Annotated in this window: 46 protein-coding genes (2 of these 46 cut by a window edge); 29 read left to right on the top strand and 17 right to left on the bottom strand. The window is 32.7% G+C overall.

Annotation, left to right across the window (positions count from 1 at the left end):
* From FND99_RS17285 to FND99_RS17265, 5 genes are all read right to left on the bottom strand, one after another.
* Nucleotides 1-609, bottom strand: partial view of a thioredoxin domain-containing protein gene (locus FND99_RS17285; RefSeq protein ID WP_144339188.1) — the start only. The gene continues 1,017 nt to the left of window position 1, outside the view; 609 of the gene's 1,626 nt are visible here — the first part of the coding sequence; it begins with the start codon at nt 607-609; its stop codon lies off the left edge, out of view.
* Nucleotides 610-790: 181 nt separating this feature from the next.
* Nucleotides 791-1,855 (bottom strand): TlpA family protein disulfide reductase, encoded by a 1,065-nt coding sequence (locus FND99_RS17280; RefSeq protein ID WP_162615572.1) that lies wholly within the window; start codon nt 1,853-1,855, stop codon nt 791-793.
* A gap of 58 nt (nt 1,856-1,913) precedes the next feature.
* Nucleotides 1,914-2,114: a hypothetical protein gene (locus tag FND99_RS17275; protein WP_144339186.1), complete on the bottom strand. Its 201-nt coding sequence runs from the start codon at nt 2,112-2,114 to the stop codon at nt 1,914-1,916.
* Nucleotides 2,115-2,349: 235 nt separating this feature from the next.
* Complete coding sequence (locus FND99_RS17270) at nt 2,350-2,550, bottom strand: hypothetical protein (RefSeq protein WP_144339186.1); 201 nt, start codon at nt 2,548-2,550, stop codon at nt 2,350-2,352.
* A gap of 340 nt (nt 2,551-2,890) precedes the next feature.
* On the bottom strand, nt 2,891-3,241 hold the full coding sequence (locus FND99_RS17265; protein WP_144339185.1) for a helix-turn-helix transcriptional regulator: 351 nt from the start codon (nt 3,239-3,241) through the stop codon (nt 2,891-2,893).
* Nucleotides 3,242-4,250: 1,009 nt separating this feature from the next.
* Here FND99_RS17265 and FND99_RS17260 point away from each other — a divergent pair.
* From FND99_RS17260 to FND99_RS17195, 14 genes are all read left to right on the top strand, one after another.
* Nucleotides 4,251-4,469, top strand: a complete 219-nt coding sequence (locus FND99_RS17260; protein ID WP_144339184.1) for a class I lanthipeptide — start codon at nt 4,251-4,253, stop codon at nt 4,467-4,469.
* A 73-nt stretch (nt 4,470-4,542) separates the two neighbouring features.
* Nucleotides 4,543-5,817, top strand: a complete 1,275-nt coding sequence (locus tag FND99_RS17255; protein ID WP_162615571.1) for a lanthionine synthetase LanC family protein — start codon at nt 4,543-4,545, stop codon at nt 5,815-5,817.
* 6 nt (nt 5,818-5,823) lie between these two features.
* A complete protein-coding gene (locus FND99_RS17250) occupies nt 5,824-7,518 on the top strand; it encodes a S41 family peptidase (protein WP_144339182.1) in 1,695 nt (564 codons plus the stop codon).
* Nucleotides 7,519-7,521: 3 nt separating this feature from the next.
* Nucleotides 7,522-9,720 carry a lantibiotic dehydratase family protein gene (locus FND99_RS17245; protein WP_144339181.1) on the top strand — a complete coding sequence of 733 codons (2,199 nt, stop codon included), beginning with the start codon at nt 7,522-7,524 and terminating at the stop codon, nt 9,718-9,720.
* The gene (locus tag FND99_RS17240) at nt 9,689-10,615 is read left to right on the top strand and encodes a thiopeptide-type bacteriocin biosynthesis protein (protein WP_144339180.1); all 927 of its coding nucleotides are present in this window, start codon (nt 9,689-9,691) and stop codon (nt 10,613-10,615) included. The genes FND99_RS17245 and FND99_RS17240 overlap by 32 nt, the downstream gene beginning before the upstream one ends.
* A 109-nt stretch (nt 10,616-10,724) precedes the next feature.
* Nucleotides 10,725-12,935, top strand: a complete 2,211-nt coding sequence (locus FND99_RS17235; RefSeq protein WP_144339179.1) for a peptidase domain-containing ABC transporter — start codon at nt 10,725-10,727, stop codon at nt 12,933-12,935.
* On the top strand, nt 12,928-14,229 hold the full coding sequence (locus FND99_RS17230; RefSeq protein ID WP_144339178.1) for an HlyD family secretion protein: 1,302 nt from the start codon (nt 12,928-12,930) through the stop codon (nt 14,227-14,229). Before FND99_RS17235 ends, FND99_RS17230 begins: the two co-directional genes overlap by 8 nt.
* A gap of 29 nt (nt 14,230-14,258) precedes the next feature.
* Nucleotides 14,259-15,287: a glycosyltransferase family 2 protein gene (locus FND99_RS17225; protein ID WP_144339177.1), complete on the top strand. Its 1,029-nt coding sequence runs from the start codon at nt 14,259-14,261 to the stop codon at nt 15,285-15,287.
* A 40-nt stretch (nt 15,288-15,327) separates the two neighbouring features.
* Nucleotides 15,328-16,155: a hypothetical protein gene (locus FND99_RS17220; protein WP_144339176.1), complete on the top strand. Its 828-nt coding sequence runs from the start codon at nt 15,328-15,330 to the stop codon at nt 16,153-16,155.
* Between the two features lie 80 nt (nt 16,156-16,235).
* Nucleotides 16,236-17,255, top strand: coding sequence for a hypothetical protein (locus tag FND99_RS17215; protein ID WP_144339175.1), 1,020 nt, complete (start codon nt 16,236-16,238; stop codon nt 17,253-17,255).
* Between the two features lie 45 nt (nt 17,256-17,300).
* Nucleotides 17,301-18,455: a cysteine peptidase family C39 domain-containing protein gene (locus tag FND99_RS17210; protein ID WP_144339174.1), complete on the top strand. Its 1,155-nt coding sequence runs from the start codon at nt 17,301-17,303 to the stop codon at nt 18,453-18,455.
* Between the two features lie 203 nt (nt 18,456-18,658).
* Nucleotides 18,659-18,850, top strand: a complete 192-nt coding sequence (locus tag FND99_RS17205; RefSeq protein ID WP_246074240.1) for a transposase — start codon at nt 18,659-18,661, stop codon at nt 18,848-18,850.
* A gap of 1,176 nt (nt 18,851-20,026) precedes the next feature.
* Nucleotides 20,027-22,825 (top strand): outer membrane beta-barrel family protein, encoded by a 2,799-nt coding sequence (locus tag FND99_RS17200; RefSeq protein ID WP_144339173.1) that lies wholly within the window; start codon nt 20,027-20,029, stop codon nt 22,823-22,825.
* Between the two features lie 4 nt (nt 22,826-22,829).
* Nucleotides 22,830-23,615, top strand: a complete 786-nt coding sequence (locus tag FND99_RS17195) for a GLPGLI family protein (protein ID WP_144339172.1) — start codon at nt 22,830-22,832, stop codon at nt 23,613-23,615.
* A 133-nt stretch (nt 23,616-23,748) separates the two neighbouring features.
* Here the strand turns inward: FND99_RS17195 and FND99_RS17190 are convergent, their stop codons facing one another.
* The 4 genes from FND99_RS17190 to FND99_RS20200 all read right to left on the bottom strand — a co-directional run bounded on the left by FND99_RS17190 (nt 23,749) and on the right by FND99_RS20200 (nt 28,840).
* The gene (locus FND99_RS17190; RefSeq protein WP_144339171.1) at nt 23,749-26,091 is read right to left on the bottom strand and encodes a glycoside hydrolase family 35 protein; all 2,343 of its coding nucleotides are present in this window, start codon (nt 26,089-26,091) and stop codon (nt 23,749-23,751) included.
* A gap of 162 nt (nt 26,092-26,253) precedes the next feature.
* On the bottom strand, nt 26,254-27,774 hold the full coding sequence (gene eptA, locus FND99_RS17185; protein WP_144339170.1) for a phosphoethanolamine--lipid A transferase EptA: 1,521 nt from the start codon (nt 27,772-27,774) through the stop codon (nt 26,254-26,256).
* Nucleotides 27,761-28,612 carry a phosphatase PAP2 family protein gene (locus FND99_RS17180; protein WP_144339169.1) on the bottom strand — a complete coding sequence of 284 codons (852 nt, stop codon included), beginning with the start codon at nt 28,610-28,612 and terminating at the stop codon, nt 27,761-27,763. Before FND99_RS17180 ends, eptA begins: the two co-directional genes overlap by 14 nt.
* An 81-nt stretch (nt 28,613-28,693) precedes the next feature.
* Nucleotides 28,694-28,840, bottom strand: a complete 147-nt coding sequence (locus tag FND99_RS20200; RefSeq protein WP_162615569.1) for a hypothetical protein — start codon at nt 28,838-28,840, stop codon at nt 28,694-28,696.
* Between the two features lie 428 nt (nt 28,841-29,268).
* Between FND99_RS20200 and FND99_RS17175 the strand changes: the two genes are divergently transcribed.
* From FND99_RS17175 to FND99_RS17160, 4 genes are all read left to right on the top strand, one after another.
* Entirely contained in the window at nt 29,269-29,946 is a 678-nt protein-coding gene (locus FND99_RS17175; protein WP_144339168.1) for a response regulator transcription factor, read from the top strand.
* A 2-nt stretch (nt 29,947-29,948) separates the two neighbouring features.
* The gene (locus tag FND99_RS17170; RefSeq protein WP_246074239.1) at nt 29,949-31,205 is read left to right on the top strand and encodes a sensor histidine kinase; all 1,257 of its coding nucleotides are present in this window, start codon (nt 29,949-29,951) and stop codon (nt 31,203-31,205) included.
* Between the two features lie 74 nt (nt 31,206-31,279).
* The gene (locus FND99_RS17165; protein WP_144339166.1) at nt 31,280-31,708 is read left to right on the top strand and encodes a PepSY-like domain-containing protein; all 429 of its coding nucleotides are present in this window, start codon (nt 31,280-31,282) and stop codon (nt 31,706-31,708) included.
* Between the two features lie 10 nt (nt 31,709-31,718).
* A complete protein-coding gene (locus FND99_RS17160; protein ID WP_144339165.1) occupies nt 31,719-34,130 on the top strand; it encodes a TonB-dependent receptor domain-containing protein in 2,412 nt (803 codons plus the stop codon).
* A gap of 66 nt (nt 34,131-34,196) precedes the next feature.
* Here FND99_RS17160 and FND99_RS17155 read toward each other — a convergent pair whose 3' ends face one another.
* From FND99_RS17155 to FND99_RS17125, 7 genes are all read right to left on the bottom strand, one after another.
* Nucleotides 34,197-35,261 (bottom strand): glycosyltransferase family 9 protein, encoded by a 1,065-nt coding sequence (locus FND99_RS17155; RefSeq protein ID WP_144339164.1) that lies wholly within the window; start codon nt 35,259-35,261, stop codon nt 34,197-34,199.
* A gap of 83 nt (nt 35,262-35,344) precedes the next feature.
* A complete protein-coding gene (locus tag FND99_RS17150; RefSeq protein ID WP_144339163.1) occupies nt 35,345-36,100 on the bottom strand; it encodes a phosphatase PAP2 family protein in 756 nt (251 codons plus the stop codon).
* Between the two features lie 58 nt (nt 36,101-36,158).
* Nucleotides 36,159-39,206, bottom strand: a complete 3,048-nt coding sequence (locus tag FND99_RS17145; RefSeq protein ID WP_144339162.1) for an efflux RND transporter permease subunit — start codon at nt 39,204-39,206, stop codon at nt 36,159-36,161.
* A 4-nt stretch (nt 39,207-39,210) separates the two neighbouring features.
* Nucleotides 39,211-40,161 (bottom strand): efflux RND transporter periplasmic adaptor subunit, encoded by a 951-nt coding sequence (locus FND99_RS17140; protein WP_144339161.1) that lies wholly within the window; start codon nt 40,159-40,161, stop codon nt 39,211-39,213.
* Nucleotides 40,130-41,365, bottom strand: a complete 1,236-nt coding sequence (locus FND99_RS17135; RefSeq protein ID WP_144339160.1) for a TolC family protein — start codon at nt 41,363-41,365, stop codon at nt 40,130-40,132. The genes FND99_RS17140 and FND99_RS17135 overlap by 32 nt, the downstream gene beginning before the upstream one ends.
* Before the next feature lie 27 nt (nt 41,366-41,392).
* On the bottom strand, nt 41,393-42,400 hold the full coding sequence (locus FND99_RS17130) for a YncE family protein (RefSeq protein WP_144339159.1): 1,008 nt from the start codon (nt 42,398-42,400) through the stop codon (nt 41,393-41,395).
* A 106-nt stretch (nt 42,401-42,506) separates the two neighbouring features.
* Nucleotides 42,507-44,957, bottom strand: a complete 2,451-nt coding sequence (locus tag FND99_RS17125; RefSeq protein WP_144339158.1) for an outer membrane beta-barrel family protein — start codon at nt 44,955-44,957, stop codon at nt 42,507-42,509.
* A 155-nt stretch (nt 44,958-45,112) separates the two neighbouring features.
* Here FND99_RS17125 and FND99_RS17120 point away from each other — a divergent pair, with 155 nt between their 5' ends.
* From FND99_RS17120 to FND99_RS17070, 11 genes are all read left to right on the top strand, one after another.
* Nucleotides 45,113-45,529, top strand: coding sequence for an EamA family transporter (locus FND99_RS17120; RefSeq protein ID WP_144339157.1), 417 nt, complete (start codon nt 45,113-45,115; stop codon nt 45,527-45,529).
* A gap of 391 nt (nt 45,530-45,920) precedes the next feature.
* Nucleotides 45,921-48,062 (top strand): catalase, encoded by a 2,142-nt coding sequence (locus FND99_RS17115; protein WP_144339156.1) that lies wholly within the window; start codon nt 45,921-45,923, stop codon nt 48,060-48,062.
* A gap of 18 nt (nt 48,063-48,080) precedes the next feature.
* Nucleotides 48,081-48,650: a YciE/YciF ferroxidase family protein gene (locus FND99_RS17110; RefSeq protein WP_144339155.1), complete on the top strand. Its 570-nt coding sequence runs from the start codon at nt 48,081-48,083 to the stop codon at nt 48,648-48,650.
* Nucleotides 48,651-48,775: 125 nt separating this feature from the next.
* Entirely contained in the window at nt 48,776-49,300 is a 525-nt protein-coding gene (locus tag FND99_RS17105) for a DUF421 domain-containing protein (RefSeq protein WP_144339154.1), read from the top strand.
* Nucleotides 49,301-49,454: 154 nt separating this feature from the next.
* On the top strand, nt 49,455-49,730 hold the full coding sequence (locus tag FND99_RS17100; protein ID WP_144339153.1) for a hypothetical protein: 276 nt from the start codon (nt 49,455-49,457) through the stop codon (nt 49,728-49,730).
* Between the two features lie 553 nt (nt 49,731-50,283).
* On the top strand, nt 50,284-51,099 hold the full coding sequence (locus FND99_RS17095) for an alpha/beta fold hydrolase (RefSeq protein ID WP_144339152.1): 816 nt from the start codon (nt 50,284-50,286) through the stop codon (nt 51,097-51,099).
* Between the two features lie 184 nt (nt 51,100-51,283).
* Nucleotides 51,284-51,574, top strand: coding sequence for a GNAT family N-acetyltransferase (locus FND99_RS17090; protein WP_144339151.1), 291 nt, complete (start codon nt 51,284-51,286; stop codon nt 51,572-51,574).
* A 263-nt stretch (nt 51,575-51,837) separates the two neighbouring features.
* Nucleotides 51,838-52,458: an alpha/beta hydrolase gene (locus FND99_RS17085; protein ID WP_144339150.1), complete on the top strand. Its 621-nt coding sequence runs from the start codon at nt 51,838-51,840 to the stop codon at nt 52,456-52,458.
* Entirely contained in the window at nt 52,458-52,808 is a 351-nt protein-coding gene (locus tag FND99_RS17080) for a cupin domain-containing protein (protein WP_144339149.1), read from the top strand. The genes FND99_RS17085 and FND99_RS17080 overlap by 1 nt, the downstream gene beginning before the upstream one ends.
* 397 nt (nt 52,809-53,205) lie before the next feature.
* The gene (locus FND99_RS17075; RefSeq protein WP_144339148.1) at nt 53,206-54,144 is read left to right on the top strand and encodes a ring-cleaving dioxygenase; all 939 of its coding nucleotides are present in this window, start codon (nt 53,206-53,208) and stop codon (nt 54,142-54,144) included.
* A gap of 272 nt (nt 54,145-54,416) precedes the next feature.
* Nucleotides 54,417-54,890, top strand: coding sequence for a hypothetical protein (locus tag FND99_RS17070; protein WP_144339147.1), 474 nt, complete (start codon nt 54,417-54,419; stop codon nt 54,888-54,890).
* 128 nt (nt 54,891-55,018) lie between these two features.
* Here the strand turns inward: FND99_RS17070 and FND99_RS17065 are convergent, their stop codons facing one another.
* Nucleotides 55,019-57,671 carry the 3' end of an Ig-like domain-containing protein gene (locus tag FND99_RS17065; protein ID WP_144339146.1) on the bottom strand. The gene runs 5,474 nt beyond the window's last position, so only the last 2,653 of its 8,127 coding nucleotides appear in the window; the start codon falls outside the window, past its right edge; it ends in the stop codon at nt 55,019-55,021.

The raw sequence follows: 57,671 nt of genomic DNA, 5'->3' as shown, positions 1-57,671 counted from the left end.
TACGGATGTACAACTGACTGAAGTAGTCATATTGCAAAAACGGTCTAATAGTTCGCTTTTGGCACCAAATAAATCTTTCAATGCAGCTATCGAAAACAAAATTCCTATAACTGGAAAGATAAAAAATAATTTTGCTTGCATGGAAATTTGAAAATGAGCAAGGATAAGAAAAAATAGTATTGCACAAAAAAAAGATAATCCCAACAATCTTTTTCTTTTATCGATCTGCTTTGGATTCTCTATCTCTGATTTTTCCACCAACAGTACAATATCTTTCCATCTTAATTCCAACTCTAATCTAGATACGACTGTTTTTTTTCTGTTTTGAGTGAAATTATAAAGATCACCTTTTTTTTCAACGAAATAAAGTTCAGGTTGCTCATTTTCTTTTCCCAGCATTGCTACAAAATAATCGGGTAATAACTCTATTTCAGCTGCTCCGACAGAAATTACACCATTGTCGATATCAAAGAAATTCAACGTATCTATAATAGACACCAAGCTGGGATAATCTGGATGTGACTGAATCTGAAATTGAAATTCATCTTTGTCAATGTTAATTTGCTCTCTATCCAAATATTGGAAAAGGTAAGTAAAAGTTTCTGACATTTATTTTTAAGTTTGAATTGAATAAAATAGAATGCTTATTTTTTATAATATTTATCGTGCATTTTAAACCAATTTAGTTGCTAATAGGAATTAAGATAAACCAAAAGAAGCTAAATTCTTCAGTGATTCATCAAAGCACTTTATTTTAAGCAGATTGCAGTGCATCAACAAGAAAGCAGTTTTATTTGTTTAAGTTTTCTTTTAAGAATTTTTGCAGATCTACCGGATTAATGTTTTTTTTTAAAACTTTCCCATTTTTATCCAATAGAAAGTTGGTGGGATACGAAAATATTTTTTCATTAGTAGCCAAGACCGCATTCTCGTCAAGATAATTTTGCCATGGAATTTCTTTTTCAATAATTCGTTTTTTCCAAATTTCCAAATTAACAGTTTTGTCAGTAGAAATGCCGAGAATGTTAAAGCCTTTGGAATTGTAGTTGCTATAAATTTCTTTCAGCAGTGGCATCTGTTCGAGACAAGGACGGCATCTACTAAACCAAAAATCTATCAAAGTAAATTCTGCATTCGGAATCTTCAAAACATCTTCTTTTAAATCTGTATTTTTCAGGTGCAGATCTGGAAATTTTTTGTTTTCCTTGATTGTAATGTTTTTAAATTCTTGATTCAAAATCATCCATAGTTTTCCAGATTTTATTTTTTTTGAAAATGAATTTAGAATTTCTTCATAAAGACTCGAGTATCCATTTTCATTAAATCTTTTAACTAGAAACCATAATGCAACATATGAGTCATTTTTATTAGAAACATAGCTTGCAAGCCTTGAATCAAATTTATTCCCATTCTCAAATAAATAATCATTGATATTAGCTAAATTGCTCTCCTTAAGAATAAAAGGGAGAAATTCGTTCTTGAATTCCAAAAAGGAATCACCGTCTACTTCGCAATTAGTTTCCCGGGCAAATATCTTTTTAGTAGAACTATCTATAAAAAAGGGATCTCCATAGAACAATACATTATTTTTTTCGCTTTTCCATGACAAAAAATACATTTGCGGATATGACAAGAAAACGTCAATTTTAAATCTATTGTCTATGACTTCGGATGTAATTATGGCATGCTCATAATATTTTTTATTCATAATGCCATTGACGAACGAAATAGTGTCACTTTTTTTTTGATTTACAGTTTCTCCATCTATTACTTTATTTTGAGATAAAATATTATTTGAATAGATTAAAATTGTTAATAACGATATGAATTTTAAATTAAGTCTAGCATTTATCATTTGGATGGGATTTATAAAATCTAGAGTTGTATCCAACTCTAGATTTTAGTTTTACTTGTTAAGCAATACAGCAGGTATTACATCTGTAACTCCATCCTGATGTGGTTGCTGTTCTCTCTATGCATCCCGAAGGACAAGCATCATAAGAAAAACAGGTCTCTGGACCATAACCACCTTCGTCACCATAACCACCAGTTATAGATTTCATTTCTTTTCTTGAAAGAAAGTTTGTTGCATTTTTCAAACTTAATTTTTTCATAATCAGTTTTTTTTTAGTTAAATAAAATTAAAGTAAACCTCTTTTAAACTTACGAAACAGCTCTTGTGCACCAGAGTACTTTGCAGTGAAAAAGATTTTTTTCAAAAAGCATTTTATAAAATCTTTTATAAGGCTTTTTTAAAAGTTAATACAAATACTAAGCCTAGCATTTATCATTTGGATGGGATTTATAAAATCTAGAGTTGTATCCAACTCTAGATTTTAGTTTTACTTGTTAAGCAATACAGCAGGTATTACATCTGTAACTCCATCCTGATGTGGTTGCTGTTCTCTCTATGCATCCCGAAGGACAAGCATCATAAGAAAAACAGGTCTCTGGACCATAACCACCTTCGTCACCATAACCACCAGTTATAGATTTCATTTCTTTTCTTGAAAGAAAGTTTGTTGCATTTTTCAAACTTAATTTTTTCATAATCAGTTTTTTTTTAGTTAAATAAAATTAAAGTAAACCTCTTTTAAACTTACGAAACAGCTCTTGTGCACCAGAGTACTTTGCAGTGAAAAAGATTTTTTTCAAAAAGCATTTTATAAAATCTTTTATAAGGCTTTTTTAAAAGTTAATACAAATACATTTCTTACTCTTTGAGTAATAGAAATGAATATTTCTTTGTTAATATGATAAGCTGTTTGGTGTTTGTAGACGTCCGTTCAGATATTTTTTAAAAGCGTATAGCTAAAATTTTATGCTTTTCTGGATAATACATAGCACTTACCTATTTTAGCCATCAGCCTGCCAGGAAAAAACAAGCTAATTATTTTTTGCTATCAAGCTCCAATCTAAGAGATTTATTTTCATTCTCTAGTTTTTCAATGTATTTTTTCATGATAGCAAATGTAAATTCGTAATTCTCAACATTTTGTTTTTCAAAACTTTCAGCTTTTTTTTCATTGATTAAAACATATACCCCATCCTCAGGCTCGTATATGGTTTCAAGAGTAGTGTCTAAAACTTTTATCAGCGCATTCCATTCGCTTTTGGCAATTTTAGTTACTCCGGACTCTCTACGGCTATATTGGGATTGAGTAATTCCTAAAAAGTGCGCTATTTCTTCTTGCGTTTTATTTTTTTCGATTCGTTTATTGATGAGTTTTTGTTTTATCATTTTTTAATGAGTCTTCTTAGTATTATTCAAGGCAAAAAACTTTTAAAGTTAATAATGAAGACAAGCACCACTTTTTATTTAATACAGCTTGTCCTGAACTTAGGCTTTGTGATTATATTTTTCCGTTTATTACAAACCAAATCTATATCCATTGCCCAACTTAGAAATCTACATTGCAAATTTGATTAAGAGCAATTAAATCAAGGAGTAATATAGTACGTTTTTAGGTACAAAAAAATCCCGTTTGTACATTTTTAGCCACAATAGAAGTTATATTTAAGAATAATTAACCCATCAAACATGATTTTTAAATCGAGTGAATACTAACCAGCACTATTCTTTTTTAAACAAAATACTAGTTTAAATCCTACAATTTTCGTTGTTTGAGAATATAAAAATAATCAAGTTATTTTTAAATTAATTTCAGAAGATATTTGGCTTTGATTTGAAATTTTTAAGATTATTTTTTTGTAGCGTTTTCAATTCAATATACATTTCTCAAATAAATCTTATTGATAGTTCATCTTAATAATTATTTAAACACAAGAAGACATATCAAAAAACTGCTTCATTTCATTTTTCAAGATGGATATATCGCTAGTTTATGTCTTTTTTAAAACCCTGAAGCAAAGACGTGGCAAACAAACAGAATAAAAATTCCACAAAAAAACATAAACACTTGTTTTTCTTAGCATTACATTTTTCCAAAAACCTAGACCACAAATCAATGCTTTAATCAGCATAAAATATGCTGCAAATAGCATAGAAAATATTTTTCTTTAGCAATAATTTCGGATAAAAATAAACCATGCATTTAAATATGGTTAAAATTTTAAAAATTAATTAATTATTTAACTATATAAAAACACAAACAATAATTATAACGTAAGAAGCCCCTCTTTTAGATAACTAAAGATTTTTCAGATATAAAAATACCTTTTTTGCGCAATTAGGCAGACACAAACCTTGAGTGTCTTTATTTTTTCAAGGCAACAAAATTTTAATAAAAATGAAAAAACTAAATCTTAAAAAGAAAGTAATTTCTGAGTTAACTGATGAGCAAAAATTATCAATTAAAGGAGGTGAATTTACTACATCCTATTCTAAATGTACTGCTATTCTTTGTTGTGAGCAGAAACCTTGTGTCCCAGCATCAGAAGGAGCAGGTATCACTTGCACTATGAATCCGGATTGTTCAACAACTACATATGGTTATGGCGGTTATTAAACTTACTTAAAATTTATTCAAACAAAAATGGTAGAAAATTCTACCATTTTTAAATTATTAAAAATTGAAAAAATTGAAAAAAATTGATAGCCATACTGCAGAATTAATCACTAATGAAATCTTTGATATAACAAAGTTTCTTTTGAATTGGAATAACATCAAAGATTACAGAAGCTCCAATCATATTGGCCTTCTTGCAGGATTACCCGGAATTATTTTGGTTTTAGTTGAAAATTACAAAATTAATCCAACTGATATTCACAGCGCTATCTTAAAAGAATATATCAACAAAACATTTGAAATTATTGAAAATAGTGAATCGCTAACACCCACTTATTGTGATGGCTTGGCTGGCTATGGCGTTTTTTTGCTAAAATTAAAAACTAACAATTTAACTGATGCTAATGACAAAGAATTAAATAATCAAATTGACGCAATTTTAGAGGAGATTGATGAGATACTGGAAGAGCAGTTAAAAATATATTATAAAAGTGACAATTTGGATATTTTGCATGGCTTGCTTGGTTTTGGTCTCTATTTCATTGAAAGAGAAAACCAAGTGGGAATTAGTGAAATTGTCAAAATTTTAGATAACAAAAAGTTCAGAACAAAAGAAGGTTATGTCTATTGGAAAAAATATGACTCATATGCCACTTTTACAACTATTCTAGATATGGGAAATGCACATGGTATGGGTGCGAATATTTACTTTTTAACCAAGCTTCTATCAAAAAAAAATATCTTAACAGAAGATTCAAAAATTATTGTTACTGAATTAATAGACAATTCTATACAATTTTATCTCAATAATGCGCAAAACATTTCAAAAGATATTTACTGCTTTTATCCTTTAAAAATAAAAGCATCTGCTTTTGAGCAAAATAATTTGATACCAGAAAATTCAAGATTAGGCTGGTGCTATGGTGATTTAGCAATTTTATATACTCTATTAATGGCATCAATTCAAATAAAACAAAAATCATATGAAAAAATAATATTAGAAAAATTACTTTTTGTTGCAGGCCGAAAATATTCAGAAGAAAGATACCCTATAGATGCTGCTTTTTGTCATGGTACTAGTGGTATAGCTGTTTTATTCTTAAATATATATTATATCACTAAAAACGAAGTATTTTGGGAATCCGCAAATCATTGGCTAAAAGAAACTTTTAATAAAAAAGACAAGAATCAGCCAAACGGACATATCGATTATGGATTTATAATTGAGAATTCTGCAGAAAAAAATATTTCTATACTTGAGGGACTTGCAGGAGTACTTGCTTGTTATCTTAAGTTTTTACATTCAGAAATGCCTATTTCTGAAGAATTGCTAATGATCAAATATTAAAAACCTATGAATACCAAATTTGGTTTTGCAATTATATTGTCCCTTTGTTCTATTATACAAATGATATCTCAAGAAAAATCAACAATTAGCTGTATAGAAAAATACAAGCAATTTGGCCTTGTTTGGGGATTAATGAAATATCATCATTCTGAAGTAAGCAAAGGAACATACAATTGGGATCAAACATTTGTTGAAAATGTGGATAAACTTGAAGGTATTGATACTCAAGAAAAACTCAATGAATTTTTATTAAATTTTGTTCTTTCAATAAAAGTCAGTAAAATAAAAATTGCTAGTGACACGGAAGATTTTTTCAAAAAGAATGTTGATTATGACTGGATAGAAATGTATTCTGCTAACAACGAGTTATATTTATATTTAAAGCAATTAAAAGACAATACCAGTATTAGCGACTACTATGTATCAAACCAATCACTTAGTAAAATCCCGATATTCAAAAATGAAAAAGGATTTAAATCATTTGATTACAGAAATAAGAGCCATAGACTGCTTGAATTATTAAGCTTCTGGAATGCAATCCAATATCACTATGTAAATAAGTATTTGATGGATAAAAATTGGCTAAGCCAATTGGAATATTTTATTGACGACTTTTCAAAATGCAGTTCTCAACTCGAATTCGAACTTGCAAAAACGAAATTAATTGTCTCACTTAATGATTCACATTCTTATTATATTTCAAAGCTAGCTAATGATTCCTTATTTACATACAAACCTCCATTTGGAGTAAGACTTGTTAATGACACTCTGGTTGTAACAAATATTCACAATAAAAAATTAGGCGAAAAGGATGATTTAAAACCAGGAGATTTGATTGTTAAAATCAATGATACTGATATTAAGACAGTTCTAAATGAAAAGGTTGGAACTATGATTTCTTGCTCAAACGGTTCTTTTTTAAAAAAATGGGCCAGATGGCTATTCTTTAGTAAGGAAGACAGTATTAAAGTTAATGTAAAAAGAAAAGATATTATCATTACCAAATATTTACATCTTTATAATACTTATGAGGTGAAAGATTATGCTTCATTACCATTTTTTATTATCGAGAAAAAATGGCAGCTTATTGATGATAATATTGGCTATATAAATTTAAAAACTATTTCCAAAGAGGAAATTCAAAAAGCATTTGAAGAATTTTCTAATACAGATGGCATCATAATAGACTTAAGAAATTATCCAAAAAATGTTTCCCTAAATGATGTTACTAAACACACTTATCCTGATAAAAAAGAATTTATTAAAGTGCTTTTTGCGATGCCAAATAGGCCATCAATTGGCAAATTTGAGAAGCCAATAATTAGTGCTTTGATTGATCCTTTTAAAAGTGGAAGTGAAAATTCAAATTATTATAAGGGAAAAATAATCCTATTAGTTGATCATACCACACAAAGTATGGCAGAGTTTACTGGAATGGGTATTCAAGCATCTCCTACTTGCATAACCGTAGGAGAAACAACAGCCGGCTCTGTTATGAATATTGCTACTTTTATAATGCCAGACGGGACAGAAGCACAATTTACCTCTATGGGAGCATTCTATCCAGATGGAACTGGTGTACAAAGAAAGGGTTTAAAAATAGATTACTATGTTAACGAAAATACATCAAATTTTACCAAGGATCAATATATCATCAAAGGGATTGAATTAATAAAATCTACAAAAAACAAAGAAAACTAAGCTATGTACAATATTTTTGACACATACGTGCTACGCACTCCTCTTTTAACAATAGATTTTTTCTTAAACCTTACAAAAGAGGATAAAGTTACTGATGAGCAATTAAAAGATATTTTTTCAGATCCAACAATCAAAGAAGCTATTTTCTTGGCATCTCCGGCTTTTTACAAGGAAGTTGAAAAATGGTCAACAGGTAAAAAAATAGATGAAAAAGGAGAAATTCAAAATTCACTTTTAAAGTATTTGTCTAGAATAAGCTCCAGGCCTACTCCATTTGGTTTGTTTTCGGGCTGTTCAACTGGACAATTCATGAAAGAAAATAAAATTAAAAGAGAAAACTCACTAAATAAAAGGCATACAAGACTTGATATGAATCTAACGGGAGCATTGATAAAGTCTTTAAAAGAAATTCCTTCAATTAAGGAACAATTAAATTTCTTCCCAAATAATAGTCTTTTTGAATTAGGTGATTTATTACGCTTTATTGAATCAAAATACAATGACAACTCAGTTTTGGTTCAAAAAATGATTGAAGTTGAATCGTCAGATTATATCAAAGAAATAATTCAATTTTGTGGGGAAGGTAAGAGCATATCTCAAATTTCTAATCTGCTTGTTGATAATGACATTGAATTTGATAATGCTAGAGAATTTATAATGGAATTGATTGATAGTCAAATCTTAGTAAGTGAATTAGAACAGACAGTTTCAGGTGTAGAAAATTTTGATAATATATTATCCGTTTTAAATAGGATTGAATATAAAAGCCCCTTAACTGATAATCTAAAATCAATAAAATTAAAATTAGCAGAATTAGATAAAGGTAATTCAAACGGCATAGATGCTTATATACAAATATTAGATTTACTTAAAGAATTCAATATTACGTTTAATGAAAAATATGTTTTTCAAACGGATCTGATTATAGGACATAATCATAATACATTAGATGAAGATATAGCCGAAAACATACAAGAAGGTTTAGCATTGATCAATACAATTTCAGATACAAACAGCAATAAAGACTTATACGACTTTAAAAAAGCATTTTATGACAGGTATGAAACAAAAGAAATTTCATTAGCCTTAGCACTTGATAAAGAGATCGGTCTAGGCTATCCAATTAATTCGGGCAGCGGAGATCCTAATCCATTGATTGACGATATAACATTCAACAATTATGGCAGCGTTGAAGCAAATCCTAAATTGTCACAAATTGACATTCTTTTATTTGACAAAATTGTCGAAGCAGAAAAAAAGGGTTCTAAGATTATTGAAATCAGAGAAGATGAAATTAAAACACCCGACTGTAATTGGCTAAACTTACCTGATACTTTTTCTACCATTGCACAAATTGCAGTTATAGAAAATCAAAACATGATTCATTTAAATTCTTTTTTCGGTGCTAGTGCTGGAAATTTATTTGGCAGATTTTGTCATGGCGACTCACAAATAAATAAATTCGTAGAGAAAATAATGGCCATAGAGAATAATTTGAATCCAAATATAATTTTGGCAGAAATTGTTCATTTGCCCGAAGATCGGATAGGAAATGTTTTGATGCGCCCTTCTTTTAGAAATTATGAAATACCTTTTTTGTCAAGATCTACTAAGCCAAGTGAAAAACAAATTCCAATTAATGACATATTTATTTCCATCAAGAACAATCGTCTTTTTTTAAGATCTAAAAAATTAAACAAAGAAATATGTCCAAGACTTACTACAGCTCATAACTATAGTCACAGCAATCTTCCTATCTATCGTTTTTTATGCGACATGCAGTTAATGGAGAAAAGAAAAACGTTGCATTTTCAATGGAATACAATGATTTCAAACTACTTAACTTTTTTTCCTCGAGTGATTTACAAAAATATTATTTTGTTTACTTCAAAATGGAAAATTACTACTGACAAAGTAAAAAACATACTAGTTATTACTGATGATGATGTATTGCTTGAGGCAAAATTTAAAGAATTTGTCACAAAATATAACATACCCAAACTAGTATATCTTATTGAAGGAGATAACAAACTATTAATTAATACAAGTAATCTTTCCAGCATTAAAATGCTGTTGAGCTTGATCAAAAATAAAAGCCTTTTCATTTTGGAGGAATTCATTTTCTCGGACAATACAATCTGCGTAGATTCTAAACAAAAAGGCTTTGTAAATGAGTTTATTTTTTCATTTTACAAAAATTAATACAATTAAATATCAAATAATGAACGGAAATAGTAAAAGAGATTTTATTATAGGAGATGAATGGTTCTATTTTAAAATTTATACTGGTGTCAAAACTGCAGATAGTTTATTGGTTGATTATTTTGTGCCAATGATTAATATTTGGAAAGAAAATAATTATATAAGCAAATGGTTTTTTATAAGATACACTGATCCTGAATTTCATTTACGAATTAGAGTTTATCTGAGTGATCAAAAAAACATCCTTCCTATTATCCAGGATTTAAACTCGCTATCGAAAACATTATTGGAACAAAACCTGATTTGGAAATTACAAACAGATACATATAACAGGGAATTAGAAAGATATGGCCAAAATTGCATGGAGGATATTGAAAATATTTTTTATCATGACAGTGAAATGATTGCAAAAATATTGAGATACACTGAAAATACTGCAGTTAAAAATTTCCAATGGTTAGCAGGTCTTTATGTTTTAGATAATCTGCTTAATCTATTTAAGATTCCTTTAGAAAAAAAGAAATCCCTAATGGAAAAATATGTGTTAGGGTTTAGTAGTGAAATGAATTACGATACTAATTTAAAACGACAATTAAGTTTAAAATATCGGAAAAACAAAAATGATATAAACCATTTTTTATCAGAAAAATCAGTTCATAATGAATTGATCTCTTTCGTGACCCAGAGAGACCAAAAAATAGAACCATCAGTAGCTAAAATAATAAGTCAAGTATCAAATATTGAAAATATTGATGAGCTCGTATTTAGCATTTCACATATGAGTTTCAATAGATTATATAGAACTAGAGGTCGAGAAAATGAATTTGTAAGCTATCATTTACTGCTCTATTATTATGAATCTAAAATGGCTCAATTGAAATATCAGGAGATATAAAAAAGAAAATTATGAATTACCTCCATAATTAATTTCTTTTTTAGTTCGAAACTGACAAACTAAAAAACTCATACAGTTTTTATTTTAAATCTTAAATGTAATTTATATAATGAAAAAAGCTTTTCCCATTTATATACAACCTGATTCTAAAGATTGTGGACCAACCTGTTTACGAATTATTGCTAAACATTATGGTAAACTTATCTCTTTGCAAGAGATTCGTGATTTATCAGAAACTACCAGAGAGGGAAGTAATTTATTGAAATTAAGTGATGCTGCTGAAGCTATTGGTTTTAAATCCTTAGGGGTTAAATTAGATTTTGACACACTTAGAGATGCTTCTTTTCCTTTTATTGCACATTGGAACAAAACTCATTTTGTTGTAGTTTATAATATAAAAAAAGACGTAGTTTATGTTTCTGATCCGTCATATGGGCTTATTTCTTATTCAAAAAATGATTTTATCACTGGCTGGATAGGTAATAATGCTACTGAGGACACTGAAGAAGGAATTGCATTATTATTAGAAATTACGCCCAAGTTTAAACAAATCGATTGGGAAGAAACCGACAAAAAATCATTTCGTTTCCTGTTTCAGTATTTATTTAAATACAAAAATCTACTTATACAGCTCATTATTGGATTGATTGTTGGCAGTATGTTGCAGCTAATTTTTCCTTTTTTAACTCAAAGCATTGTTGATATAGGTATACAAAATCAAGATATTCATTTTATTTATATCATTTTATTTGCCCAAGTTATGTTATTTCTTGGACAGACCAGCGTTGGTATTTTTAGGAGCTGGATTTTATTGCACTTAAGTACACGTATCAATATTTCATTAGTTTCTGATTTTTTTATAAAATTAATGAATTTACCTATCTCCTACTTTGACACCAGAATGACTGGTGATATTATGCAACGGATTAATGATCATAGTCGTATAGAAACTTTGCTTACAGGATCAACATTAAATACGCTGTTTTCTATGGTAAATTTATTTGTTTTTGGCACAGTACTAATTTATTATAGTTTATCTATCTTTTCCATATTTGCAATTGGCAGTATTATTTATATGCTCTGGATTTTATTTTTCTTAAAACGACGTAAAGAATTGGATTACAAACGATTTTCTCAATTAAGTCGGGAACAGAGTACTATTATCGAACTTATTAATGGAATGCAGCAAATAAAATTGCATAATGCTGAAAAGCAAAACAGATGGAAATGGGAATATGTACAAGCACGACTATTTAAAGTATCTATGAAGAGCTTGTCCTTGCAGCAAACTCAGGGAGTTGGAGCTTCATTTATTAACCAGACCAAAAACATCCTTATAACGTTTACTTCTGCCCTTTTAGTAATTGATGGATCTATTACATTGGGGATGATGCTTTCTGTTCAATATATTATCGGACAATTAAATAGTCCTATTGAGCAATTGGTTGGCTTTATTCAAGCTACACAGGATGCAAAAATAAGTTTAGAACGTTTAGGTGAAATTCATGATAAAGAAGATGAAGAAGACCTTGAAAAACATTTAATCAATAACATTAAGAATGGTCAGAACATTGATATAAAAGACATTACATTTCATTATTTAGGAAGTGCGGAAAACACAATAAAAGGTGTAACCATGAATATACCGGCTAACAAAATAACTGCTATTGTAGGTGCAAGCGGAAGCGGAAAAACTACTTTAATGAAAATTCTATTAAAATTCTATGATCCTGAAAAAGGATCGATTTTGTATGGCGAAAACCCTTTAAATGCTATTTCTCATAAAATCTGGAGAAACAATTGCGGCGTAGTAATGCAGGAAGGTTATATTTTTAATGATACCATTGCTTACAATATTGCGATAGGAGAAGATACAATAGATCAAGAACGCCTGATACAAGCTGCAAAAGTCGCCAATATTTATGATTTTATTCAATCCTTACCACTGGGTTTTAATACAAAAATAGGAAACGAAGGAATTGGGGTAAGCACGGGACAAAAACAGCGGTTATTCATTGCCAGAGCAGTTTATAAAAACCCTGATATATTATTTTTTGATGAAGCAACATCTGCTTTAGATTCTAAGAATGAACGAATTATAATGGAAAATTTAAATGTTTTTTTCAAAGATAAAACTGTCGTCATTATTGCACATCGTTTAAGTACAGTTAGAAACGCAGATCAAATTGTGGTTATGGATGACGGAATTATAAAAGAATTAGGAACTCATTATGAATTACTAGATAAGCAAGGAGCATACTATAATTTAGTAAAAAACCAACTGGAATTAGAAAAATTAAGCAACAATAACCATGTCTGAAAAACCAAAAAGAGATAACTTAAATTTAAGATCTGAAGAAGTTCAGGAGATTTTATCAAATCCTCCTATCTGGATTGTAAGATGGGGCATTACACTAATTTTCATGTTTGTTTGCATCATACTATGCTTGTCTTTTATTATTAAATATCCGGATTTGATAACTGCTAAAATATTAGTAACGACAAGACAACCCGCTGAAAAAGTAACCTCCAGATATTCTGGGCAGCTAGAAAAAATTTTTATTAAAAATAGAGATACTGTACAAAAAGGTCAAAAACTGGCAATTATAAAAAATACGGGGAATTTCAGAGATGTTTACTTACTCAAAAATATTATTGATACACTTCCATTTAAGGCAAGCAATTTTAGGTTTCCTTTTAACAAAACATCTCATCTTGCATTAGGAGATATTAATAATGCTTATATAAATTTTGAGAAAAGTTATGCTGATTATTTTTTATTAAAAGATTTAGATCCATATACAAATCAGCTGGGAGATAATAACGTATCGCTTCAAGAATTAAAAACCAGATTAAAAAATCAAATAATTCAAAAAAAATTACAAGAACAAGAGTTTAAATTACAGCAGACCGACTTTCAAAGAAACAAATATCTTTTTGAAAAGGGAATTATTTCGCAAAGAGACTATGAATTGAAGAAATTGGAATTTCTGCAAATTCAAAAAAACATAAGCGCAATGGCAATTTCTATTTCACAGATTAGAGAAGCCATTTCTTCTGCTAGCCATACCATAATAAGCACCAAAATCAGTGAACAAGAAGATAACAGCAGATTATTAAAAAATTTGAAACAATCGTATGATCTACTTAAAGAAGCTATTAGAAATTGGGAGTATAATTATACCTTAAAATCTTCAATAAATGGTGTTATCAGCTTTCAGGATTTTTGGGGTACAAACCAATTTGTAAATGTTGGGAATGTAGTTTTTACAATTCTGCCAACAAATACCTTCAATTTAGTTGGCAAACTTGTAATACCTGCTCAAAACGCCGGAAAAGTAAGCATAGGACAAAAAGTATTTGTCAAATTAGACAACTACCCATATCAACAATATGGAATGCTTATTGGTAAAGTTACCAATTTCTCTATATCTCCTGATAGCGAAGGTAATTATACTGTTTTTATTACCCTTCCAAGGGGAACAAAAACATCCTACAATAAAACTTTAAAATTTACTCAGGAACTATTAGGAAATGCCGAAATTGTTACTGAAAACTTAAGTGTTGCAGAACGAATATTTTACAAATTCAGAGAGGTACTTGTCTACAATTGATTCTTATTTGAAAATTCTAATAATAAATTATGGTCACAAAAATAAAACAAAAGATATCTTTTTGCACTGTGTGTATGAATCGTCTAAGTTTTTTAAAAGAAACTTTACCTAAAAATATTGAAGATAACTTAGATTATGGGAACTTAGAATTTATAGTGCTTAATTATAATTCCGCAGATGAGATAGATGAATGGATAAATACAGAAATGTCACAATATATTGAGCTAGGCGTTTTAAAATATATTAAGACGACTGAACCAAAATATTTTTTAAGAAGCCATTCAAAGAATGTTGTTTCTAAGCAAGCTAGTGGTAATATTATATGCAATGTAGATGCTGACAATTTTATAGGGAAAGGATTTGCTGAATTTATTAATGAGTCTTTTTGTAAAGATCAAAACTCATATTTATTTGTAGATAAAAATACAGAGAAAGATTGCTGTGGGAGAATATGCTTAACCAAAGAGGATTTTATAACATTAAGAGGATATGATGAAGAAATGAAAGGCTATGGATTTGAAGATTTTGACTTAAGGAATCGTCTTGAATTATTAGGCAGGAAAGTGGTGCTAATTCCAAAGGAAACTTTTTTAAATGCTATAACTCATAGTGATACTGAGCGTCTTCAAAATGAATACAATAACATTGGAATTAAACATGTATACATTAAGTATAAAACGCCGGCAATTTCTGAATTGGTTTATTGCTTTGATAATAACGAAGTATATACTGGAAACATAATTGACAACTTCGTTTTAAAATCAGAATCTATCGAAAATTTATTTCCTATCAATAAAACATTTAAATTCAGACATAGTTTACTAAATGATAAATGGGAATATGGGGAATTTATTTCTTTAGATAAAATTATTTTTAAAGAAGGAAATCTTTCCATATCAAATAATCCAGACTATATTGAAATATCAGATAAGGTATTTTGCTCATCTTTAATCATGTTTTTTTCACAAATAAGCAACCGCATAAAAATGGAAAAAAATTTAACAAATAAAAGAATAACTGTAAACGAAGAATCTTATGGAGATGCACACCTCGAGTAAAAAAACAGTATTAAAATCAGATAATAACTCAAATGTAATTTTGAATGAAAATACAATCAATTTATGCATTTCTATTTTTTATGATAAGTCAAAGTGGGATCTTTTAGTTTTAGACGCCATACTGCCTTTTATTTCACAACATAAAAACTTGCAATTTTATTTTTATTTAAATGACCGAAGAGGAGAAAATATAAGATTGGTATTTACAGTACAAGAAGAAAATGCTGTCGAAATTGCAACATCTATAGATTTATATTTTAAAGATTTTCTTTCTAAAAAACCTTCAGAATTAATTGTAAATGAAGAAGTTTCAGGTTATTTTATAAACTTCAAAAATAATTCGATTCATTATGGCATATTTGAAGATAATTCAGATTTCTGGCAAGATTTTAATATAGGTATAACACACTTACTTTTTTTTGCTTTTAGCGAATATAAGGATGAATTTCATTTATCAATAAATGGAATTATGTTTCAAATAATAATAATTTTTTTAAATGCAATAAAAGTTACTGACAATGAGATATTAAAATTGCTTAAAGAGCTTATAGAAGTCGAGCATTATCTATACGATCCCAATACACCACAGGAAATTGCAGATTTATGCCAACAATATTTCGCAGATAACAAAGATACCTTACTCCCCTATTTAAAGGAATATAGAAATATTAATGCAGAGGATTATGAAGAAAAATGGGAAATAGAATGGCACAATCATGTTTGCTCATTTTTTCAGAAAACAATTGAACTGGATGGTTATGATATTAAAACTGCATTAGAAAAAATAATGTCAGCATTTAACTTTAAAGATAAAATCAGCTTTTATTCTTTAATGATTAATTCTTTCGAAAATTATAATCTTCAATAAAGCAAAACTTGACTAATTTGTGGTCTTTCATACTGTTTTTCTATGGCTAAAATATTCAAGAAATAATTAAAATTAAAAGTATGTTCAATTTAATTAAAAAAAACATTTATAAAAGCAAGTACAATATGCATCCTGAGGCAATTATAATCTCTTGTTTTTTCAATCCTCAGAACTCTCCTTACAGAATTAAGGCTTTTAATATATTTTATGAAAGCATAAAACACTTAGACCACACAATTATTGAATGTATAATTGGCGATACGCATCCGCAGCTTGATCAAAACGATAACATAAAAAGAGTATATACTGAAAATTTACTTTGGCATAAAGAATCATTATTAAATAAAATTATAAGTGAATTACCAAAAAAGTATAAATATGTTTTTTGGCTTGATGCTGATGTGGTATTTACGAATACAAATTGGATAATTGATGGAGTAAAACAATTAGAAAGTAAAACAATAATACAACCTTTTGAATATTGTGTGTTTCTTGAAAAAGATGAAGTAAAACCATCATTTGACATGGAAAAAATAAGAGATTCTTACTTGCCAAATGCAATTAATACAAAAGTCTGGCGAAGTTTTGGCGCAAATTATACAGACACAGAACTATGGAAAAATGAAAAACTTAACATACACGGTCATGTAGGATTTGCATGGGGAGCAAGAAGGGATATTCTAGATGCTGTCCCATTATTTGACAAGGCCCTAATTGGCGGCGCAGATAATATTATTGCCCATGCTGCAGCTGGGCAAATACCGCATTCAAGTATAGCTAAAACCTTTATTGAGGATATTGACCAAATAAACTTATGGAGTAAAAATTTCCATAAAGCTACAGAGGGAAAAATTGGATATGTTGAGGGTGATCTATACCATATTTGGCATGGAGATCTTGGAAAAAGGCAATACATACAGCGATACCAATACAACTCAAAAGCAAAAGAAATAATAAATCGTGATGAAAATGGTCTATATATAACAAATAGGTCCGATGATCCTTTTATAAAAAATTATTTTAAACAAAAAGAAGTGCAAAAAAAGGAGAAAAGTAACTTTTTTAATAATTTCTTTTTAAGAGTAAACAAAACAAAATAATTCCACAATTATTTAAATTACAAACACTGCAGAACTTTAGTAGAAATGAGCAAAAAATTTAATTTTTTATACCAATATTTAAAGAAAGAAAAGGTGTCTTTTAACATACCTGAACTTGAATTGCAAATTGAAGCACATCCTGAGTATCCTTCAGTATTATCTATTACAGATACTTTGAAATTTTTTAATATTGAAAATGGTGCCTTTCAAATAGAGTTCTCAGAAATAGAAATATTGCCCAATCGTTTTGCTGGAATGTTAGAAGCTGAATTCTACCTTATCGAAAAAAAAGAAGATGCTTACCTCTATTACAAAGACAATAATGTAATTAAAATTTCAAAAACAGAGTTAGAATCTCGATGGAACGGCATTATTATTTTGATAGAAAATTCACAAATAGAAAAGGCAGTAATATCAAAAATGAATAAGTGGTTTTGGGGTTTACCCATATCAATTTCTATATTAATTATAGCGATTACAAGTCTATCTAAACTGAATATAACAGCAAAGTTATTTTTCCTTTTACCAACCATTAGTTTTATATTTTCCATTGCTGTTTTACAAAAACTGCTTATGGAGCGAAAAGAGCTAAAAAAAATCCAGATAAAAGGTAATCAATTTATGCAAAATTACCAGATTTTCAAAAATAACTTACTAGCTTCTAATACAATACAAGATAATTTAAGAAAATCAGAATCTATACAACTAGGCAATAAAAATGCATCTTTGAAGATTATAATGGTTATTAATCCATTTAGTGTCTCTTGTAAAGAAGTACATTCAATAATGGAAGAAATACTAGATAAGTATTTTGATTTAATATGCTTTGATATCCGTTTTAATTTTAATAAAGATCATTATAGCAGTAAAAAATCAAGAAAAATACACCAGCAATTAGTGGCTCTTTATCTTGATAAGGGACAAGAAGTTTTTACAACAGAATTGCACAATTGGTTTAAAGATAAAAATGAAAATAAACTGTATGAAGCACAAATATCAGTAACAAATGAACTTAAAGCAGATGAAATTTTAAAAGCTCAGTTCAATTCGAATTTAGAAAATAACCTTATATTTACTCCTCAAATCATCATTGATAAGTATCTTTTTCCAAAACAATACGATCGAAAGATGTTAATTCACTTTATCAATGAACTATCTGAAGATGAACATTTTTCATTAGTCCCCCAATTAAAACAGTAACAGTTAGAAATCTCTTCAACTCATTGTAACGCGATTTTTACCTAACAAATTCATAGCAATTTATATTCCTTTATTTACTTGGAGTTGCTACCTTTTTCGCAACTAAAAGCTTAGGCAGTATCGATCAGAAAGTGTAAAAAAGACTGATATAGTACTTAGAATTTCTTATTTAAAGCTAACTTTATGAGTGCTAATTTTCAGGCATGAAAAATACAAGAAGAAACTTTACTTTAGACTTTAAGATTCTGGCCGCCACCATGAGCATCCACTGCGGAAGGGTCCGTGACGTAGCAAGAGAGCTCAATATCAGCAAAAGTGCCCTGCAGTACTGGAAGAAGATTTATCAGGAAGGCAGATTTACCATAAAGAAAACTTCAGCTAAAAATATCCCATAATAATGAACTGTTAAAGCTTCGGAAACAAATCAAAGAGCTGGAAATTGAAAGAGATATTCTAAAAAAGGCTCAAATTATCTTCTCCAAGAGCGGCGGGTGAAATATGAATTCATCAAAGAAAATGTAGAAATATTTCCCGTTGAGAAGATGTGCCGGATTTTTCAAATCCACAAAATAATAATAATTTGAATTTGGTGCAGGATCGGTGCACAGAGGTTCAAGACATAGATAAAAGTGAGATATACAGCGATTTCAAGCTTAAAATTCGAATCCTGCTCCCCTCCAATCTTAAAGTATGACTTCTCTGCGACCAAACTTCAATTATCTTTTATACTTTTGTACTAACCACTAGATTAATGTGTTCTTAGAAAATAGTGCTGAAATTTTATCGTCAACTAATATCCTTACCAAAATTAAGGTTTTGTTTGTTTTATTATGCGTTTTTTGTTAAAAAAGTTGTACCTCAAATGTACCTCGCTATATTATAGTCATTGAAAACATTGAGTTGCTAATTTCTGCATCGGAAAATAGTAAGACAAAATAAGACGAGTACAAACAAACGAGTTAAAATATTAACAAACAATATTTTAACTCGTTTGTTTTTTTATTTGCCTTTTCTTTTTGATTTTGAGTAACATTTTAAAAAAAATGTAGTGATTTTGTACCTCAAAAAACGAAGTGAAAAATATTTTCTTTGCCATATTATGACATATAGAGACACTGCGGTTCATACCTAAAAATGGACGCAAGAGTACAAGACCTTTGGTTATACCAAAACAGAAGTACACATTGGAATTCAAGCACTATTGGCTAAAAAACAAGATTGTTATTAATAAATTATGTTAAAAAAAAGTAAAGTACTTTCTTATATTGTAGTATTTTTACTTAGATTTGAAACATGTTAAAATTAACTATTAGACTAACGATTACTAATCAAAATCGTTAAAATTCAAACCACCAATAACCAAAACCTCGTAAAAAAATTATGAATTTCATAAAATCAAACCACTCTACTTCCACAACCCTATCTAAAAAAACGCTGTTTCAATTTCTATTTTAGAATCTACAGTTTTAATCAATCAAAAAACAAATCACACGACAACTGCACTTTATCTCTATTTCTCAAAAATGGAATAGAACTATTATGCCTTGTTTTAAAAAAACCACAAACAATTAATGAGACAAACAATTCTAGTATTATGTTGCTTTCTTTTTTTATCAAATATTTTACAAGCACAAACATCAGGCACAGTTAAAGGATATGTAACCGACACCATAAACCATTCTACTTTAACAAAAGCATCAGTCTCTTTGTTAAGAGCACAAGATTCCATTTTAGTAAAATTTACCCGAGCCAAAGAAAATGGTTCTTTTGAGTTGAATAATATTAAAGCTGGTAAATTTATTTTACTGGTTTCTTATCCTAAATATGCTGATTTTGTAGATCAATTTTCTGTTGATTCCACAAAATTAATCAAAGATTATGGGAAAATTAATTTGGAAGATAAAGGAAGAATACTATCCGAAATAATTATCAAAGGCAATAGAGCTGCAATGAAAATTAAAGGTGATACGTTAGAATTTGATCCAAAAGCATTTAAAATAGAACCGAATGCAAAAGTGGAAGATCTGATAAAACAATTCCCTGGAATACAAATTGATAAGGACGGAAAAATTACCGCTCAAGGTGAAACTGTAACAAAAGTTTTGGTTGATGGTGAAGAATTTTTTGGTGATGATCCCACTTTAGTTACAAAAAACCTACGTGCGGACATGGTCGATAAAGTACAATTGTACGACAAAAAAAGTGATCAAGCCGCTTTTACAGGAATTGATGATGGCCAGAAAACCAAAACGCTGAATGTTAAACTTAAAGAAGACAAAAAAAATGGTTACTTCGGAAAAGCAGAACTCGGAATAGGAACTGATAAATTATACAAAGGTCAAGCCATGTTTAATAAGTTTTGGGATAAGAAAAAACTAGCGGCTTACGGCATTTTTGGCAACACAGGACAAGTAGGATTAGGATGGGGAGATAAAGATAAATATGGACAAAGCGGTTATCAAGTAACTGATGACGGCGGTATTTATTTTACAAATAGTGGGAATGATGAATTTGAAAGTTGGGATGGCCAATTTAATGGTGAAGGAATTCCAGTAGCTCAAACTGGAGGAATACATTTCGACAATAAATGGAACAACGATAAAGAATCTATCAACGTAAATTATAAAATTGGCGATATCAAACTTTCGGGAAATCGCAATGATATTAACCAGCAAAATTTAAGTTCTAGCAGTATTTATAATACTTCAGACAAGAATTTTGAGAAAAACATGACCAAAAACAAACTTGATTTAGCTTATGAAATTAAAATTGATTCTACTTTAACTTTAAAATTAAATGTAGATGGATTATTTAAAAAGAGCAACTCAAGTGAAGAAGAAATGCGAAAAGGTACCGACGAACAAGGCAACCAATTGAATAATTTGAAACAAACAACTACAAACGATGTTGATGATAAAACATTTAATACGAATATTTTATTAACCAAAAGACTTAAAAAAACGGGACGAACACTATCTCTTAATTTAAGCCAGTCAACTACAGATAGTAAAGGTGATGGTTATTTAAATTCTAGAGCTGAATTTTTTACACCATCCGTAATTAGTCCAGATAGTACAAAAGTAGTCGATCAATACAAAGTCAATAATATTGGCAATACCGCTTTTAAATCCAATTTAATTTATACCGAACCGTTATCCAAGAGTCTCTCTGTAATTCTTAATTATGGATTCAACATTAGTAACGGGAAATCTGATCGTAAATCTTTTAATCTATCTCCAAATGGCGATTATACTGTTTTGGATTCCATCTTTAGTAATAATTATGAATTAGACCAAACGATAAACCAAGTTGGAGCGATTTTTAATTACAAAAAAAACAAAACCGTTTTTAATTTTGGTTCTAAATTTAGCGATGTAAACTTTAAACAATATGATGTGTATAGAGATACTTCACTTAAGCGAAAATTTGTCAACTACATGCCGCAAATAACCTATCAATATAATTTTAAACAAAGAGAATCACTGCGTTTGTCTTATAATGGAAACAACGATCAACCAACATTAGAACAAATACAACCAATACCAAATAATCAGAACCCATTAAATACGATTGTGGGTAATCCAAATTTAGATCCTTCTTTTAAAAATAGTTTTAGAGGAAGTTATTATTCCTATAAAGTGCTTAGCAATCAATATTTTTCGATTAATGGATCGTATAATTTAACGCTAAATCCAATAATAAGTAATGTAATTACAAATGATAGAGGACAAAGCATTTCTCAATTTGAAAACCTAAAAAACAAAGCTACAACAAGTTATTATTTGAATACTAATTTTGGAAGAACAATCAAAGCCATAGATATGAACGCAGGAATTGGTTTAAGCGCCAACAAAAGTTTAAACTATAATTATATCAACACAAAGCTGAATCAAACTAAAAATTCAACTTATTCCTTTAATTTAAACTTATCAAAGAATAAAGAAAAGAAATATAATTTTAATGCTAGCTTCGGACCTACTTACAACGTTGCTGATGCAAGCATCAATGAAAATAGCGATAGTAATGGTTGGGGCTTTAATGGGAATTTCTGGAGCAGTGTTCAATTACCTTTCAAACTAGAAATTAGCACAGATGGTAATTACCAATATAATGGAAAAACGCAAGTGATTCAGGAAAGTTTTGAGCGTTTTATTTGGAATGCCTCTATCACCAAAAAATTCTTAAAATCAGATAATTTAAGAGTTTCTATAACGGGACGAGATCTTTTGAACCAGAATGTAGGATTTAATCGTTCTGCATTCAATGGAAACATCAACCAAAGTACTTATACGACTATCCAAAGATACTTTATGTTCTCTGTAAGCTGGGATTTCAGCAAAATGGGCGGAGGAGATACTAAACAAAACTAAAACTATGAAAGCAATAATAAATCACATCCTAATTTTAATAATTGTATTGACAAGCTGCAATACTTTTGCACAAAATGACCACTTTATACAAAACGGTGTAATCGAATTTGAAAAAAAATCAAATACGTACGCTTTGATTTCGAAGAAAATAAAAGGAGAAACTGAGAGCTATTATAAACTAGCTTTTGAAAGTTATAAAAAAACCAATCCACAATTTAAAACTGTAAAAAGTACGCTCACTTTTTCAAAAAACAAAAGTTTATATAAATGGGATGAAACCAATGAAACACCAAGCAACAACAGTTGGATTGCAGATGATGCATTGGCTAATTTAAAAAATATTATCGCCACAGATCTGGATACGCAAACCAGCATTACCCAAAAAAATGTTTACGATGATTTATATTTAGTTAAAGATAGTTTACGCAAAATTAACTGGAAAATTACCGATGAAACAAGAGAAATTGCAGGTTATGAATGTCGCAGAGCAAATGCGATAGTTCTCGATTCTGTTTATGTTGTTGCCTATTATACCATTCAAATTCCGTTCTCAGGCGGTCCTGAATCTTTTACAGGCTTACCTGGGACAATTTTAGGCTTGGCCATGCCCCATGAAAATATGACATGGTTTGCCACAAAGGTTACTGAAATTCCAGTTTCTGACAAAGATTTAGCTCCACCAATTAAAGGCAAACCGACTGATAATAAAGGACTGAATAAAACACTTTTGGAGGCTTTGAAAGACTGGGGAAAATGGGCAAAAAAAACACTTCTAGCCTATTCCTTGTAAAAAATTATTGAAACTTATTTTTTCTAAAAACTAATCAAAAATGGCTCCTGATATTTCGAGAATATGTCAATGGTGCCATTAATAGAACTTAAAATGCATAAAAAAAACAACCCGAAGGTTGTTTTTTTTATGCCTATAATTTGATATTAAATTTTTTCTCCTGCAGATAAAAGCGATAATCTTTAATGATGCCATTTTTGCTTTTATCAGTACGAGGCAGGATTCTGAAACCTGATACAGTATTATTTTCTCCCATGTCAATAACTACAGTGTGAGGAAAAGCTGCTTTTTTATCGCCTATTCTTGTCTGCCAAATAACAGATTCTTGAAGATCAAATATTTTATCAGCCGAACTGCCTGAAGCAGTTACTTCTTCGCTATCTGCAAATACAACTTTCCATTTTAGAGCGGATATAGCTTTTCCATCTTCTCCGAGGATTTCCAATTCTGCAATTGAAGTAGAATTATCAGACGTCAATTGAGAACTCAATGCTTCAAGACAGAAATAACGTCCTTTGACTACAGCTTTAAATTTGACCTCTTTCCAACCGGTCTCACTAGTAAAACTACCTGATGTTACTGGCACAGCGTCACTAAGATCCAACATTTCTCCTTCCTTGCGATGCAACATTGAAGCGTCGGCAATTATTTCGAAAACTGGCGTGCCAACACTTTTAATTACAGGTTTATCATGGTTTTCAACATCAAATACAATTATTTCATTTTCTCCAACATTGAGCCATTTCCCCGGAAGATACATGGACTGCGTTGGCCCTATTTTCCAAAATCTGCCAAGATTATGCCCGTTTACCCAAACCATACCTTTACCCCAACCACGCATATCTAAATAGACATCTCCAGTTTCTGAAAGCTTAAAACTTGATTTATACCATGCAGGTCCATCTCCTGTTAGATTTCCATACTTCAAATCTTTCTGAAAAGCAGCATCTACCGGAAAATTATAGATTTGCCAGTTATGAAGCTCTTTAGTTTCTGCTCCTTTGGACAAATAAACTTTTCCATTGATTCCCTTGCGGTCAATTATCGCCTTGCCATAATTTACCCTTCCCGTTGTTTCGACAAGAATATCCAGCTGAGCATCTTTTTTTGTTGCAGGTATTTTTAAAGAAGTTTCATTAAAACGTCTGTCTAATTTCCCCAAATATTTATCATTGAGATAAACTACTGCATAGTCATGAACATCATCTATCTTTAAAATACGTTCTGAATCGTCTGCAGAAATTTTGTTTCTATAAAGAATTCGCCCCCAACCCTGATCAAAATATTCCATGGTTTTTGGAACATCAGTAGTCTTCGGATTTTTAAGATTGTCTCTCAAAAGAGCCTTTTTTGTAAATGCAATTTCAGGTAGACTGATAAATTTCGAAGGTTCAGAAGGAAGTGGCGGTATCGTTTCGCCTTCATTCAAATAATTTTGAAGAAGCGATCTGATCGCATAGAATTTCTCAGTAGGCTGTCCAGCCTCATTAATTGGCGCATCATAATCATACGAGGAAACTGTAGGTGCATATGGCGGTGCATTGGCACCAGACCATTGTCCGAAAGATGTGCCGCCATGCGCCATGTACAAGCTGAAAGAAATTTTATTGTCCATCATATCTTTCAAACTGCCTAAAAAAGTCTCGACACCCCTTGTTTCGTGAGGTCTTCCCCATTGGTCAAACCAACCTGTCCAATATTCGCTGCACATCAGAGGCGCATCTGGATTTAAAGTCTTAAACTTTTTGAATTGATTCTCGATATTAGATCCGGCTCCAAAATTAAGTGTTTCGGCAACCCCCGGAACTTTATAGCGGTCAAAATTAGAAGACCAGTCACATCGAAAAAGCTGTACTTTGTCAAAACCCGACGCTCTAATAATATCTCTGATTTTGGTCATGTAATCGCCGTCATTCCCCCATACTCCGTACTCATTTTCCACTTGGACCATAATGATATTGCCACCGTTTTGGATCTGCAATGACGAAAGCTCTTTCCCTACTCGGTTTAAATATGCAGTGGCGCTTTTCATAAAAAAAGGATCTTTTAAAGTCCGTACTTCAATATCCTCTTTTTTTAGAAGCCACCAAGGAAGTCCTCCCATATCCCACTCTGCGCATACATATGGTCCGGGACGCACAATACAGTACATTCCATTTTTCTTGATTAATCGAACAAATTCAGCAACATCATTTTGGCCTGAAAAATCATAAACGCCTTCTTTCTGCTCATGCAGATTCCAAAATGTATAAATACAGATTGTATTCATTCCCATTGCTTTGCACATCTGAATTCTATGTTCCCAATATTCTTTAGGAATCCTTGGATAGTGAAGTTCTGCTGCGCGAATCAAAAATGGTTTCCCATTTAATTCAAATTGATTTTTGCCCGCAATAAAAGTGTTTTGAGCTGTCAGATTTTGTTCAAATAAAAAAAACAGACAAAATAATGATGTTATCGTAATTAATCTTTTCATGTGATGTGTTTGTACCTAATCTAATTTTATTCAAGATACACTAAAATTCTATTTAGAAAAATTTATTTTACACATTGCAGAAAATTGTCTTTATCAGCCCAATGGCAACCAAAATTATTACTGAAAATCAGTAACTTTAAAAAGCTTTGCTTGTATATGTAGTTATTTAAAAATATTCAGCTCTTCATTATATACAGGGCTTCCTATATTCAAAAAATTCAAAACACTATGAAAAACATGATTTTGAGTTACCATTTTATTTGGTTTAAGCTGTTTTGAATTATCAGATGTCCAAACTATAAAAGGTATTTCATATTGTTCTTTAGGAGCAAAACTCATTGGTACGCCATGCATGTATAGATTCTTTTCGCCTAAGGATTCTCCATGATCAGAAACAAAAATCATGGCACTTTTATATTCTTTCAACTCTTTTAGATCTTCAATTACTTTTGATAAAATATAATCTGTGTAAACAATCGTATTATCATAAGCATTCAAAAGTTCATCTTGAGAGCATTTTCCTAATTCAACACTATTGCACACCGGTTTAAAAGTTTCAAACGACTGCGGATATTTCTTGCTGTACGTAGGCCCATGGCTTGTACTTGTATGCAATATAATAAGTACTTTATTCTTTTTACTGGCTAAAATCTGCTCTTTCAAACCCGCTAAAAGCACCTCATCATATTCGCTTTCTTCATCTTTAATGAATTTCTTTAAAACATCTCTGCTTTGATATTTCTCGATATGAACAGGAGGCTCTCCCCAATTTGTAGTTCTCCAGACAACCTCTACATTATTTCGATTGAGATAATTAGGCAAGATTTCATATAAATCATCTGAATTAGTATGTTCTAAAATACATTTTACGCCGGCTGTTGTATAAGTAGCGCAGGAATTGGCATTAAAATGAAATACGTTAGGTATTTTAGAAAGCAGCGGATTGGTATTCTTCTTATAACCGTACAAAGAAAAATTCTGGCTTCTAGCCGATTCTCCAATTACTAAAACCACAACGGATTTTTGGTTGTCTTTGATAACCGCATTTGGCAGTAAAATTTCTTTTTGATTCTTCTTGTATTGATGAATATAAAAAAGTGAAGTATTTACAGAATATGACCATGGCATTGCAAGACCTCCCAATTGTTTTGAGTTCTTATCAATCCAAAGCCAGTTGCTAGCATTGGCAAATACCAAAACGCCAATAAATAATAAAGTCAGAGAAGAAAGAGTGAAAAATCGCTTCAATTCATCCTTTATTGTATTGACTTTAATAATATAAATACTTGGAAGAATACCCAGAAAGATGAGATACAAAATCAATTTAAAAGAGAAAAAACTGCTCGACTCTTCATAATTTGTATTAAGCACATTCCCTATCATCGATTCATCAATTATTACGCTATAGGTATTGACAAAATAAACGGCGACCGAATTAATTAGAAAGAATAAAACCAGTAAAAATTTCCCAAGATAGCGTGAAAGCGAAAAGATCAGGTAAAAAACAAATGCATTTAAAATCAGCATTAAAATTACCAGACTTGTAATCAAAACAACACCATTAAAGCTTTTATAATCAAAATTATTAAAGACGTAAGTATAAAAAGGCAAATGAAAGAAAACAAAATTTAGAAAACTCATCAATAAAACAAAATGAGTTAATCGTAAATTATTTTTTGGCATAAACAGTGGTAATTTCATATAGTGAAACGGCAGTAATTTTATACAAAGAAACAGCTAAACTAATAAATGCTAAATAAAAGATGATCAAATCTTCCTTAATTATTTTTTGGATTAAACAAACACCGCAAATAATAAACAATACTACAAATATTGGATAGCATTTTTTATTGTTAATCCATGCGAAAATTTTAAATTTTCGGCTTATAAAAATTCCTAGTAATCCCGAAATATATCCAATAATTCCTCCCGTAATAACATCAAGCGGATAATGCGCTCCCACAGCTACTCTACTAAAAGCGAGAAATAATCCTAAAAATAGTATTGCAAAAAACCATAAAATTTTCATTTTAAACACTTGAGGCATAAAAGCAAAAAGCAAAACTGTAAGTACTGTAAAAATCACGATAGAATGACCAGACGGCAAACTATTATGTCCTGACAATGCTTTGCCTACAATAAAAAAACTGTCATTATTAAATGCTGCTGCGGGTCTTGGAACAGAAAATATTTTTTTTAGCGGACAAGAAAACAAAAGAGAAACCAACAAGCCAGATGCTAAAGCTTCCCAGAGTTTAGGCGCATAAATAATGAAAATACTCAAGAATGATAAAAAAACAAGAGCATCACCAATCTGAGTAATATTGTATTCAAAACTCGGGTAATGGCCTAATTGATAATTAATAAAATAGAAACTATCCTTTTGAATTTGTATATATTGGGTAGCATCTAATGCATTTTCGCTGTATAAAAACAGCATAATAGCCACCAGAAAAAATACTGGAAGAAAAAACAATAAAGGTTTAAGTCTTGAATAATTGTTAATGATATACGTGTTCATTCTATTTTTTTGTATTAATATTTTTATAACTTTCTTGGGTTCTCAAATAATTTCCATTTTAAAATATCGTTCCTCTTACGCCTAAGAAGAAAGTGTTGAAGAATAATCTACAAGCACTAAAATCGATGTTTTTTCTTGCCTATGAACCAATCCATCTTTTGCAAAAACTGCTAAAAATTCATTATATTTTCCGAGTGCAAGATTAGCTAATAGCATTGTTCTGTTCATGTTCTACACTTTAATAAAAGGTAAAGGAATTTGTCAATTCTGAAGAAATTTAGAATTTTCAATGTTTTAGAAAAATTTATAACACATAGTTTAAATTCTCCCGAAAAAAACTATTCGACGGTAACATTAGCTTAATATTCAGATGAAAGTTATGTTGCAATTCGCCGATTTTATTTTGGAGCAAATTATCAAACTTCAAGTTATGCAAAGAGTGCACGAAGTCTTATTTACATAGAAATAAGACATAAGATGTATGAGATTTTTTTATATTTTTAATTGCATTAAAAAAATATCTTTCATCAAATGATGATTTATTTCAAATTAGGCGAAACAACCAACCTTAAATTATAACTTTATGCTTTTTAGGAAATGAGTATGAATTGTCTCCGATTCAGCTTTTCTTCAAAATTCAAGTATAACCTTGCAGTATGAAAATTTTAATTATAGAAGATGAGCTAGAAATTGCTCAGAGCATCAAAAATTATTTTAAGACGAATGGCATTCAGTGCGAAACCGCTGAAAATTATAATTTGGCCTTAAATAAAATTGAATCTTATGATTATGACTGCATCTTGCTGGATCTGATGCTTCCTGATGGTGACGGATTTGATATATTAAGAGAACTTAAAAGAAAAAACAAAACAGAGGGAGTTATTGTTGTTTCTGCCAAAGAAACACTTGAAACCCGACTTGAAGGATTCAATCTTGGTGCAGATGATTATTTGACCAAGCCTTTCCATTTATCTGAACTTTTGGTTCGCATGCAGGCACTTATACGTCGCAAAAATTTCAAGGGAAACAACAATATAATTTTCAATGAAATTACAATTGATATTTTTTCAAAGTCGGTAACGGTAAATAATATAAAATTAGACCTTACTAAAAAAGAACTTGATCTGCTACTTTTTTTAATTGGCAATGAAAAAAAGGTATTATCAAAAGCCGCTATTGCAGAACATCTTTCTGGAGATATGGCTGATATGCTGGACAATCATGATTTTATTTATGCGCACATCAAAAATCTGAAAAAGAAACTGCATCAGGCAGGAAGCGAAGACTATATTAAAACAGTTTACGGACTCGGATATAAATGGGAAAACGAATGAAAATGAAATTGCTTACTAAAACAACAAACAGCTTTCTTGCTTATGCGATTATCATTTTATTGATTGCCGCACCATTGTTTTATTTCATTTGCCAGCAGCTTTATATTTATGAAACCGATGAAGTACTTCATTTTCATAAAGGCGCTTTTATACAGGAAAGCCATAGAAATTTTACCCAAAACGATATTGATTTATGGAACAAGTATAATCATGAAGTAATGATCATACCTGACATGGGTGTTAGAAAAGACTCGATCGTTGGCAAAATGATTTATGATTCTATTGCTAGAGAAAAAGAGCCGTTTCGTGTACTCTACGCTCCGGTTGACATTAACGGGAAAAGATATACGTATACCGAAAGAATAAATCTGCTGGAAATGGAAGGAATGGTTTTTAGTATTGCCGGTATGTTTCTCTTCATCATTATTATTCTTTTAATCGGAATCATCTTGATTTCTAAAATTACCGCTGTCAAAATATGGAAGCCTTTTTATGACACGCTGAATCAGATTCATGATTTTGAAATCGATAAAAACAAAGCGCCGCATTTTATTCCGACAGATATTGATGAATTTGATCGTTTGAATAAAAGTTTGGAAAAATTGATTGAAAAAAATACTGCTATTTATCAAAATCAAAGAGAGTTTGTCGAAAATGCCGCTCACGAACTGCAGACACCTTTGGCATTATTTCAAACTAAAATTGACACTCTTGCACAGCTTGATTTAAATAAAGATCAGTCTGAGGTTGTTGCTTCTTTAAACACCGATGTTTCAAGACTCAACAGACTTAATAAAAACCTATTGTTGCTTTCTAAAATTGAAAATGAGAGTTTTCTTGAAAAAAGTACTATTGTGGTTAATGATTATATCAAAAAACATTTAGATTTTTTTAGCGAACAGGCCGATGCTAAAAATCTGACCATCAATACAGAATTTACCTCAACCTTAACAATAAACGGAAATCCTGCACTTACCGAGGTCTTGATCAATAATTTATTTTTAAATGCGATTCGGCACAACGAAAAAAATGGCAAAATTATTATTACAACATTGGATAATGAATTGCTGTTTTCAAACACGGGACAAGACACACCTTTACAAATTGAAAAGCTTTTCAACCGTTTTTCTAAAACCAATTCGGCTTCGCAAGGAAACGGACTTGGTTTAGCCATTATTAAAAAAATTACGGAACTCAACAATTGGAAAATAAGCTATACTTTTTACAATAATTTGCACAGTTTCAGCGTCAAATTCTAAAAAATTCAAACTTCCTACAGATTCGTTTTCAAACTTTGTACTAGGTTTTTTATTAATTAAAAAAATTAGTACTTATGAAAAATTCAATCCTAACATTCTTAGCGCTGCTTTTTTCTTCTTTTGCCATTGGTCAAAAAGTAAGTGAAAAAGACATTCCTAAAATTGTAAAATCGACCTTTTTGATCTCCTATCCCGATCAAACAAATGTAAAATGGGAAAAGGAAAAAGGAAATTATGAAGCCAATTTTACGGTTGGCAAAACAGAACGCTCCGTGCTTTTAGATTCTAATGGAAATATATTAGAAACTGAAGAGGAAATTAGCGTGAAGAAACTTCCGGCCAATGCTCTGGCTTATATCCAAAAAAACTATAAAAGCAAAAAGATCAAAGAAGCTGCAAAAATAACCGATGCACATGGAACGGTTACGTTTGAAGCTCAGGTAACTTCTATTGATCTAATTTTTGACAAACAAGGCACTTATATCAAAAGCATAGCCGACTAAAACTGTAAAAATGAAATTAAAAATATTTTTTGTGCTGTCATTTCTGTTAATGAAAATTTACAATATGACGGCACAAAACAACCCCGCCACAATCTCAGGATTAATAAAAGATAAGACCTCAAAAACTGCACTTCCTTATGTCAATGTAGTTTTAAAAACTCCAACAGAACAAAAAATAATTGCTGGTACGGTCACCAATGAAGAAGGTCGTTTTAGCCTAACATCCGTATCATCTGGAAATTATATTCTTGAAATCTCTTCTACAGGATATAAAACCAAATCACAGAAAATTTTTATTGGAACACTCTCCGATTTTCTAGATCTAAATACTATTGATATTGAAGAAGATATCAATACTTTATCTGAAGTTGTCATCACTTCAAAAACTTCAGAAGCTAGCTCTAAAATGGATAAAAAAGTCTTTTCGGTAGCTGATAATATTACACAAAGCGGAGGATCTGTCCTTCAATCCATGCAAAGTCTTCCTGGTGTTACGCTTCATGATGGAAAAGTCCAACTGCGTGGCAATGATAAAGTTATGGTGCTGATTGATGGAAAACAAACTGCGCTAACCGGCTTTGGAAACCAATCGGGTCTTGATAATATACCAGCTTCAGCCATTGAAAAAATTGAGATTATAAACAATCCTTCTGCAAAATTTGATGCCAACGGAAATGCAGGAATCATCAATATCATTTACAAAAAAAACAAACAAGAAGGCTTTAACGGGAAAATCGGAATAGGTTCTGGATATGGCGCACTTTGGGAACGCAAAGCCAATTTGCCGACAATTCGTCCGCAATATCAAGTGACACCAAAAATAAATCCGTCGCTATCCTTAAATTATCGCAAAAGCAAAATAAACGCCTATCTTCAAGCCGATTATTTATATACGGAAACACTTAACAAAAACGAATTTGTAACGCGAACTTATGACGACGGCACCATCATCAATCAACAAACTGTCAGAAATCGTGATACACATTTTACAACGCTAAAATCTGGAATAGACTGGAATTACAATGAGCAGAACAGTTTTTCATTTTCCGGACTTTTTGGAAGTGAAAAAATCATTGATAATGGCGATGAACCTTTTTTTAATGAAGATTATTCTCAGAGGCTTCGCCTTTGGTCATTTTTAGAAGACGAACTTAAAACGACGGTAATGACAAGTGCTTCGTATGAACATAAATTTAGTCAGCCAGGCCACAAATTAAACGCAGGAATCAACTACACCTATCATAGAGAAGATGAAAAATACTTCTTCACCAATACACTTCCAACTTCTGTTGGACAGGATTCTTTTAAACTTTTATCAGATGAAAAAGTAGTCGATATTAATCTGGATTATATCAGACCTTTAAAATATGGCCGATTTGAAACCGGTTTTAAATTCAGAAACCGAGAGATTCCCACGAATATGCAATTCTTTCCGGGACAGAATTCTCCAATTGATGCTAATGCTGGAGGATGGGCAAATTACAAGGAAATAATTCCGGCACTATATTCCAATTATATTTATGAAACTAGTAAAATTGAAGCAGAAATCGGGATTCGATTGGAATACGTAAAACTTCAATATGATGTGAATCCGGATCATCCAACTTACAAAAGCGACGGCTATCATTATACAGAACCTTTTCCGAATGTACGTTTTGGATATAAAATCGATGATAAAAACAAAATAACGGCTTTTTACAACCGTAGAGTTGACAGACCGGCTGAAGTTGATATTCGTATTTTTCCGAAATACGATGATGCCGAAATTATAAAAGTTGGAAATCCGGGGCTTCGTCCTCAATTTACTAGCGCTTTTGAAATTGGCTATAAAAAAACAATGCCAAAAGGATATTTTACCTCAGCGGTTTATTATAAAATTATAAACGGAACCATCGCGCGTATTGCGACCACGGTTCCAGAAAGCACTTTAATTTATAATGTATTTCAAAACGCTGGCAACAGCAACTCGATTGGAATTGAAGCCGTATATTCTCAAGACGTAAATTCGTGGTATTCTCTTAATTTCAATGGAAATCTGTATCAAAATACCATCGATGCTTTTACGGTTACAAATTTATACCCTGTTCCAAGCGTTTATAACGGCGAGCGCCAGCAGATGGTTTCCGGAAATTTAAAATGGAACAATACGTTTCAGCTAAATAAAACATTAAAAGGACAAGTTTCTGCAATTTATCTTGCGCCTGATGTTATTCCGCAAGGGAAAATTGGTTCGAGATTTTCTGTTGATTTAGGAATTAAAAAAACGGTTCAAAAAGGAAAAGGCGAAGTGTTTTTGAATGCTACAGACATATTCAACACTTTAGTAATTCAGAAAGAAATAACGGGAGAAAATTTTGGCTACAGCAGCAAGGATTATTATGAAACGCAAGTAATACGTTTTGGATACAGTTACAAGTTTTAGATTGTTCGTATTAGATATTCCTGCAATCCCGAAGCTTCGGGATTGCAGGAATCGTTTTAATAAATCTTACTGACTGTTCTTAAGCAAAATTTCGTCGATGATTACGATATATTGATTTTTGCTTACAATCGTATTGGTATCGATGGCTACAGATCCAAATCCGTAAGGCTGGTATTTTTGAATATTAAGGCCGGAAAATAATCCAACGGTAGGAATATGCGATGCATTAGCCAAATGCATGATGCCACTGTCAGCGCCAATAAAAAGCACCGTATTTGCTAAAACAGAAGCGATTTCGCGTACGTCTTTACTATAAAAACTTGTGGCTTTAAATTGAATTTGTGAGACATTTTCAACCGGCAACACTTCAAGAATATTATAATCTCGCTCGTATTTTATCTTTAAAAGCTCATAAAAGTCCTTCCACCAAGATTCAGAAAAACATTTATCACCAGTTGCGAAAGTAAAAATGGCAATCGTGGGTTTTTGATTGTCAAATTTATCTTTTAAGATTTCCTTGCCATGAGCCAACTCTGTCGCATCTAATTTCAGATCCATTTCTGAGATTGGCAAATTACGGGTTTCAACAGAAACACTTTTTAAAAAATTTCTGAAATTATAAACCGGATATTTAGCGATATGCAAGTAATCATTTGCTTTGCTTTCAATCTCATTTAAATCATCTCCATAAAATTTAAAAGCAGCGTGAGATCGTTCAACAGCGAGTCTTCCTGACGAAGAATCTTTATCGACATTTATTGCCAAATCATATTTTTTTCGTTCTATTTTGAGCCACACTTTTAAATAAGCTACTAGATCGCTGAACGGTTTTTTAGGAAGAACAATAATCTCACCAATCTGATTATAGTTTTTCAGAATAATAGGCATTAAACCGCCCTTAACAAAAAGGTCAATTTGAGCCTCGGGAAAAACAGCACTGACCTCTTTAATCAAAGGAGTAATAAGGAGCAGATTTCCTAGCCGTGCATTTGGCCTGCAAATCAAAATTAGCTTAATTTGAGTTGGATCATCCATCATTTTATTTGAAGCTTTTTGAGAAGAACCAATATTTTTGGTTATAAATCGCATCGCTTCTCGTCGAACATTATTGATCTTTTTTGAAATTTTCATTTGAAGTAAATTTTTAAGACTTGAAAAAGTCTTGTGGTATTTAAAAATTGTTTCTTGTAAATTCTATTGGTAATTTCGAAAAATCAAAACTGGACGACCATTCCGGCTCCCATTTGTTGTCCATTATAAAAAGGAACAATCATCGAAGTAACTTTCTTTTCTTTGGAAGGAAAAATAGTGTTTTTCACATACGGAAACAGCCAGTAAGCCGCTTTGGTACTCAAAATACCTATACCCGCTCCAGCAACTACATCGGTAAGCCAGTGTCTGTTGTTGTACATTCTGAACAATCCTGTTCCTGTTGCCACAAGGTAGCCGCTTATCCCATACCAGACCGATTTGTCTTTGTATTCCTGCCAAAGAAATTCGGCACCCGCAAAAGCATTCGCAGTATGCCCCGAAGGGAACGAATTGTTGGATGTTCCATCTGGTCTTTCTACATGAGTAATATTTTTTAATGCAAATACCGTCGTAGTCATCATAAGATAAGAAGTCGCTAGAATGATCGATCTATCCTTTAGATTGTTTTTACCTTCAATACCTACAGCATTCAAGGCATACACAGAAGCAGCAGGAACAAATTGAGAAAAATCATCAATAGTGATTTTATTGTCGATATCCTCTGTTACTTCTTCTCTAATTTGATTATTGAAACTTTTGAGCTGATCGTTTTCAAGTCCGATAAAACCATATCCAATAAGAATTCCAGGTATAATCAATTGTTTATAATTGAATTTTAAATTCTGTACGGTATCTTTAATTACAATAGAATCTGACACAGTATTTTGTGCATTAATAGCTATTGTGCTTACGAGAAATAATAAAAAAGTCTTTAACATTTTAAGGAAATTTAAAAAATGAATATTACGTTGACACTCCCACTAACGTAGTTTTGCTTCATAATAAATAAGTAAGGTGTTTAGGGTTTTTATAGATAAAAGCCAATAAACTTGGCAATACAATGAGCAATAAAGGCATCGCGACAATAAAACCGCCAATAACAGCAATCGCTAAAGGCTGGTGAAGTTCTGATCCCGTTCCTACTCCAATAGCCAAAGGCATCAGCGCAATAATTGCTCCTAAAGCTGTCATTAATTTTGGTCGGAGTCTTGTTGAAATCGAATAAATAAGGGACTGATTAATATCTAAAGTCTGTTTGTACGTTTCTTTAAATTGAAGAAAAGTAAAAATGGCATTTTCGCTGATAATCCCCACAATCATAATAATTCCGGTATAACTTCCCACATTCAGTGGCACATTGGTTAGGAAAAGCAATAAATAACTTCCTGAAATTCCCAATACAGAAATAAGAAGAATAACCAACGCCGCTCTAAAATCTCTGAATAAAAACAGAATTACGCCAAAAACCAAAAGTGATGATGTAACCAATATCAGTAATAATTCACTAAAAGCTTGTTGCTGATCTTTATAAGCCCCACCGTATTCAATATAATAGCCTTGAGGCAAAACAATTTGTTGTTTTATATTTTTCTGAATTTCAGCCATAACCGTTCCTAAGCCTCTGTTGTCTAGTCTTCCTGTTACAACGCTCATCATTTGAAGGTTCTCACGCTGTATCTCGGCACTTCCTTTTTCGGGTGTTATTTTCACTAAATTAGAAAGCGGAATCGCTTGTCCTCCAGGCAGAAAAACCTGCAATTGCTTCATCTGATCCAAACTACGTTTTTCCGAATTTTTATAAATAAGACGAATTGGAGTTGACTGTTCTTGTTCCAGCAAAGTACCAATAATATTTCCTTCCAACTGACTCTGCATTTGAAATTGCAAATCAGCTGGCGTTATGCCATATTGAGATAATAAAGAATAATTAGGTTCAATATTTACACTTGGTCCGGCCAATACTGTACCATCAAAAACATCTGCCGTTCCTTTGGTATTTTCAATAATAGTCGCAACATTTCTGGCTATTTGATGCAGTTTAGTTTGATCGTTTCCATAAATCTTGACTTCAATAGGCGAAACCGAACTCATAAGATCGCCGAGCATATCTCCAATTACCTGCCCAAAATCAATACGAAGTGCCGGCTGACTATTTTCAACTTTCAATCTAATATCATCAATTACATCATTGGTTGTTTTTGATCTGTCTTTTTTTAATTGTATCAGATAATCTCCCGTGTTGGGTTCTGTAATAAAAAAACCCATTTGCGTTCCTGTTCTTCGGCTATAGGCTTCTACATCAGGATTTTTAATGATGATTTTCTCCACTTCGCGAAGCATTCGGTCTGTTTCTTCAAGAGATGTTCCGGGTGGCGATTCATAATCCAAAACAATGCTACCTTCATCCATTTCGGGTAAAAATCCGGTTTCAAGATTCGGAAGAATTAAAAATATAGAAAGCAGTAAAATCAAACAAAAAACGATGCTTAAAACAGGTTTTTCAATAAAATACGAAACCCATTTTTGTTTTTTTACTTCATGATGAGCGTCTTCTTTTTTATTTATAAATGATTTCTTTGGAGACAGCCATAAATAAATTACAGGTAGCAAAAGCCATGTCACCAAAAAAGAACAAATCAATGTAATAATCATTGTATCCGTAAGAACTTTAAAATACGATCCTGCAACGCCGCTCATTAAAACAAACGGAATAAAAATTACAATGGTGCTGATTGATGAACCTGTCATGGCTGGCAATAAATATTTCATCGCTTTTTGAAGCAATGTCACCGCCGGTTCATCTGGATGTTCTTCGTGTGTGCGATGAATCTGTTCTACCACTACAATAGCATCATCTATAATTAACCCTAAGGCAGCAGCAATGGCGCCGATTGTCATAATATTGAAAGTCTGTCCTGTAAAATACAGCACAACAAGCGTCAACGAAAGCGTAACCGGAATCGTAATTAAAATTGTAGCACTGGCTCTCGCCGATTTTAAAAATAATACTGCAATAATGATCGCCAGAAACAAGCCTATAAGCAAACTATCTGTAACACTTTTTACTGCAGCATTTACAAAATTTGCCTGCTCATAGAAAGGTTTGATGGTAATATCTTTTGGCAGAATTGCTTTAAGATCGCTCATCTTTTTGTTCATGGCATCCGACATTTCGATCAAATTGGCATCGGGCTGTTTGATGACTGCAATCAGAATACTTTCTTTGCCATTGGCATTGACTTTAATGTATTCTTTCGCTTCTCTAATTTCAACCAAACAGATATCGCTTAGCCGAACAATTCCTTTGCTATTATTGCGAATAACCAGATTTTCAAGCTCATCTTTTTTATCCAGTTGTGCATCGGTAATTGTTAAATACAAATGATGGTAATCTGCGAGATAACCGTTAGATTTTATAAAATTGGTTTCTGTAAAAACCTGTGTTACCATTGCTGGCGTAATGCCATAAGCACTCATTTTTTGAAAATCAAGCGACAACCAGTATTCTTTTTCTTTTCCACCAACAATTCTGATTTCACTCGTTCCCTGAATTTGCGACAAGAAAGGTTTGATGGTATAATTCGCGATCTTTTTTAAATCGACCGCAGAGCGATCTTTACTGTCAATTGCATATCCGATCACGGGCAAAATAGACGGATTCATTTTTTCAACCGTAACCTGCAAATCCGGCGGAAGATCATTTTTTATCTGATTAATCTGCGCCTCAATTCTGGTTTTGCTCAAATCAATATCGGCATTCCAATCCATAAAAGCCGAAATCTCACAACTTCCTCTGCTTGTTGTACTTCGAACGGTTTGAAGTCCCTGCACTTTTTTTATAGCCGTTTCAAGAGGTTTGGTCACCGTAATCATCATTTTATCTACAGGCTGTTGTCCAGCATCGGCAATAATTTTTATTTTCGGAAATGTAATCTCAGGAAATAATCCCGTCTGCATTTTAGAATACGAAAATATTCCTCCCAATAAAATCAGAAAGATTATAGTGCTAAGTCCATTTTTATGTCGGGCAAAAAAAGGTATCATGAGCTTATTTGTTGATGATTTTTATTTTGATGCTGTCTCCTACTCCGTAATTTCCTGTAAGCAAAATTTGATCACTCGTTTTTAATTTTGGAGAAAGTATCTCTATTTTATCAGCAGATTCGATTCCTTTCTTTATCGGAACTTTTACCGCTAGATTTTTGTCCATTACTTTCATAATCCAAAAATCAGTTTGGGTTTCATCACTAAGAACGGCTTGTTTAGGAAGACTAATTGTTTTATTATCAGCAGTTTTATCAATCCTAACTTTTACAATCAAATTTTCTGGAATATTGACTGCTTTTATGCTTTTTAAAATCACATTTTGAGTTTGCGATGCCGGATCAACAGTTGGCATGTATTTCTCTACTTTTGTTTGAATTACAGTACCATCTGGCAAATAGACATTTAATATTTTATTGAGTGGTACAAATTTTCTGAGTTCGTACGGAAGACTTAAAACAATCGAAAAACTTTTGGCATCATTAATAATTGCCAATACATCACCATCTTGTACATAATCTCCTTTTTGAACATTTACAGCATTTACAAATCCGTCGCAGGTTGCTCTCACTTGAATAGCATTTCCAAAATTCAGACTCGGATCAATTTTATTAATCGTGTTTCCTAAAACTTTTGCTTCGCGTGTTTTTAATGAAAACAATAATTGATGATTCGAAACAAAATCATTTGACGCTACTTTTACAAGTTCCAAATAGCCTGTAGTATTGGCTTTTACGGTGTTTTTTATTAAATAAGTTGTTGTAGCATTCAAATCAACATAGCTTTCAATTGCTGTTGTATCGATGTGGGTTACAGTTACCGGAACGCTTACAACCACGGGTGCTTCTGTTGGAGCTGTTTTGTTGCAGGAAGCTAAAAACAATGCCATTAGAAATAAAATTCCTGCCGCTTTATACTTGTACTTATTCATTAGATTTCCAGTAATTGATTTCATTAATAGTTTGAAGATTATTTACGCTATTTTGTGTGATAGCATCCTGAATCGAAATAAGATTACTCAGCGCAATAATGTATTCAGTAATTTGGGCATCGCCGGTCAACAGCAATTTTTTATTGGCTTCAATGAGTGCTTCTGCTACTAAAAGCTGAGATTGCAGCATTTTACTAGTTTCTGTATTCTGATTAATTTTTTGATGGAGCAAAAGCAATTGCTGTTCGTACTGCCTTTTAAAATTTCGGATGTAGCTTTCATTGGTTGCCAGCGCCATGCTGTTTTTTTGATGTTGAAGATTTCGTTGCTTTCCATCGTAAATTGGAATGCTCAAACCAGCGCCTACACTAAAACCGACATTTTTATACGCCTGAGAAATAAAGCTCGAATTATACCCTGCATCTCCTAATAAAGAAATAGATGGTTTGTAATTGTTGTCAATAAGCTTGTCTGAATTTTTTATTTTTAAACTGTCAATCTCAAATTGCTTTAAAAATAAATTGTTTTGCTGCTCATCCGATTTTATGGTTAGATCCGGATTTTTAAGTTTTACAAAAGTGGTATCTTTTTCTCCTGCCAGATAATTTAAAAGCGCGAGATCATTTTGATATTGCTGTCTCAATCGCAACGCCGTAAGTTCTTGCTGTTTTATTGTGGCATTAAAAATCAGATAATCTGTTTGTCTGTAGATGGAATTTTTGGTCAGTTTTTTTAAAATGGCTTCTTCTTCTTTTAAAAGCGTTGTCACTTTATTATTAAAAGCCATCTGTTTCTCAGTACCATATGCCGTGATATACTGCGAGATAATACTTTTATCCAAATCTTTGACGGCTATTTTTTTATTGACTATGAGAGCATCTTTGATCAATTTAAAAGATTCTGCTTGGGAATTGATTTGCCCTTTGCCTAATATTCGCTGATTAAAACCAACAAGAGCCGAAACCATTTGTCCGTTGCTTAATGCTGTGTCGTAACCATAACCATTAATAACAGGAGCATAATTAGCATTTAAATTTCCTGCAACCTGAGTTTTATAAGACGCCCTGTTCAAGAGACTATCCAAAGTAGAAATCTTAATCTGATTTTGATAATCTACAAGTAACGGAGAATTGTTTCTTCCTTTGTCTATAAAGTAGGACAGCTCTTTTTCCTGAGAAAAAGTCGCAGTACCAATAAAAACAAGTACGAAAAAGAAATACCATTTCATCGTGTGCAATTCAAAGATTATATGAAATTAGTTTAATACTAAAATCTTAAAGGAGTCTGGCGTAATGGAAGCGCGTGGATTTGGATTATCATTTGTTGCAGCTGGAGCTTTTCCAAAACTGGCTGTTGGAAGATATAATGTACCTGTAGCTTTGCTCATCGTAAGAGTTCTAGCACCTTTAGCCGTTTGTACGGTTTGTACAACAGCATATTGATCTTTATCTTTTTGTTTTATAACAGTCAGATTTCCTGATCCGTTCGAACTGAAAACCAGTTTTCTTTTGTCATCAAAAAAAACACCATCAGATCCTTCTCCAATTGGTAATGTTGTTACCACTTTTCCGGTTTCAGCATTAGTAACCACCAAAATTGAATTTCCACAAACACTAAAAAGTCTTTTATTAACCGAATCAAAAGCCAGCCCCGAAGGTTCATCGCCTGGCGAAATATCCCAGGAATGTATTACTTCAAGCTTATCTGTATTGATCACTTTTATTTGATTTTTATCCTCAATATTTACATACACCAATCCTTTAGCATTAGTAGCAGAAAATTCAGGCTTGCCTTCTAGTGGAATTGTTTTGATAACTTTATTAGTAACTGCGTCCAGAACTGTGGCATCGTTAGTCTTGGCATTAAAGACAAATACTTTGTTTGAAAACTTATCATAAAGCACAGCATCAGGCTTTATACCCTGAATAGCCACTTTTTCAATAAGTTCAAATGTGTTTAGATTGATTACCGTTACGGCATTATCAGCTCCATCGGTTATAAATGCTTTATTCAGATCATTGGCTATGGCAATACCATGAACTCCTTTAGTATCAGGTATTGTAGCTATTACTTTTTCTGTTTTTAGATCAATAACATTTACAACATTTCCATGGGAGACAAATAGTCGCTGAGAAGCTTCATCAACAGACAAATAATCCCATCCCATGTTTCCCTCAACTTTAATTTCTTTCGATAATTTTATATTTTGAGCCTTTAGAAATGGAACAAAAACGAAGAACAAAAGCACTGACAAATATTTCATAATAAGAAATTTAAATTCAATACAAATTTGAATTTAAATCCTGAATTAATTCTGAATTAAGTCGTTGCGATTCTTAATATTGAATTAAGTATTGCTATGTTTTGAATTAAATTGTTGGCTGTTGCGGATCATTATTATTGTCTGATTCTCCTTTTTTGAATTCCAGTTTTCCAAATTTATAACTGAATGAAATTCCGAATGATTGAACCGGTATTTCTCTCACATTTACCTGATTAAAACTTGCTCCGTATTTCGTAGATCTTTGGTTCATATATTTATTAAAAGGATTCGCCATTGTCAATCCAAGACTTGCATTTTTATGCAAAAATTGTTTTCTAAGCGCCAGATTATAAAAAAATGACGCTGGTCGATCTCCTTGAATATTCTTTTGAGAAGAACGGTAATTTCCAAAAATCTCTCCCATCATAGTTGGTGCAAATTGATAACTTAAATTCAAATTTGCTCTGTAATTAAAGCCACTCACTGTAGGCAAAGAAGGATTTGTAGTGGTGCGATCACCAAATTCAAGAGTAGTTCTTACATTCAGTTTTTCGGCAAATTTAATAGATCCAAATATGCTTGCGCCAATATCGGTTTGCGTTCCGATATTGTAACGTTGTGTCAGCGTAACATCAGTATATTCTGTTCCGTTGACATCAAGGACTGGATGATAGGTAGAAAAACTCTGAATGTCATCTGTATTTCGGCGATAATAACCTGAGAAATAAATATTGGCATTATTTTCAAAAGTTTTACTGTATCCTAATTCAAAACGATTTCCAATTTCTGGTTTCAAAAATGGATTTCCGGTACTGATATTGTGCGGATCGCTGATATTAAAAAACGGATTCAACTCCTCATAATCTGGCCTTTCGATACGGTAGCTATAAGCGAATTTCACCGATTGATTTTCACCGAATTTATGCTGAACCGTAAAAGAGGGCGCAAAAGTATTGTAATCAGGAATAGAAACTCCAACGAAATCAGCCGTCGTATTGGTACGCTCATATCGAAGTCCTGCCCTTCCCTCTAAAAAGTTTTTGAACAGCGCAAAAGATGTAGATGCATAAACCGCATAAATATTTCGTTTGTATTGAAAACTGTAAGTTTGTCCTTGATTATTTATATACGAACCATCTAATGCCAAAGTATCTGTGACAACATTACTGTTTATACTTTCCAAAGATACTTTTGACCCCATTTCAAGAACAAATCCTTTAGAAAGTGGTCGTACAAAATCCAAAGAAAAATCGGTTTGATGATCATTTCCAGGATTATAACTTCTAAGTCCTGAAACCGGAAATACATCATCACGATAAGCAGTTTGTTGTGATGCATCATTTGTGCTTTTGCCATGACTTGAGGTTACCAGAAAATTCAATTCCTGATCTTCTCTTTCAAAAGTCTTTTTATAGCCTAAACTCCAGTCGGTTGCGTTATTTTTAAAATTGCTCAATGAATTTCTTTCACTAATCACTTCAGACAAAACAGTTCCGTCAGATAACGAAGAAGTCTGATTTTGCAACGTCATTCCAGATGAGTTGTTCTCAAAATGATTATAACCCAAAGTCGCTGTCAATTCATCTTTTGGTGTGATGCTCCAGTTTGCATTTATGCCTGTTTGATAACCGCTTCTGGTAAAAGGGCTTGTACCATTTTGATACAATCTGTTTATGCTGTCTCTGGTTTGATTGTACGATATACGATCGCTTGAGCTTTTGGTTTCGGTATTCAATTGTTTGTTGCCGCTGAAATAAACGCCAACGCCAAAATTTCCTTTTCGTGCATTCAAGTTAAAAGAACCATTCTCTAATCTCGTTCCTGCTGATAAGTTTATACTGCTGTTGATTCCCTGGACTTTGCTTTCTTTTAAAACAATATTAATAATTCCACCCGTTCCGGCAGCATCATATTTAGCGCCCGGACTTGTAATAACCTCGATGCTTTTGATTTGGCTTGCCGGAATCGACTGCAACGCATCTGTAATACTGGCTCCAAATATGCTTGACGGTTTTCCATTTATTAAAAATCGGATGTTTGGATTTCCTTGCAATTCTACATTTCCATCAATATCAACACTTACCATCGGAACATTTTTCAGAATATCTGTCGCAACACCGCCCTGACTTGTAAGATCATTAGCCGTGTTATAAACCATTTTGTCAATTTTATTTTGAACAGTTTGTGTTTTTGAAACAATTTTTACTTCATCTAATTGATTTGACGAAGGAGCTAATTGAATATTTCCAAGATTTACTGCACCCGAATTCAACTTAACCGAATTGTACGAAGCCGTTTTATAACTTATAAAATCAACCGTAATTTTATATTCTCCAGCAGGAAGGTTTTCTATAGAAAACGCTCCATTCTGATCTGTCGTTTGTCCATTTAATACTTTAGTTTCGCCTGAACGATAAACACTTACTATCGCCATTTCGATAGGAATTTTGGTTTCAGCGTCAATCACTTTTCCTGTAATTTTGCCTTTTGAATTTGGCGATTGTGCAGCAACTGCAATCGAGAACATAAAAATCAAGCTTAGTATTATATAGCGCATATCAAAAATTTATGGCGCTAAAATAATACCCAAATTCTGAATTTATTCTGAATCCCAAAAAAATACAACACTTTATTGTTTTACGAAGCCAAATTCTAAATTAAAACTAAATCGTAAATTTACTTTGCTTTTAATCAACTTAAAAATTAAGAATTATGTGGTGGATTTTTGCATTGCTTTCTGCATTCTTTGCTGCTCTGACGGCAATTTTTGCTAAAATGGGAATTAAAGGAGTTGACACTGATTTGGCAACTGCTATTAGAACTGTTATTATACTAATTTTGGCTTGGGGAATTGCTTTTTTTAGAGGAGGAACCAGTACAATTAATCTATTGACGAAGCAAAACCTGATTTTTCTATGCCTCTCCGGAATCGCTACAGGTCTTTCGTGGATATTCTATTTTAAAGCTTTGCAAATGGGAAAAGTTTCGCAAGTAGCACCAATTGACAAATTAAGCGTTGCCATTGCGATTGTGCTTTCTGTCTTATTTTTAAACGAGAAAATCAGTCCTCTTGGCATTATTGGAGTTGTCATGATTGTTGGAGGCACTATACTTACTATATATAGTTAATAAAAAAAGCAAAGTCAGAGACATTTCTGCAACTTACTGACGAAAATTGCTTGCAAAGTCGCAAAGCCGCAAAGTTTTTCTTTTTTTAAAAACTTTTTAAATAAACCTTTGCGACTTCGCGACTTTACGAGATTAAAAACGCAATACACTTCAACTTCCCCAATTTTTTCAATTGATCCTGCAACCGCTGCGCAAATGTCTCCGACTTTGCGCCACTATTAACTTATTAACTAATTATCAATTATTTAGAACCTTAAAACTAGGAATTCTGTAAAGCAGAATGATAATCGTATAACTGGTTTGCACTTGTTAGGAGTAAATTTATATGCCTGAAAAAAGTACTCAAAACACTGATTGTTAAGGCTTATTTTATTCACTAACACTATGCAGCATGAAAAATTCACAGGATATGAAGCAGCGTGATTTGCTTCGCAACAAATCAGACAATACAAATAAATTCCTCACCACTGATCATGGTGTAAGGATAAATGATGATAACAATTCCTTAAAAGCCGGAGACCGCGGACCGTCTTTGCTGGAAGATTTTATACTAAGAGAAAAAATCACTCATTTTGACCATGAAAGAATACCTGAAAGAATTGTGCATGCGCGCGGTTCAGGAGCACATGGTTTTTTTGAAGTCACCAATCCTATACCAACATTGACCAAAGCGGGTTTCTTGCAGGAAAAAGGTCTTAAGACTCCTGTTTTTGTCAGATTCTCTACCGTGGCAGGATCACGCGGTTCGACCGATCTTGCTCGTGATGTAAGAGGTTTTGCTGTCAAGTTTTATACGCAGCAAGGAGTTTATGATTTGGTAGGAAATAATGTGCCTGTCTTTTTCATTCAGGATGCTTCTAAATTTCCAGATTTGATTCATGCCGTAAAACCTGAGCCACATAATGAGATGCCACAGGCAGCTTCTGCACATGATACCTTTTGGGATTTTATTTCATTAATGCCTGAATCCATGCACATGATAATGTGGGCGATGTCTGATCGTGCGCTGCCAAGAAGCTACCGCATGATGGAAGGTTTTGGAGTTCATACTTTCAGATTGATTAATGAAGAAGGAGAATCTAATTTTATTAAATTCCATTGGAAACCAAAACTAGGAACCCACGCTGTGGCATGGGATGAAGCACAGAAAATCTCGGGAAAAAACGCAGATTTCCACAGACAGGATCTTTGGGAAGCAATAGAAGCAGGCAATTTTCCAGAATGGGAACTTGGAATACAGATCATTCCGCAGAAAGACGAAAACAAATACGAATTTGACATCTTAGATCCCACAAAATTAGTTCCTGAGGAATTAGTTCCTGTTACAATAATTGGAAGAATGGTGCTGAACAGAAATCCCGACAATTTTTTTGCAGAAACGGAACAAATCGCCTTTCATCCCGGACACGTGGTACCTGGAATTGACTTCACGAACGATCCTTTATTACAAGGAAGATTATTTTCTTATACAGACACGCAGCTCTCAAGACTCGGAAGCCCAAACTTTCACGAAATTCCAATCAACCGCAGTGTAGCTCCTGTACATAACAATCAGCGTGATGGACATATGCGCCAAGAAATCAATACTGGACGAGTTAGTTATCATCCCAACTCTCTAGGTGGCGGTTGCCCTTATCAAGCAAAAATTGCTGAAGGTGGTTTTTCAAGCTTCGATGAACGTGTTGATGCGCACAAGATCAGAGAAAGAAGCGAAAGTTTTAGCGATCATTTTGGGCAAGCAAAATTATTCTTCAATAGCCAGACGCCAGCAGAAAAAAGCCACATTGTAAAAGCGTTGCGTTTTGAACTTGGAAAAGTCGAAACAACCGCAATAAGACTCAGAATGCTTGGCCTTTTGTCGCAAGTTGATAAACAGCTTGCCGAGAAAGTAGCTGTGGGATTGGGCGCTACAGTTCCTACTATTTTAGAAACTCCATTGAATCAAGGCGTTGCACCCGAAGATGAAAACGGAAAACAAGAACCCAAAACTGTCGAGCAGTCGGTGAAAATATCTGATGCACTCAGCATGCTTAAAAACCCAACCAACTCTCCTACTATTGCATCACGAAAAGTTGCTATTATATGTGCTGATGGTGTTTCTGATGCTGGAGTTTCAAATATGAAGAAAGCATTGTTGAAAGAAGATGCAAAAGGCTACATCATAGCACCACAACTTGGCGCCGTAATTTTAGATAACGATGGTGAAATTCATGCCGATTTCAGTTTTCTTACTGCGTCATCAGTACTTTTTGACGCCGTTTATATTCCGGATGGATTGGGATTGAGCGTACTTGCTGACAGCGACGAAGTAAACGAATTTTTAAATGACGCTTACAAACATTGCAAAGTAATTGGTGCCGACGGCAAAGCTGAAGCAATAATAAATGCTGCCGCTTTTGCTTCAAAAATTACAAATGAAGATAAAGGTATCATCATAAATAAAGATACAGGAACAGAAAAATTCGCCAATGACTTCACTACAGCAATGAAGAAACACCGATTTTGGGAACGTGAAAAAAACCTCTACAATTAAACTATAAAAGTTAAAATCATGAAAAATACAGATAAACCAAGTAATACAAAAACAGCCGACAAAAACAATAATAAGGCAATCGTAGAACCTGTTAATGGCGCGGCATCAGAACTGAGAGAACTCTTTATTGACAGCTTGAAAGATATTTACTGGGCGGAAAAGGCACTAGTAAATGCGCTGCCAAAAATGCAGGCTAATGCAACCGATGCGAGTCTGATTTCGGCTATAAAAGAGCATCATGCTGTAACACAAAATCAGGTATCAAGACTCGAAAAAGTCTTCAAACTATTGGGCGAAAAAGCAGAAGGAAAAAAATGCGAAGCAATGGCCGGTCTGCTCAAAGAGGGAGACAGTATATTGGAAGAAACACAACCAGGAGCAGTGCGCGACGCGGGCATTATAGCAGCCTCTCAAAAAATTGAACATTATGAAATTGCGACATATGGCACCTTGGCTGCTTTTGCCAAAACACTCGGAGAAAATGATGCAGCCAAGTTATTGACCCAGACACTTGCCGAGGAAAAAGAGGCAGACTGTCTTTTAAATGATGTTGCGCTTAATGCAATCAATATTGTTGCTGCAGAATAATTTGAATCGAAAATCAAATTTTAAACGTGAAATCTTTATATCAGTTAAGCCCTATTTTTGATTGTTATTCGATTTTAGTGGTGGCAGAAATCTTTACTAAAGCAGTCATTTAACTTAGAAATATCATGGGAAAAATATTTTTTAAAGATTGGATAAGCATTGAACATGTTGCTCTGGCAACAATAATAGCATTTATCACATTGTTTTTTTTCGTCAGGATTTCAGGAAAGCGTACGTTGTCAAAACTTAATGCGTTTGATTTTGTGGTAACCGTAGCTTTGGGATCAACTTTATCCTATATGATGCTGGCAATAGTTCCCCTTCTGGAAGGTGCAATTGTGTTGTTTTTGATTATCATTATGCAATATGTTTTTGCTTGGACTGCCCGTTCTTCAAAAAAAATGGAAAGGCTTGTAAATGCAGTGCCAAGCCTGATATTTTACGATGGCAAATTTATTGAGAAAACTATGGCAAGAGAAGCTATAACCAAAGCTGAAATATTTTCAACAATAAGAAATTCTGGAATCGACCAAATTGAAGAAGTCAAAGCCGTAGTTATGGAACTCAATGGCCAAATCAGTATAGTGAGGAAATCAACCGGCAACGGAAATAGTTCCTTAGATGACATTCCTAGTTTAGTAAATTCCTAATCTGTTGAAGAATCAAAAAACTGATACTTTTTTAAGGAAGATGAAAATTTAACAATCTTCTTCGGATATTATACAAAAATTATTGTAGTAAAAAGTGTAACTTTAAATAATATAAACAGTTGGTCGTTAAACTATTACTTAAAAATTACGCTATATGGAATTCGAAAATTATTACTATATGTATGAAAAGGCTTCAGATGATATGAATTACTATCAGGAAGATCTTTTGTTGGATCATGACCGTTATCTTGATGTCGATTTTGAAGCAAGACTGGCTGCAACCAACCATTATAATCTAGAACTCGGAGAATTGGAAGAAGATCTCGAAGATGATTTCTTAACAGAATATGATGAAAATGACTGGGAAGAAGAAGATTCTAAAACAATACAAGGAGAATACGACAGTAATGAAGGTATATCGTTTTTTTGATGTAATTAAACCCAAGAATCTTAATTAAATCAGGGAAAACTTAGGCTATCACATAAATTTATCTAAAACAGAAAAAATCCAAATCCCAATATTCAAATTGGGATTTGGATTTTTTTTGGATTTTCTTCAAAATTTGAATTTTAAATTTTGTACCGAAACTTTTTAAACCGCTGCGCAAATGAACACTCCTAAGAGTGAGTAAGAAAAACGATTTTTAATAAAAAAAATGTAAAAATCAACGAAATATCGTTACAGCAAAAAATAATTGTAAATTTAAAATACTGATAACCAATAATTTACCATTAAAGTACACTATTTGATATATTTTTGGTATTCGGCTATAAATTAAAAGATGGACTAAAATAAAATCATATTTAAAAAAGAAATCGAGAGCCTGTTTCTTTCTTAATCTAGGTTAACTGATACCTTTTGTAATCCTTTCTAAGTTTGTAAAAGAAATGCAACAATATCTATTAAAATAATTTTCAATAGAAATATTGCAAAAAAAATAACAACAATTCATACTATTTAATAATCAAAAAACCTTTAAAAAATGAGCACATTTACAGTAAAAGACGGAGCAGAAATTTATTACAAAGATTGGGGAACAGGACAACCAATTGTTTTTCATCACGGATGGCCTTTATCAAGTGATGATTGGGACGCACAAATGATGTTTTTTCTTCAAAAAGGCTATCGCGTTATTGCACACGATCGTCGCGGACATGGCCGTTCAAGTCAGACTTCTGAAGGGAACAACATGGAAACTTATGCTTCAGATATTGCACAATTAGTTGAGGCTTTAGACTTAAAAGACGCAATTCATGTTGGCCACTCAACAGGAGGCGGTGAAGTAATTCGTTATGCCGCAAAATACGGAAAAGGACGTATTTCAAAAGCAGTAATCATTAGCGCTGTAACGCCAATTATGATTCAAAGCGAGTCAAATCCAGAGGGCGTGCCTTTGTCTGTTTTTGACGAAATCAGAAAAGGAACTGCCTTTACTCGATCACAATATTTTTATGATTTTCCAATTCCTTTTTATGGATGGAATCGTGAAGGCAAAACTGTTCAAGAAGGAATTAAGCAAAATTGGTGGCGACAAGGAATGATGGGATCTGTTTTAGCACATCATGACGGAATCAAAGCGTTCTCTGAATCCGATTTTAGAGAAGATCTTAAAAGTTTGGACATTCCGGTTCTTGTATTGCATGGCGAAGATGACCAGATCGTTCCGTATCATCAAGCACCAAAATCAGCAGCATTGCTTAAAAACGGAAAACTGATTTCATATCCAGGATTTCCTCACGGAATGCCAACTACAGAAGCAGAAACCATCAACAATGATATTCTGGCTTTTATAAAATAACTCATAAACTACAACTGCCTGCAAAAATTCTTTGCAGGCAGTTTAAACCACTATAACAGCTAGCAAAAACAAACTTTTTGAATTGCAGTTTGCCAATAATAAAGTATCTTTAAAGAAAGATATTTTTTTTTCCCTTTTAGAAAAAAGGGAGAAAAAGCATTAAACAAGAATACTACTAAACAATATGGAAATAATAAAATTAGAATTAGACGAAAAAAAACACGGCGCATTTAATCTTTATGTCGATGATAAAAAATTAGGAGAAATGACAGTAAGCATCCAACCCGATTTGCTAACGGTTTACCACACAGGAGTTGAACCAGAAGGTGAAGGAAAAGGCTATGCAAAGAAACTTTTGGAAGAAATGGTATCTTATGTTCGCGCCAATAATTTGAAAGTTCTACCGCTTTGTCCGTATGTTCACGCACAATTCAAAAGACATCCAGATGAATATGAAGATATTTGGAAGAAGTAATCAAGTCTGATAAAGTATATTCCCAAAGTTTGTCATTTCGACGGAGGAGACTCGAGCGATAGCGAACAGGCGAAGTAAATCTTCAAGAGTAACTCCGTAACGATAAAACAATCTTTGTCGAGCTCCTTGCGAAGATTTCTCCTCCGTCGAAATGACAAGATTGTGGTTTATTACTTGAAATATAAAAAATTTAATCTGCAAAGATGTCTTAAAATCTACGTGAAAAATCACTTCCTCTAACTAATAATTAAAAACACAATTGTATGAATACAAAAATATTGACAGACGGAATACCATTAAACGAAGCAAAAAAAGCCTTAATTATGATTCATGGTCGCGGTGCAAGTGCTCATGATATCCTCTCAATTGCAAAACATCTTAGGGTTGACGATTTTGCTTTGGTTGCGCCTGAAGCGGAAAACAGAACTTGGTATCCGTATTCGTTTTTAGTTCCGCTGAACGAAAACGAGCCTTCATTCTCAAAGTCATTAGAGGCAATTCATCAAGTGGTGGTGGCTGTTCAGCAAAATGGAATTGAAAAAGAAAATATTTATTTCTTGGGATTTTCTCAAGGTGCTTGTCTCGCTTTGGAATTTACGACCCGAAATGCTGCAAAATACGGCGGAATCGTAGCATTCACAGGTGGATTAATTGGCGACAAGGTATATGAAAATCACTATTCAGGAAACTTTGAAAATACGCCAGTCTTTATTGGAACAAGCGATCCTGATTTTCACGTTCCTGTAGAAAGAGTAAATGATACTGAAACACTTATGACAAAAATGGGTGCTGATGTTACTAAAAAAATCTATCCAAACATGGGACATACTATTAGTCAGGATGAAGTCGATTGTGCAAATGCCTTAATTTTCAATAAAAGATAATGATTACCATAACTCGCGTTTACAGCGATTCAAACGGTGAAAGTCATTTTGAAGATTTTCAAGTTCCGTTGAAAAACAATGGCGATATCGGATTTTTATCTGATGATGAACCGGTGAAATCTATTGTTTTCAGAGAAGTTAGTCCGTCTTACGATTACGATTATCATAATGCGCCAAACCGTCAGTATATTGTTTTACTTGATGGTGGCGTAGAAATCGAAACTTCAATGGGAGAAAAAAGAACATTCCCAACTGGTTCTATTCTGTTGGTTGAAGACACTATCGGAAAAGGCCATAAAACCAAAAATATCGAGCCAAAACTTCGAAAATCGATATTCATAAAACTATAATTTTTTTGCCACTAATTTCCACTAATTTTTTTTGATTATGAAAATGCTGAAAATATAATTTCACGAAGTATTTTCCATGAAGACGCTAAGTTTTCTTTTATAATATAGATTCAAATCTGCTCAAATCTTTTTAAATCTGCGTGAAAAACTTTTTTAGTTCTTTGTGGACTTTCTAATTATGCCATTTTCATATCAATAAATCACGATAAATCATGTAAAAACCAAATTGACTTTCTTAAAACAAAGCCTTTAACTAAAACGGAACATTCTTTGGTTATAGCGTAAAAGTTCCAAAACGCACCTTGTTTTATTTCTTAATCTAGGTTAATCGATGCAGAAGCATAACGGACGTAAATTTGTATAAGAAAATCAATAACAATTTAATATAAAAACAACCATGGAAAATAAAATATTAGGCTTACATCATATTACTGCAATCGCAGGCGACGCTAAACGTAATTTTGACTTTTATTCAAAAGTTTTAGGATTAAGATTTATCAAAAAAACGGTAAATTTTGATGATCCCGGAACCTATCATTTTTACTTTGGCGACGAAGTAGGAAGCGCTGGAACAATTTTGACATTTTTCCCTTGGGGAGCTGGAATTCAACAAGGAAGAAAAGGTGCTGGAATGGCAACTGAAATTGGTTATTCTGTTCCGAAAGGCAGCCTTGACTTTTGGCAAAAACGTTTTGAGCAGTACAATATAATTTATAATAAACCTGCTGAAAAGTTTGGAGAAAAATACTTGACTTTCTTAGATCCAGACGGACTAAAATTAGAGTTGATCGAATCTAAAACAGGCGATAACAGAAAAGCTTGGGAAACCGACGAAGTAAAAGCAGATGTGGCTACAAAAGGTTTTCATAATATCACTTTGACTTTAAACAATATCAAACCAACTGCTGCAATCTTAACAGAAATATTTGGCTATAAATTAATCGATCAAGAAGTAAATCGTTACCGTTATGCAACAGATGCTGTCGAAAATGCTGCCATCGTTGACTTGGTAGAATTACCAGAGGAAAAACGCGGTTTAAATGCAAACGGAACTGTTCATCACGTAGCTTTCCGTGTTCCAAATGATGAAATTTTGATGAAATTCAGAGAAAAAATCGAAGATTACGGATTGTCTATTACACCGCAAATCGACAGAAATTATTTCCATTCTCTTTATTTTAGAGAACCAGGAGGCGTATTGTTTGAAATTGCAACCGACAACCCAGGTTTTACAGTAGATGAAAGCTTAGAAGAATTAGGTAAAAACTTGAAACTTCCTGCACAATATGAAGCTGATAGAGCAGCAATTGAAGCGCATTTGGTGAAAATAAACTAAAAAAACAGTAGATTTCAGATTATTAAATTCTGAGTTTAGACGAAGGGAACGCTTAAAAACAGCAAAAGGCATTAATTCATAATTAGTGTCTTTTGCTGTTTTATGTTCATTAATAATCGACCTCATAATTTCTAATTCATTCAATATAAAAACATTACTTTGGAATTCGTAATTTAATCAATACCTGAATTATGTAAAATCTAAGGCTTATTTTAATAAAAAATGCTTTGATAAAAACCTAAATTTGAGATACTCAACTAAAAATCTAGATTATGAAAAATGCCATGTTCCTAATACTATTTACTTTCTTTTTTTCCTGCCAACAAAAAGAAAAGCAAAAAGAAAATAAAACCAATTCGGTTATTCCAGACACAATTGTAGTCAAAAAAGAACGAGCGGAAAACAAGCAAATAGACGACACTATCTTTATGAATTTCAAAGATGATAATAATCTAAATACAGCCGAAGGTCTATTAGATTCTGTTCATCCGCGAGTGTTTGTCAAATTTAAAAATGAAAGTTTAGGAACATTAGAAGCTAAGATAATACTAGCTACGAACAATGGAAATATCCGTTTCAATCAAATTATTTTTCCAGATAATTCCTCAGATGGCCCTTTTGGGAAGGACTTGAAAATGCAGCTTACCCAAAAAGGAAATCACGTCATAGTAATCGGTCATTCACAAATGGCAGATAATCCTTACTGGGGTAACTTTAAAGTCGAACTTAAGAATAAGAAACAATAAAAAGCCAGAGACTTTTGAGGCTTTTTCAGTTTCTGAAAGACAAAAAAAATTGCGCAAAGTCAGAGACATTTGCGCAGCTTTTTATGGGAACTCTTTGTGGAGCGGGACACACCACCTCATCGCAAAAATTACTGATTCATGCTTAAATAAAGATAGCCAGCCGTTGTTACTTCTTTTTGATCTGAATTTTGATATCTGAGAATATAATAGTAAGTACCCGTTGGAAGTCCTTTGCTTTGATTAACTACTGCCCTTCCATTTGAGTAGCCTTCAAAAGCATTGCTTTCATTATTGTATCCATCGGTATGAAAAACAATTACACCCCATCGATTATAAATTTCAACCGTATTTTTTGGATAACATTCAATACCATCAATTTTAAACCTATCATTTATGCTGTCTCCATTTGGCGAAAATGCATTATGAACAACTACTTGGCAACCCACTATATCAAGTACTGTTGGATCGTTGTCCTGATTTGTAGGAGACGATTTGTCTGACAAGTCACTCACATCTTCCCCATTAGGATTTACTGGTGTTGGAGGTCCTTTCGCTTCGGCTAAAGCCTGATTGACAACTTGACCTTTTGCTAAATCATCTGAAGTGATAATGTACTGAGCTCTGTATAGCCATTTCTCATTTGTGTCTAAATATCCATTTGAATTAAGATCTCCTGTTTTATTGCCCGAATCTACGGGATCAAGAGCAGGCGTTGACAATCCAGGAAGTGGATCAGTTACTTTTACATTACTTAAACGAGTATTTCCGATATTACTGACCGTAAAAAGATAATTTACTACATCGCCCACTTTTGCATTATTAAAGTCTCCGCTAAATGAAAAGATTTCCTTGACAATCGCAATTTTTGGAATATTTGGCAATGGAACTACGGTGCAAGTCGGGCAATTTGGATCATAATACTCATCACCCGGCTTAACAGGATTTGTTGGGTCTTCAGAAGTATCGGTAACAGTAGTACCTCCCGGATTATCTGGAGTTGGTGGCGTGTTTCCTTGAGCAATCGCGCTATTGTAAATCACACCTTTCTCAAAATCTGATTCCTTTATTGTATAAGTTAACTGAGCTTTGCCTGTCTGCCCAGGATCTAATGCATTCGGCGTAACGGATAAATTGGTAATGCCTAAAAACTGATCATTAATCGTTACATTTTCTAATCTAATATTTCCAGTATTTTGTACTGTAAATGTGTATGTAATTGTTTCATTTACATCAGTAAGACCATTTCCGTTGCTGTCATTAGTACCTGAAAATGAAGCATCTTTATATAACAAAATGGAAGGTTGCGGTACAATCGGAGTCAAAATAATGCTGTCTTGATCATTTTCTGTCGGATCATTGTTATTTGGAGTTGAATTTGGATCAAAATTATCCGAAGCTATTATTTGCGCAATATTTTTGTATTCGTTCGCAGTTCCGGTCGATGTGTTCACTCTGACCTTGTAAGTCAACGAAACAGGATTATTAACCGAAACAATAAACACTGGCCAAGTAATTGTGTTTCCAGACAATACTCCGCCATTGTTTGCACTGATAAAAGTATAACCCGATGGCAATACATCATTTGCACGCACACCGGTAGCATTATTTGGACCAAGATTACTTACGGTTATTGTAAAATCAACCTGATCACCAACAAAAGGCGACATATTGCTCACCGATTTTTTCAAAGCAATATCAGAACATAAAATAACGGTTAGATCAACTTTTAACGCATTTCCAATACTATTTTCACAGACAGCATTATTTTGCACTGTAACATAATAAGATGTATTTGCAGTTATAGCAGGCGTTACAAAGGTAGAACCCGTGTAAAGCAAAACAGATAAATTAGCATCTTGGTACCATTTAAAAATAGGATTACTAATAGCACTTGTAGCTGTTATTGATGCACTACCTCCAGTACATAACGAAGCATTTGAAGTAGTTACTGAAATATCAGAAGCCAAAGCCAATGGATTGACTGTTGCCACAACCGCTTTTCTGGTGTTGATCGCGTTTTCGCAGACTCCGTCGCCGCTTACGCTGACATAATAGGTTGTCGTTGTTGCAGGTGTTACAGTATAAGTATCTCCTGTAAATAACGCTGTAGTCGTTGTCTGATCTGCATACCATCTGAAAATTGGTGTTGTAATAGTTGTTGAAGCTGTAAGCGAAGTCGATGAACCCGCGCAAATTACAGCATCTGAAGCCGTAATATCAGCATCCAAACCTAATCTATTTACAGTAACCACGACAGGTTTTCTAGTGTTGATCGCATTTTCGCAAACTCCATCACCGCTTACGCTGACGTAATACGTTGTCGTTGTTGCCGGAGTTACAGTGTAAGTATCTCCAGTAAAGAGTGCTGTAGTTGTTGTCTGATCCGCGTACCATCGGAAAACTGGTGTTGTTATTCCAGTAGTTGAAGCTGTAAGCGTAGTCGATGAACCTGCACAGATTACAGCATCTGAAGCCGTGATATCAGCATCCAAGCCTAATCTATTTACAGTAACCACGACAGATTTTCTGGTGTTGATGGCATTCTCGCAGACGCCATCACCGCTTACGCTGACATAATACGTTGTCGTTGTTGCAGGAGTTACGTTATAAGTATCTCCTGTAAAGAGTGCTGTAGTCGTTGCCTGATCAGCATACCATCTGAAAACTGGTGTTGTAATAGTTGTTGAAGCTGTAAGCGAAGCTGATGAACCCGCACAAATTACAGCATCTGAAGCTGTGATATCAGCATCCAAACCTAATCTATTTACAGTAACCACGACA

The sequence above is a fragment of the Flavobacterium daemonense genome, from assembly GCF_007341385.1.
In the GTDB taxonomy this organism is placed as follows: Bacteria; Bacteroidota; Bacteroidia; order Flavobacteriales; family Flavobacteriaceae; genus Flavobacterium; species Flavobacterium daemonense.
Note: the sequence above shows the minus strand (reverse complement) of the source record. Positions and strands in the feature narration are given on the sequence as shown.

Excerpts from the sequence above, each read along its gene's own strand:
- FND99_RS17280 (WP_162615572.1), bottom strand. The coding sequence starts at position 1,855 with ATGATAAATGCTAGACTTAATTTAAAATTCATATCGTTATTAACAATT.
- FND99_RS17275 (WP_144339186.1), bottom strand. The coding sequence starts at position 2,114 with ATGAAAAAATTAAGTTTGAAAAATGCAACAAACTTTCTTTCAAGAAAA.
- FND99_RS17270 (WP_144339186.1), bottom strand. The coding sequence starts at position 2,550 with ATGAAAAAATTAAGTTTGAAAAATGCAACAAACTTTCTTTCAAGAAAA.
- FND99_RS17265 (WP_144339185.1), bottom strand. The coding sequence starts at position 3,241 with ATGATAAAACAAAAACTCATCAATAAACGAATCGAAAAAAATAAAACG.
- FND99_RS17260 (WP_144339184.1), top strand. The coding sequence starts at position 4,251 with ATGAAAAAACTAAATCTTAAAAAGAAAGTAATTTCTGAGTTAACTGAT.
- FND99_RS17250 (WP_144339182.1), top strand. The coding sequence starts at position 5,824 with ATGAATACCAAATTTGGTTTTGCAATTATATTGTCCCTTTGTTCTATT.
- FND99_RS17245 (WP_144339181.1), top strand. The coding sequence starts at position 7,522 with ATGTACAATATTTTTGACACATACGTGCTACGCACTCCTCTTTTAACA.
- FND99_RS17240 (WP_144339180.1), top strand. The coding sequence starts at position 9,689 with ATGAGTTTATTTTTTCATTTTACAAAAATTAATACAATTAAATATCAA.
- FND99_RS17235 (WP_144339179.1), top strand. The coding sequence starts at position 10,725 with ATGAAAAAAGCTTTTCCCATTTATATACAACCTGATTCTAAAGATTGT.
- FND99_RS17230 (WP_144339178.1), top strand. The coding sequence starts at position 12,928 with ATGTCTGAAAAACCAAAAAGAGATAACTTAAATTTAAGATCTGAAGAA.
- FND99_RS17225 (WP_144339177.1), top strand. The coding sequence starts at position 14,259 with ATGGTCACAAAAATAAAACAAAAGATATCTTTTTGCACTGTGTGTATG.
- FND99_RS17215 (WP_144339175.1), top strand. The coding sequence starts at position 16,236 with ATGTTCAATTTAATTAAAAAAAACATTTATAAAAGCAAGTACAATATG.
- FND99_RS17210 (WP_144339174.1), top strand. The coding sequence starts at position 17,301 with ATGAGCAAAAAATTTAATTTTTTATACCAATATTTAAAGAAAGAAAAG.
- FND99_RS17205 (WP_246074240.1), top strand. The coding sequence starts at position 18,659 with ATGAAAAATACAAGAAGAAACTTTACTTTAGACTTTAAGATTCTGGCC.
- FND99_RS17200 (WP_144339173.1), top strand. The coding sequence starts at position 20,027 with ATGAGACAAACAATTCTAGTATTATGTTGCTTTCTTTTTTTATCAAAT.
- FND99_RS17195 (WP_144339172.1), top strand. The coding sequence starts at position 22,830 with ATGAAAGCAATAATAAATCACATCCTAATTTTAATAATTGTATTGACA.
- FND99_RS17190 (WP_144339171.1), bottom strand. The coding sequence starts at position 26,091 with ATGAAAAGATTAATTACGATAACATCATTATTTTGTCTGTTTTTTTTA.
- eptA (WP_144339170.1), bottom strand. The coding sequence starts at position 27,774 with ATGCCAAAAAATAATTTACGATTAACTCATTTTGTTTTATTGATGAGT.
- FND99_RS17180 (WP_144339169.1), bottom strand. The coding sequence starts at position 28,612 with ATGAACACGTATATCATTAACAATTATTCAAGACTTAAACCTTTATTG.
- FND99_RS20200 (WP_162615569.1), bottom strand. The coding sequence starts at position 28,840 with ATGAACAGAACAATGCTATTAGCTAATCTTGCACTCGGAAAATATAAT.
- FND99_RS17175 (WP_144339168.1), top strand. The coding sequence starts at position 29,269 with ATGAAAATTTTAATTATAGAAGATGAGCTAGAAATTGCTCAGAGCATC.
- FND99_RS17170 (WP_246074239.1), top strand. The coding sequence starts at position 29,949 with ATGAAATTGCTTACTAAAACAACAAACAGCTTTCTTGCTTATGCGATT.
- FND99_RS17165 (WP_144339166.1), top strand. The coding sequence starts at position 31,280 with ATGAAAAATTCAATCCTAACATTCTTAGCGCTGCTTTTTTCTTCTTTT.
- FND99_RS17160 (WP_144339165.1), top strand. The coding sequence starts at position 31,719 with ATGAAATTAAAAATATTTTTTGTGCTGTCATTTCTGTTAATGAAAATT.
- FND99_RS17155 (WP_144339164.1), bottom strand. The coding sequence starts at position 35,261 with ATGAAAATTTCAAAAAAGATCAATAATGTTCGACGAGAAGCGATGCGA.
- FND99_RS17150 (WP_144339163.1), bottom strand. The coding sequence starts at position 36,100 with ATGTTAAAGACTTTTTTATTATTTCTCGTAAGCACAATAGCTATTAAT.
- FND99_RS17145 (WP_144339162.1), bottom strand. The coding sequence starts at position 39,206 with ATGATACCTTTTTTTGCCCGACATAAAAATGGACTTAGCACTATAATC.
- FND99_RS17140 (WP_144339161.1), bottom strand. The coding sequence starts at position 40,161 with ATGAAATCAATTACTGGAAATCTAATGAATAAGTACAAGTATAAAGCG.
- FND99_RS17135 (WP_144339160.1), bottom strand. The coding sequence starts at position 41,365 with ATGAAATGGTATTTCTTTTTCGTACTTGTTTTTATTGGTACTGCGACT.
- FND99_RS17130 (WP_144339159.1), bottom strand. The coding sequence starts at position 42,400 with ATGAAATATTTGTCAGTGCTTTTGTTCTTCGTTTTTGTTCCATTTCTA.
- FND99_RS17125 (WP_144339158.1), bottom strand. The coding sequence starts at position 44,957 with ATGCGCTATATAATACTAAGCTTGATTTTTATGTTCTCGATTGCAGTT.
- FND99_RS17120 (WP_144339157.1), top strand. The coding sequence starts at position 45,113 with ATGTGGTGGATTTTTGCATTGCTTTCTGCATTCTTTGCTGCTCTGACG.
- FND99_RS17115 (WP_144339156.1), top strand. The coding sequence starts at position 45,921 with ATGAAAAATTCACAGGATATGAAGCAGCGTGATTTGCTTCGCAACAAA.
- FND99_RS17110 (WP_144339155.1), top strand. The coding sequence starts at position 48,081 with ATGAAAAATACAGATAAACCAAGTAATACAAAAACAGCCGACAAAAAC.
- FND99_RS17105 (WP_144339154.1), top strand. The coding sequence starts at position 48,776 with ATGGGAAAAATATTTTTTAAAGATTGGATAAGCATTGAACATGTTGCT.
- FND99_RS17100 (WP_144339153.1), top strand. The coding sequence starts at position 49,455 with ATGGAATTCGAAAATTATTACTATATGTATGAAAAGGCTTCAGATGAT.
- FND99_RS17095 (WP_144339152.1), top strand. The coding sequence starts at position 50,284 with ATGAGCACATTTACAGTAAAAGACGGAGCAGAAATTTATTACAAAGAT.
- FND99_RS17090 (WP_144339151.1), top strand. The coding sequence starts at position 51,284 with ATGGAAATAATAAAATTAGAATTAGACGAAAAAAAACACGGCGCATTT.
- FND99_RS17085 (WP_144339150.1), top strand. The coding sequence starts at position 51,838 with ATGAATACAAAAATATTGACAGACGGAATACCATTAAACGAAGCAAAA.
- FND99_RS17080 (WP_144339149.1), top strand. The coding sequence starts at position 52,458 with ATGATTACCATAACTCGCGTTTACAGCGATTCAAACGGTGAAAGTCAT.
- FND99_RS17075 (WP_144339148.1), top strand. The coding sequence starts at position 53,206 with ATGGAAAATAAAATATTAGGCTTACATCATATTACTGCAATCGCAGGC.
- FND99_RS17070 (WP_144339147.1), top strand. The coding sequence starts at position 54,417 with ATGAAAAATGCCATGTTCCTAATACTATTTACTTTCTTTTTTTCCTGC.